The organism is Citrobacter sp. Cpo142 (genome assembly GCF_030332425.1).
GTDB lineage: Bacteria > Pseudomonadota > Gammaproteobacteria > Enterobacterales > Enterobacteriaceae > Citrobacter > Citrobacter portucalensis.
The window spans coordinates 1-56,550 of sequence record NZ_JAOWHW010000149.1 but is presented as its reverse complement, the minus strand read 5'-3'; the positions used below and the strand labels follow the sequence as shown (position 1 = coordinate 56,550).

Sequence of the window (56,550 nt, the reverse complement as noted above, 5' to 3'; positions counted from 1 at the left end):
GTTGATGACCACGTCAATGCGCTTGGAATCAAGAGAGGCCAGCATACCGTCCCACTTGGTCGGCTTCAGATTAGCTTTCACCCCAAGGTGCTTGGCCAGTTCCTCAGCGAACTCCACTTCGAAACCGGTCAACTTGCCATCATCGCCCTGAAAACTAAACGGGGGATAGGTCCCTTCCAGGCCCACCAGCAGCGTGCCACGCTCTTTAACTTTATTTAACAGACCTTCATCTGCATAAGTCTTTACGCTCATTCCAGCGACAAGTGCAACAGCCATTACACCCATCAGAGCCTGACGTCCCAGAAGTGCTAATTTCATAGTTACCCCGAATATTGTCATTAGTGACTGCTATTTATGAGCATAGTGTAAAGCGTTTGCTGTGATCCACAAACACAACTCTGTTACACCTTATTCGTTTTTAATATATATCAGAACTGGCTGTCCAGGAGGATTTCTGCATATGACCCATATGGGTATGGGCTTTGAACTGCTCATACTTACGTAAGGCGATGCGGTAATTGTTGGTGCTGGTTTCCGGCAGCCACGGGGCAAGGTTTTCGTCGAGGAACCCTTCCTGCAGCAGGTCATGAGAGATATTTTGTTCGGTCAGATGATTCCCGAGGCGACGCAGACGGACAACGTATTCACGTACCGTGCCGTGACTCATTTCGGTCTGCTCAAATAAAAACTGTTTAAAACCGATAATATCGAAAAAGTCGCTCTGCTCTTTGCAATGCAAATCACCACAAAAACGACACAGTGCCACCCACTCTTTTTTCTCCTGCTCCCACTCGGCCTCATCCAACAAAGTGTCCAGGCGGGCGATGGCGATTTTATTCACAATTTGCCCGCGACGAACCAGCGTGATCCGGTCGAGCAACTTAAAGCAATGGGCGCAATGCGTCTGGCTGTGTTTGAAATCTTTGAGGTAGCGGCTTAGAGGCCGTCTTTTTGATTGCTGCACCGTCATGAGAACTCCTGGTAGTCAATTCGTAATGCGGCATTGTTCAGGGGTAATAATGTACCCCTATAGCTTACCCAGCTTGGTGCGTAGACGTTTGATGGCCTGACTGTGCAACTGGCTGACCCGTGATTCCCCGACTTCCAGTACCGCGCCAATCTCTTTCAGATTCAGCTCTTCCTGGTAGTACAGCGTTAACACCAGCTTTTCGCGCTCCGGCAACGCCTCGATCGCGTCCATCACGCGCTGGCGGAGATTACCCTCAAGTAGCTGTTGTAACGGGTTTTCCTGCTGATGTTCTTCCGTCACCAGCTCAATACTATCGCCATGCTCTTCCCGCCACTCGTCATAAGAGAAGAGCTGGCTGTTATTGGTATCGAGCAACATCTGACGATACTCTTGCACAGGAATAGCCAGACGCGCCGCCACTTCTGTTTCCGTCGCGTTGCGCCCTAATTCCTGCTCCAGTTGTCCCATCGCCTGTGCCACTTCGCGAGCATTGCGCCGAACGCTACGCGGCACCCAATCCCGGCTACGTAGTTCGTCCAGCATTGCTCCACGAATACGCTGCACTGCGTAAGTGGTAAATGCCGTTCCTTGCAAAGCGTCATATCGGTCAACGGCATTCAATAACCCGATGCCGCCCGCTTGTAGCAGGTCATCCAGTTCTACGCTCGCCGGCAAACGCACCTGAAGGCGCAATGCTTCGTGACGCACCAACGGTACATAACGCTGCCACAGCGAGTGTTTATCCATTACACCTTCAGCGGTATACAGTGAATTCACGATAAACAGCCCTGCGTTAAATGAGTTATCGGCATGATTATCCGTTTCTGCAGGGGTTTTAATCGGGTGAATAGTGGGTGAAATGAGGGGTTATTTGGGGGTTACGGGTAAAGCTAAATATAAAAAACCCCGCCGGAGCGGGGTTTGCGCGATAAGCGTAAATTAACGCAGCAGAGACAGAACGTTCTGCGTAGTCTGGTTAGCCTGCGCCAGAACAGAAGTACCCGCCTGTTGCAGGATCTGAGCACGAGACATGTTAGACACTTCGGTCGCGTAGTCAGCATCTTCGATGCGGCTACGAGCAGAAGACAGGTTGTTAACAGTGTTGCCCAGGTTGGTGATGGTAGAATCGAAACGGTTCTGCACCGCACCCAGGTCAGAACGCAGCGCATCAACCTGTGCCAGCGCTTTATCCAGGGCTGCCAGAGGATCTTTAGTGGCTGAACCTTCACTGGTATTTTTGGATGTTAGTTTCCCATCAGCAGATACGTAAGCTTTTGCTCCAACATCTGCTGCATATTTACCATTACCAGTACCACCGGTCACGGTTACTTCACCATTATTCGCATCTACCACATAGGTAGTGGTATATGAACCGGTCGTAGTCATTTGATTGTCAGAATCAACGAAAGTAAGGTCAGATACCCCTTTGGTAAAACTAGCAGTAGCAGTTTTAAGACCATCATTGAATTTGATACTTACGTCATTAGCAACTGTGTTTGCTTTAACATTGGTCAAAAGAGAATCACTGCTTACTTTATCAGTATACGTGAAACCACTACCAGCTGTAGCCGCAAAGTCATAAGCTTTATCACCAAAACTGATTTTTGCAGCATTCGCCCCTAAATCAGCAGCTTTGAATAGCTCACCCATAGTGGCTGCAGTTGACCCTGTAACATCGTTAGTAGTTAATGCACCATTAACGATGAAAGCGGCCTTACCATCGATAGTAATCTTACCACTAGCATCAGTTTCGAAATTAACGTTACCATTTTTGGATGTGAAGGTACCACTCTGCGTTTTGCCCGCATCAGCCTTCAGTGTATCACCGAAATCTTTACTAGGTGCAGCCGTTGCCACAGTTTTCTTGACTGAAAAATCATTAGATGCCGCATTGTAAGTATAAACATCATCAGCAGCAGCGCCATTTGCTACAGTTACAGAGTCGCCATCTTTAAGATTTTTAAAAGCTTCTTCGGCTGTAAGTTTATTGTGGTCTGTGGTAACGGTATAAGTACCAGCAGCCAAAACACCACCTGCAGCATTAAGATCGCTAACGGTAGCTGCTTTGTTTGCTACAGTACCTTTACCATTCACATTAAAACCGTTCAATCCCAACGTGTCAGATGTTATTTTCTTAAGATCGATTGTAATCGTTTCACCATCATTTGCACCAACCTGAATTTTTAGGCTGTTGTCTTGAGAGAGCACTTTCACGCCGTTAAACTGAGTCTGACCGGAAACACGGTCAATTTCGCTCAGACGCTGGGTGATTTCGTTCTGGATGGAGTCCAGGTCAGACTGGGAGTTGGTGCCGTTGGTTGCCTGAACGGACAGTTCACGCACACGCTGCAGGTTGTTGTTGATTTCGGACAGTGCACCTTCAGTGGTCTGCGCGATGGAGATACCGTCGTTGGCGTTACGGGAAGCCTGGGTCAGGCCTTTAACGTTAGCAGTGAAACGGTTAGCGATCGCCTGACCAGCAGCATCGTCTTTCGCGCTGTTGATACGCAGACCGGAAGACAGACGCTCGATAGCGGAGCTCAGGGAAGACTGAGATTTGTTCAGGTTATTCTGGGTCAACAGCGACAGGCTGTTTGTATTGATGACTTGTGCCATGATCTTTTCCTTATCAATTACAACTTGATGTTATTGGGCTGTTGCCCACGGTTTCTCACCGTAACCCATGTATCGGCACCTTAATTTCGAACTTTAGAAAATTTTTACTTTCCGCCCTCTTTTTTCTTAGCCCCAGAAATACCCGCAATATGCCCCACTATTCTGCGCATTATTTTTACAAAACTATCATTAAACTTTGCGCGCAGATTGCCGATAACCCGCTTAACTACTGTTTGCAATCAAAAGGAATTAGGCATGGCTTCATTTACTTCTCTTGGCGTCGGTTCAAATCTGCCGCTGGATACGTTGCTGAACAACCTGACTATCGCGGAAAAAAAACGCTTAAACCCAATAACTCAACAACAAAGCGATAATACCGCGCGTCTGACCGCCTACGGCACATTAAAAAGTGCACTGGAAAAATTTCAGACTGCGAACACAGCATTAAATAAAGCCGATCTATTCAAAAGCACAACCGTTACCAGCAGCAGTGAAGATCTGAAAGTGACCACCGAAGCGGGGGCGGCACCGGGTATCTATACCATTAGCGTCACCCAACTGGCACAAGCGCAATCTTTAAGAACCAATTCAGCGACTAAGATTGCGTCAACAAAAGACGCGCTGGGTGACAGTTCAGCAGAAATACGCACCATAAAAATTGCGCAGGAAGGCCGTAAAGAGCCACTGGAAATTAAGCTGAATAAAGACCAGACCTCACTGGATGAGATCAGCAAAGCGATAAACGATGCCGATAGCGGAATTTCGGCCAGCATCGTTAAGGTTAAAGATGGCGACTACCAATTGGTACTGACTGCCAGTGAAGGCGAAGCCAATAAAATGACTATCTCCGTTGAGGGAGACAGCAAGCTAAATGACCTGCTGGCGTATGACAGCGAAACCGGTACCGGGAATATGAAGGAACAGGTTAACGCTCAAAATGCGAAGTTAACCGTAAATGGTATCGATATTGAACGTTCCAGTAATAAAATTACCGATGCTCCTCAGGGCGTAGTACTCGATCTGACCAAAAAAGTCACTGACGTTCGAGTCACGGTAACAAAGAATAACGACAAAGCAACCGAAGCCATTAAAGGCTGGGTCGATTCATATAATTCCCTTATCGACACCTTTAATACGCTGACCAAATATAAAGAAGTTGATCCGGGTGCTGAAGCGCAAGACAAAAATAACGGAGCGCTGCTTGGTGACAGTGTTGTTCGTACGATTCAAAGTGGAATTCGTGCACAATTTGCCAACGGTGCCAGTGATGGCGCTTTTAAAACATTAAATGAAATTGGTATTAAGCAGGACGGCGCAACCGGCAAGCTGAAAATTGACGATGATAAGCTGAAAAAAGTCCTGAACGAAAATACAGCCTCCGTGCGTGAACTGCTGGTCGGCGACGGCAAAGAAACCGGTATTACCACCAAAATTGCCACCGAAGTAAAAAGCTACCTGGCTGATGACGGTATTATCGACAGCGCACAAGACAGTATTAACTCAACGCTGAAAAAACTGACTAAACAGTATCTGTCTGTCAGCGCCAGCATTGATGACACGGTGGCGCGTTACACGGCACAGTTTACGCAGTTAGACACCATGATGAGCAAGCTCAACAACACCAGTAACTATCTGAGCCAACAATTTACGGCGATGAATAAATCCTGATAACACGAGGTAAGTATGTATACCGCGAGCGGTACCAAAGCCTATGCACAGGTCAGCATAGAGAGTGGCGTAATGAGCGCCAATCCGCATCAGCTGATTGAAATGTTGTTTGATGGCGCGAACAGCGCCCTCGTGCGCGCTCGCCTGTTTATGCAACAGGGTGATATCGTCGCCAAAGGCGAGGCCTTAAGCAAAGCCATTAACATTATCGACAATGGTCTGAAAGCAGGCCTGGATCAGGAGAATGGCAGTGAAATTGCCACCAACCTGTCCTCGCTGTATGACTATATGATTCGCCGTTTACTGCAAGCTAACTTGCGTAATGATTGTCAGGCCGTTGAAGAAGTCGAAGGGTTGCTCGGCAACATTGCAGAAGCCTGGAAACAGATCTCACCGAAAGCGTCGTCCCAGGAGTCTCGTTAATGACCTCAGCCGTGGAGTTTATCAACCGTTGGCAGCGCATCGCGCTACTCAGTCACTCGCTGCTGGAACTGGCGCAGCGCGGTGAATGGGACCTTTTACTGGAACAGGAAGTTACTTATCTGCAAAGTATTGAAGTGGTCATGGAAGAGCAAACTCCACCGGGCATAACGCGAAGTATTCAGGACTTAGTGGCCGGGTACATTAAACAGACGCTGGATAACGAACAACTGCTCAAAACGTTGTTGCAGCAGCGCCTGGATGAACTCAGTAACCTCATCGGTCAGTCGACACGACAAAAGACGTTGAATAACGCCTATGGTCGTCTTTCCGGTATGCTGCTGGTACCCGACGCCCCCACCTCGCCACAATAATTTCCCGTCTCGTCTGAATTATCTTCCATACTCCAGAGGTCGGCCAAACGACTTCTGGAGCACGGAAGATGAAAAATCCCACGTTATTGCAGTACTTCCACTGGTATTACCCTGATGGCGGTCAACTCTGGCCCGAACTTGCCGAACGCGCAGGCGGACTCAATGATATCGGCATCAATATGGTATGGCTGCCCCCCACCTATAAAGGCGCGTCCGGCGGCTATTCCGTTGGCTATGATTCCTACGATCTGTTTGATCTGGGCGAATTCGACCAAAAGGGAACCGTCGCCACCAAATACGGCGATAAAAACCAGTTGCTGGCGGCGATAGACGCGCTAAAACACAATGATATTGCCGTGCTGCTGGACGTGGTGGTTAACCACAAAATGGGCGCAGATGAGAAAGAAAAGATCCGCGTCCAGCGCGTTAACGCTGAGGATCGCACGCAAATAGATGATGAGATTGTCGAGTGCGAGGGCTGGACGCGCTATACCTTCCCTGCCCGCGCTGGCCAGTACTCGCAATTCATTTGGGATTTTAAATGCTTCAGCGGCATTGACCATATCGAGAATCCAACCGAAGACGGGATTTTTAAAATCGTTAACGACTACACTGGCGAAGGCTGGAACGATCAGGTTGATGATGAGTTGGGTAATTTTGATTATCTGATGGGCGAAAACATTGATTTTCGCAATCACGCGGTGACTGAGGAGCTCAAATACTGGGCGCGATGGGTGATGGATCAAACCCATTGCGATGGTTTTCGTTTAGATGCTGTGAAACATATTCCGGCATGGTTTTACAAAGAGTGGATCGAGCACGTGCAGGAAGTGGCACCCAAGCCGCTGTTTATTGTGGCGGAATACTGGTCCCATGAAGTCGATAAGCTGCAAACCTACATTAATCAGGTGGAGGGGAAAACCATGCTGTTCGACGCCCCTTTGCAGATGAAATTCCACGAGGCCTCCCGTCAGGGCCGCGATTACGACATGAGCCAAATTTTCACCGACACTCTGGTGGAGGCCGATCCTTTTCATGCCGTCACGCTGGTCGCCAATCACGACACCCAACCCTTGCAGGCACTCGAAGCCCCCGTCGAACCATGGTTTAAGCCGCTGGCCTATGCGCTGATCCTGTTGCGCGAAAACGGCGTGCCGTCGGTATTTTACCCTGACCTCTACGGAGCGCATTACGAAGACACCGGCGGCGATGGCGAAACCTATCCTATCGACATGCCGATCATTGAACAACTTGATGAACTGATCCTCGCACGCCAGCGCTTCGCGCATGGGGTACAGACGCTCTTTTTCGATCATCCTAACTTTATCGCTTTTAGCCGCAGCGGCACGGACGAGGATCCCGGCTGTGTGGTGGTGTTGTCTAACGGGGATGACGGAGAAAAGACCATCAATCTCGGCGCGAATTATGGCAATAAAACCTGGCGCGACTATCTGGGAAATCGTGAAGAAAGCGTGATCACCGATGAAAACGGCGAAGCGACGTTTTTCTGTAACGGCGGGAGCGTCAGCGTGTGGGTGATTGAAGACGTGTTGTAAAGCTCAACCCCGGTGACCGATGGTTACCGGGGCGTACGGCTTATGGCAGCGGTGTTGCCAGCGGCGTTTTCTTTAACGCGTCAGCACATTCCTGCGTCGGGCGATCCACCCGCTGCAGCGTCATACCGTCATATTCCAGCGTATTGCCTTCGCGCTCGATCTCGTACAGCTCGCGTTTAACCGTCACGTTGGTGAGATCGCCAGAGAGCATCGTCAGTTTCCCCGGCAGCGCGATCACCCGCTGCCACTGGCGACAATCCAGCGTATCGCCCTCTTTCGTTATCACCAGGCTGGCAATCGCTTCCGGGCTGACCAGACTGCGTTGCGGACCTTTTGACTGCCAGTATCCTTCCAGACCGGCTGGCGCTGGCGTTTTCACCACGTCGTTATAATTTTCTACTTCGGCGCATCCGGTAAGCGCCAGAAATACACCAACGATTGCTAATTTTTTCATCATTCATCCTGCATGCGAAGAAAATGGGATTGTGGCATTAAAGGCCTGATGTCGCCAGCCTTTCGGCAGCGTTGAGAAAGATTGATCCAGACGGTGTTACCTCTTATTACTCATAGTCAAAAATTCTGAACGGTGTAGTATCCACACTTCTTGTTACATACCTTCTGAGTTCAGAGGCACAACGCATGTCATGGCAACACTTCAAACAGGCCTGGTTAATTAAATTTTGGGCCCCCGCCCCTGCGGTCATCGCAGCGGGTATTCTCTCTACTTACTATTTCGGCATTACGGGAACCTTCTGGGCCGTTACCGGTGAATTCACCCGTTGGGGTGGTCAAATCCTGCAACTGTTTGGCGTGCACGCCGAAGAGTGGGGATACTACAAGCTGATCCATCTCGAAGGCTCACCCCTGACCCGCATCGACGGCATGATGATCCTCGGTATGTTCGGCGGCTGTTTTGCTGCCGCACTGTGGGCCAACAACGTCAAATTGCGCATGCCGCGCAGTCGGGTGCGCATTATGCAGGCGATAGTCGGCGGGGCGATCGCCGGATTCGGCGCACGGCTGGCAATGGGCTGTAACCTGGCCGCATTCTTCACCGGCATTCCGCAGTTCTCACTTCACGCCTGGTTTTTTGCGCTGGCCACGGCCATTGGCTCCTGGTTTGGTGCACGCTTTACCCTGCTGCCAATATTTCGTATTCCGGTCAAAATGCAGAAAGTCTCCGCCGCTTCGCCGTTGACGCAAAAGCCGGATCAGGCCCGTCGCCGTTTCCGCCTGGGCATGCTGGTGTTTATCGGCATGATCGGCTGGGCGCTACTCACCGCGATGGATAAACCCAAGCTCGGTCTGGCGATGCTGTTCGGCGTCGGGTTTGGTCTGCTGATTGAACGGGCGCAAATCTGCTTCACCTCCGCCTTCCGCGACCTGTGGATTTCCGGTCGCACCCATATGGCAAAAGCGATCATCTTCGGGATGGCGGTCAGCGCCATCGGTATCTTTAGCTACGTGCAACTGGGCGTCGAGCCTAAAATCATGTGGGCGGGTCCAAATGCGGTGATCGGCGGTTTGCTGTTCGGCTTTGGCATCGTTTTAGCGGGCGGATGTGAAACCGGCTGGATGTACCGCGCCGTTGAAGGCCAGGTGCATTACTGGTGGGTTGGTCTGGGCAACGTTATTGGCTCGACCATTCTGGCCTACTACTGGGATGATTTTGCTCCCACGCTCGCCACCAACTGGGACAAAGTGAATCTGCTCAACACCTTCGGTCCGCTCGGCGGTCTGCTGGTGACCTATCTGCTGTTGTTTGCCGCGCTGATGCTCATTATTGGCTGGGAAAAACGTTTCTTCCGTCGCGCAGGGCTGACGCCTGCCAAGGAGTCTGTATGAAAAATATCGTGCCTGATTATCGCCTCGATATGGTCGGCGAACCGTGTCCATATCCGGCTGTAGCCACGCTGGAAGCGATGCCGCAATTAAAGAAAGGTGAAATTCTGGAAGTGGTGAGCGATTGCCCGCAGTCAATCAACAATATTCCACTGGATGCGCGTAATCACGGCTATACGGTGCTGGATATTCAGCAGGATGGCCCAACGATCCGCTATTTGATTCAGAAGTAACTGTTTGCCGGATGGCACTGCGCTTATCCGGCAAACATTCTCTGCACGTTGTCCCTACACCTGCATCGACATCACTTCCTGATAGGCCGACACCAGTTTATTACGCACCTGAATACCCATCTGCATCGATACCGACGCTTTTTGCATATCGGTCATCACATCATTTAACGCAATACCCGGCTCACCCAGGGTAAATTTCTCAGCCTGCGTACGGGACGCGGTTTGCACATCGCTGATCCTGTCTAACGCCGCATGCAGTTGCCCGGCAAAACTCACGGTCGGTTGTGGCTGCATATCCTGCGTTTTTGCTGACATCGCCGTGGCCTGTAACTGGCTGATGACCCCTTCAATCCCCTGTATTGCCGACATTCTGATCCCCTGGATGATTTTTTACGTAGCTGAGATTACCAGTTAGTCAATAAGATAAAGGCGTTAAATAACGATAAAAAACCACGGTTTTTAACGCATAGAAAAATTCGAAACCGCAAATAATGAGACCGTCAATTTTTCGAGTTTGCTGACCCGGGAGTGAGTCTTGTTCCACTTTGCAAAAAACGCCGTCCACGATAAGCCACGAGGTGCGAGATGAGTGCGACAGCATCGACTGCAACCCAGCTTAAACCTCTCGAGTGGTTAAACCGCCTGCGCGCGAATCCCAGAATTCCTTTGATTGTGGCGGGAGCCGCTGCCGTCGCTATCATCGTGGCGATGGTCCTGTGGGCGAAAGCACCTGACTATCGCACGCTGTTCAGCAATCTTTCCGATCAGGATGGTGGCGCGATTGTCACCCAACTGACGCAGATGAACGTTCCCTATCGTTTTACTGAGGGAAGCGGTGCTATAGAAGTTCCTGCCGATAAAGTCCACGAACTGCGTTTACGTCTGGCGCAGCAAGGCCTGCCGAAAGGCGGCGCCGTTGGTTTTGAACTGCTGGATCAAGAAAAGTTTGGTATCAGCCAGTTTAGCGAGCAGGTCAACTACCAGCGTGCGCTGGAAGGTGAATTAGCCCGTACCATTGAAACGCTGGGACCGGTAAAACGCGCCCGCGTGCATCTGGCAATGCCGAAACCGTCGCTGTTTGTGCGTGAGCAAAAAGCGCCTTCAGCCTCCGTGACCGTTAACCTTGAACCGGGTCGCGCACTGGATGAAGGTCAGATCAGTGCAGTTACGCATCTGGTTTCCAGCGCTGTTGCAGGCTTGCCACCGGGCAACGTTACGCTGGTCGACCAGGCGGGTCATCTGTTAACTCAGTCAAACACCAGCAGCCGCGATCTTAACGATGCGCAGTTGAAATACGCCAGCGATGTCGAAGGCCGCGTTCAACGTCGTATCGAATCGATCCTGTCGCCGATTGTCGGCAACGGTAACGTACATGCGCAGGTCACCGCGCAGCTGGATTTTGCTAATAAAGAGCAAACCGAAGAACAGTACCGTCCAAACGGTGATGATTCCCAGGCCGTGCTGCGTTCACGCCAGTTAAACATCAGCGAGCAGATAGGGAGCGGAGCACCGGGCGGCGTACCGGGCGCATTGTCTAATCAACCAGCACCGGCGAATACCGCGCCAATCGCCAACCCTCCGGCTAATCAGCAAAATGCGCAAACCACGCAGACGGCAAATAACAACAATAATGCCGGTCCACGCAGTACGCAGCGCAATGAAACCAGCAACTATGAAGTCGACCGTACCATTCGCCACACCAAAATGAACGTCGGCGATGTGCAGCGTCTCTCGGTGGCTGTGGTGGTCAACTATAAAACGTTGCCGGACGGCAAACCGCTGCCGTTAACCGCCGATCAGATGAAACAGATTGAGGACCTGACCCGCGAAGCGATGGGCTTCTCCGACAAACGTGGCGATACCCTGAACGTGGTGAACTCTCCGTTCACGGCGACCGACGATTCCATTGGCGAGCTGCCGTTCTGGAAACAGCCGTTCTTTATTGATCAGTTGATGACCGCAGGCCGTTGGTTGCTGGTTCTGCTAGTTGCCTGGATCCTGTGGCGCAAAGCTGTTCGCCCGCAGTTGGTTCGCCGCAGCGAAGAAGCAAAAGCGGTACAAGAACAAACGCGTATCCGTCAGGAAACCGAAGAGGCGGTAGAAGTTCGCCTCAGCAAAGACGAACAGACCCAGCAGCGTCGTACGAATCAGCGTCTGGGTGCAGAAGTGATGAGCCAGCGTATTCGTGAAATGTCAGATAACGATCCGCGCGTCGTGGCGCTGGTCATTCGCCAGTGGATGAGTAACGATCATGAGTAATGCCCTTACCGGTACCGATAAAAGCGTCATCCTGCTGATGACCATTGGCGAAGATCGCGCGGCAGAGGTGTTTAAACACCTTTCCACGCGCGAGGTTCAGGCGCTGAGTACAGCGATGGCGAACGTACGCCAGATCTCCAACAAACAGTTGACGGAAGTGCTGGCCGAGTTTGAGCAAGAAGCAGAACAGTTTGCCGCGCTGAATATCAACGCCAACGAATATCTGCGCTCCGTGCTGGTGAAAGCGCTGGGCGAGGAACGCGCCTCCAGCCTGCTGGAAGATATTCTGGAAACCCGCGATACCACCAGCGGCATTGAAACGCTCAACTTTATGGAGCCGCAAAGCGCCGCCGACCTTATCCGCGACGAGCATCCGCAGATTATCGCCACCATTCTGGTACACCTCAAACGGGGCCAGGCCGCCGATATTCTGGCGCTGTTCGACGAGCGTTTACGTCACGACGTGATGCTGCGTATCGCCACCTTCGGCGGCGTGCAGCCTGCCGCGCTGGCAGAACTGACCGAGGTACTGAACGGTCTGCTCGATGGACAGAACCTCAAGCGCAGCAAAATGGGCGGCGTGAGAACGGCGGCAGAAATTATCAACCTGATGAAAACCCAGCAGGAAGAAGCGGTTATTACCGCCGTACGCGAATTCGACGGCGAACTGGCGCAGAAAATTATCGACGAGATGTTCCTGTTCGAAAACCTGGTGGAAGTCGACGATCGCAGTATCCAGCGTCTGCTGCAGGAAGTGGATTCCGAATCGCTGCTGATTGCGCTGAAAGGTGCCGAACAGCCACTACGCGAGAAGTTCCTGCGCAACATGTCGCAACGTGCTGCCGATATTCTGCGCGACGACCTTGCCAACCGCGGTCCGGTGCGCTTGTCGCAGGTGGAAAACGAACAGAAAGCGATTCTGCTTATTGTGCGTCGTCTGGCGGAAACCGGCGAGATGGTGATCGGCAGCGGCGAGGATACCTATGTCTAACGAACTGCCGTGGAAAGTCTGGACTCCGGACGATCTCGCCCCACCAATGGCAGAGTTCGTGCTGGCTGACCACAGCGAAACGCCGCTGTCCGAAGAGACGGAAGAACCCGAGCTTTCAGCAGAGCAACAGCTTGAACAACAGCTCGCACAGCTGCAAATGCAGGCCCATGAGCAAGGGTATAACGCGGGGCTGGCGGAAGGTCGACAAAAGGGTCATGAACAAGGCTATCAGGAAGGTCTGAGCCAGGGGCTGGAGCAAGGCCAGAACCAGGCGCGCGCGCAGCATGCGCCGATCCATGCCCGCATGCAGCAGTTGGTGAGCGAGTTTCAGAATACGCTGGACGCACTGGACAGCGTCATTGCCTCGCGCCTGATGCAAATGGCGCTGGAAGCTGCGCGTCAGGTGATTGGTCAGACGCCTATCGTGGATAACGCTGCGCTGATTAAGCAGATTCAACAGTTATTGCAACAGGAACCGCTGTTTAGCGGTAAACCGCAGCTACGTGTACATCCGGACGATCTCCAGCGTGTTGAGGAGATGCTCGGTGCCACGCTCAGCCTGCACGGCTGGCGGCTGCGCGGCGATCCCACGCTGCATCACGGCGGTTGTAAAGTCTCAGCAGACGAAGGCGATCTGGATGCCAGCGTCGCCACTCGCTGGCAAGAACTCTGCCGTCTGGCAGCGCCGGGAGTCGTGTAATGACCACTCGCCTGACTCGCTGGCTCAATACGCTGGACAACTTCGAAGAGAAAATGTCGCTGCTGCCTGCGGTGCGTCGTTACGGTCGCCTGACCCGCGCCACCGGGCTGGTGCTGGAAGCCACGGGGTTACAGCTGCCGTTGGGTGCCACCTGCGTCATTGAACGCCAGGATGGCAACGAAACCCAGGAAGTTGAAAGCGAAGTCGTAGGCTTTAACGGTCAACGTCTGTTTCTGATGCCGCTCGAAGAGGTCGAAGGCGTTCTGCCCGGCGCGCGCGTCTACGCGAAGAACATTGCCGGAGAAGGTCTGCAAAGCGGGAAGCAATTACCGCTTGGCCCTGCTCTGCTGGGGCGTGTGCTGGACGGCAGCGGCAAACCGCTCGACGGACTGCCCGCCCCGGACACCACCGAAACCGGCGCGCTGATTACACCGCCGTTTAACCCGCTGCAACGTACCGCAATAGAACACGTCCTGGATACCGGCGTACGCCCCATCAACGCGTTGTTAACCGTAGGTCGCGGCCAGCGTATGGGACTTTTCGCAGGCTCCGGCGTCGGTAAAAGCGTCCTGCTCGGCATGATGGCGCGCTATACCCAGGCCGACGTCATCGTCGTGGGCCTGATTGGCGAGCGTGGTCGCGAAGTTAAAGATTTTATTGAAAATATTCTCGGCGCTGACGGTCGCGCACGCTCGGTAGTGATTGCCGCTCCGGCGGATGTCTCGCCGCTGTTACGTATGCAAGGCGCGGCCTACGCCACGCGCATCGCCGAAGATTTCCGCGATCGTGGACAGCACGTATTGCTGATTATGGATTCCCTCACCCGCTATGCGATGGCGCAACGTGAGATAGCCCTGGCGATCGGCGAGCCGCCGGCGACTAAAGGTTATCCGCCGTCAGTATTCGCCAAATTACCGGCGCTGGTTGAACGGGCCGGGAACGGTATCCACGGCGGCGGTTCAGTTACCGCGTTTTATACAGTACTGACCGAGGGTGACGACCAGCAGGACCCGATTGCCGATTCCGCGCGCGCGATACTGGACGGGCACATCGTGCTGTCTCGTCATTTAGCCGAAGCGGGTCACTATCCGGCCATCGATATTGAAGCCTCGATCAGCCGCGCCATGACCGCGCTCATTAGTGAAAAACACTATGCACGGGTACGTAACTTTAAACAGCTGCTGTCCAGCTTCCAGCGTAACCGCGATCTGGTCAGCGTGGGGGCGTATGCCAAAGGCAGCGATCCGATGCTGGATAAAGCCATCGCCTTATGGCCACAGCTGGAAGCGTTCTTACAGCAAGGCATCTTTGAACGGGCTGACTGGGAAGATTCTCTACAAGCTTTGGAACTGATTTTCCCTGGTGTGTGATTAAGCAGGAGAGCATAGGTCATGGCACAACATGGTGCGTTAGCAACACTGAAAGACCTGGCTGAAAAAGAGGTAGATGACGCCGCTGTCTTATTAGGAGAGATGCGTCGTGGCTGTCAGCAGGCGGAAGAACAGTTAAAAATGCTGATCGATTATCAGCATGAGTATCGCAACAATCTGAATACCGATATGGGCCAGGGTATTACCAGCAATCGCTGGATTAACTACCAGCAATTTATTCAGACGCTGGAAAAAGCGATTGAGCAACACCGCCAACAGCTCAATCAGTGGACGCAAAAAGTGGACATGGCTTTGAACAGTTGGCGCGACAAAAAACAACGATTACAGGCGTGGCAGACGTTGCAGGACAGACAAACCTCGGCGGCGTTACTAGCCGAAAACCGTCTGGATCAGAAAAAAATGGATGAATTTGCTCAGCGCGCAGCTATGAGGAAACCCGAATGATTACTTTACCCCAACTGGTTACCACCGACACCGACGTAGCCGCAGGTCTTCAGTCAGGCAAAGCGGTAGATTCACCCGAGGATTTTTTAGCGCTGCTGGCTGGCGCATTAGGCGCGGGCGACGCGCAAGGTAAAGACGCACCTCTGTCGCTTGCCGACTTACAGGTGGCCAGCAGTAAGCTGCAAAAAGGGTTACTGCAAAAAAATGGCGATGCCGCGCAGTCGGTCAAATTAACCGATCTGTTGGCGCAACAGGAGCTACAAACCGAGGCTTCTCTTGCCGACATGACGGACGCTCAGCAACTGTTGTCTGCTCTCACACCTTCACTAAAAGCTAATGCCTTGACGACACTGGGCAAAGTTGCTCAGCAGGACGAAAAAAACACCACGCTGAGTGATGACGATCTCGCCAATCTGAGCGCGTTGTTCGCCATGCTGCCAGGACAACCGCTGGCTACGCCTGCCGTCGACAGCGCACCAGCCCCAGTTGATGCCACGCTTTCGGCGTTGTCACGTGGCGCTGCACACGGTGCTATCGCCGATAACGCTGGCGAATTGCTGGCGGGTGATGCCAAAAAAGGCAAAGCGGATGTCACGGTTGCTGGCGGTGGTGCAAATCAAGTAAACAATCCAACATTAACCCCGCTGACGGCGGCGGCGAACGCCAGAGCTGAAATCGACAGCACCCCGTCACCAACCAGCATTGGCATGACTGCGGCCCCGCTAAGTGGTCCGCAAACACACGCACAACCGTTACCGACGGCCGCGCCGGTGTTAAGCGCTCCGTTAGGTAGCCATGAATGGCAGCAATCGCTGAGCCAGCACGTCACATTGTTCACGCGCCAGGGCCAGCAAAGCGCAGAGCTGCGTCTGCATCCGCAGGACCTGGGTCAGGTACATATTTCCCTCAAGATGGACGACAACCTCGCACAGTTGCAAATGGTTTCACCGCACAGTCACGTGCGCGCCGCACTGGAAGCCGCATTACCGATGCTGCGTACGCAGTTGGCTGAAAGCGGGATCCAACTGGGGCAAAGCAACATCAGCAGTGAAAGCTTCGCCGGACAACAGCAGTCTTCCGGGCAGCAACAGCAGGCGGGTCGCGCTCAAGGACAAGACATTTTTGCTGCTGAAGATGACGCAATACTGGCAACCCCAGCCTCACTGCAAGCCGCTGCCCGCGGCGATGGCGCAGTAGACATCTTCGCCTAACGCCAGAGGTAGCATGATTATCCGCGTCTTTTCCACGCTTTGTCGTGGACAGGACACGGGATAATCAGCCCATAAGCTGTACCGAAACAGGAAGCCCGTATCTGATGACTGACTCCGCGATTAACAAAAAAAGTAAACGCGCTATTTGGATCCCTCTGCTGGTATTAATTACCCTCGCCGCCTGCGCAACTGCGGGTTATAGCTACTGGCGCATGCAGCAGCAGCCGTCCGCCAGCGTCAAAGCGGAACCGCCTCCACCGCCAGCCCCGGTGTTCTTTGCGCTGGATACCTTTACCGTCAATCTGGGTGATGCAGACCGTGTGCTGTATATCGGTATCACGTTGCGCATGAAAGATGAGGCGACACGTTCACGTCTTAATGAATATCTGCCGGAAGTGCGCAGCCGCTTGCTGCTGCTGTTCTCTCGTCAGAATGCAGCCACACTCGCCACCGAGGAAGGTAAGCAACAGCTGATTACCGCCATCAAAGAGACGCTGGCGACTCCGCTCGTTGTTGGGCAGCCGAAACAGGTTGTCACCGACGTTCTTTATACAGCTTTTATTCTGCGGTAAAGACATGGGCGACAGTATTCTTTCTCAGGCTGAAATCGACGCATTGCTCAACGGCGATAGCGAAACCAAAGACGAACCCATTTCAGGTATCGCAAAAGAAAGCGATATTCGTCCTTATGATCCCAACACTCAGCGTCGCGTGGTACGTGAGCGTTTACAGGCGTTGGAGATCATTAACGAACGCTTTGCGCGCCAGTTCCGTATGGGGTTATTTAACCTGTTGCGCCGTAGCCCGGATATTACCGTGGGTGCGATCCGTATCCAGCCATACCATGAATTTGCGCGCAACTTACCGGTTCCGACCAACCTGAACTTAATCCACCTGAAGCCGCTGCGCGGTACGGGTCTGGTGGTGTTCTCACCGAGTCTGGTATTTATCGCCGTAGACAACCTGTTTGGCGGTGACGGTCGTTTCCCGACGAAAGTCGAAGGTCGCGAATTTACACACACGGAACAGCGCGTTATCAACCGCATGCTGAAGCTGGCGCTGGAAAGCTATAGCGACGCGTGGAAGGCCATCAACCCACTGGAAGTGGAATACGTTCGTTCCGAGATGCAGGTGAAATTTACCAATATCACCACCTCTCCGAACGACATCGTGGTGAATACCCCGTTCCACGTTGAAATTGGCAACCTGACCGGTGAATTTAACATCTGTCTGCCATTCAGCATGATTGAACCACTGCGTGAGCTGCTGGTGAATCCGCCGCTGGAAAACTCACGTAATGAAGATCAGAACTGGCGCAATAATCTGGTGCGTCAGGTTCAGCATTCTGAGCTGGAGCTGGTGGCAAACTTTGCCGACATTCCGCTGCGGCTATCCCAGATTTTAAAACTGAAACCCGGCGATGTACTGCCGATTGAAAAACCCGACCGCATTATTGCTCATGTGGACGGCGTGCCTGTGCTGACCAGCCAGTATGGCACCGTAAACGGTCAGTATGCGTTACGCGTAGAACATCTGATAAACCCGATTTTGAATTCGCTGAATGAGGAACAGCCCAAATGAGTGATATGAATAATCCGTCCGATGAGAACACTGGCGCATTGGACGATCTGTGGGCTGACGCGTTAAACGAGCAAAAAACCACGCCCACCAAAAGTGCGGCCGATGCGGTATTCCAGCAGTTAGGTGGCGGCGACGTCAGCGGTGCTTTGCAGGACATCGACCTGATCATGGACATTCCGGTCAAGCTGACCGTCGAACTGGGCCGTACCCGCATGACCATCAAAGAGCTGCTGCGTCTGACGCAGGGTTCGGTTGTCGCACTGGATGGTCTGGCAGGCGAACCGCTGGATATTCTGATCAACGGTTATCTGATTGCGCAGGGCGAAGTCGTCGTAGTTGCGGATAAATACGGTGTGCGTATCACTGACATTATCACCCCGTCTGAACGTATGCGCCGTCTGAGCCGTTAATCATGAATACCCAGGCTACTGTTTCTCAACCCGCCGCCGTTCCCGGCTCACCGCTGGTGCAGGTAAGCGGCGCGCTGCTCGGGATCATCGTCTTGATCCTGGCGGCGGCCTGGGTCATTAAACGTCTAGGGTTTGCCCCCAAAAGTGCCGGTACGCGCGGGTTGAAAGTTACGGCCAGCACCTCACTGGGTCCACGTGAGCGCGTGGTGATTGTCGAGGTCGAAGATGCCCGTCTGGTACTTGGCGTCACAGCCTCGCAGATTAACGTCCTGCACACCCTGCCCCCGGCACCTGCCTATGCAGAAGAAAAAACGGCCTCCCCTGCGGATTTCCAGGCCATGATGAAGAGTTTGCTGAAGCGTCCTGGGAGATCCTGATGCGCTGTTTGTTATCCCTTACGCTGGCAGGCTTGTGGCTTTTCAGCCCCGTTGCCCTCGCCCAACTCCCGGGTCTGGTCAGTCAGCCGTTGCCGGGCGGCGGACAAAACTGGACGTTGCCCGTGCAGACGCTGGTGTTCATCACCTCGCTGACGTTCCTGCCTGCAATTTTACTGATGATGACCAGCTTCACCCGCATCATCATCGTTTTCGGTCTACTGCGAAATGCGCTGGGTACCCCCTCTGCACCGCCTAACCAGGTGCTCCTGGGCCTGGCGCTCTTTTTGACCTTTTTCATCATGTCGCCGGTGATCGATAAAATCTACGTTGACGCATACCAACCGTTCAGCGAAGAGAAGATCTCCATGCAGGAAGCAATGGAGAAAGGCGCCCAGCCGCTGCGTGAGTTTATGTTGCGCCAGACCCGTGAAGCCGATCTGGCACTCTTCGCGCGCTTAGCAAACAGCGGTCCGTTACAGGGACCAGAAGCCGTGCCGATGCGAATTTTGCTGCCTGCTTATGTCACCAGTGAGTTGAAAACAGCATTCCAGATAGGCTTTACCATTTTTATCCCGTTTCTGATTATCGACCTGGTGATTGCCAGCGTGCTGATGGCGCTCGGGATGATGATGGTACCGCCCGCCACAATCGCGTTGCCGTTCAAGCTGATGCTGTTTGTGTTGGTAGACGGTTGGCAGCTGCTTGTCGGCTCGCTGGCACAAAGCTTTTACAGTTAGAGGCGCGAAATGACTCCTGAATCGGTCATGATGATGGGCACAGAGGCGATGAAAGTCGCCCTGGCCCTTGCTGCGCCTTTGCTGTTGGTCGCTCTGGTCACAGGTCTTATCATCAGTATTCTGCAGGCGGCGACCCAGATTAACGAAATGACGCTGTCCTTCATCCCCAAAATTGTCGCGGTGTTTATTGCCATCATTGTTGCTGGCCCGTGGATGCTTAACCTGCTGCTCGACTACGTGCGTACGCTGTTCAGCAATATCCCCTATATCATCGGGTAGACAACGTTATGTTGCAGGTGTCCAGCGTTGAGTGGCTCCACTGGCTGAATTTATACTTCTGGCCTTTGCTGCGCATACTGGCGCTCATCTCAACGGCCCCCATCCTCAGTGAACGAGCCATCCCTAAACGGGTAAAGCTGGGGCTGGGATTGATGATTACCGTCGTTATTGCCCCGTCGATTCCCGCCGTTGACGTCCCCATCTTTTCTGTTGGCGCGCTTTGGCAGGCAATGCAACAAATCCTGATCGGTATCGCTTTAGGCTTCACCATGCAGTTTGCGTTTGCCGCAGTACGTACCGCCGGGGAATTAATTGGCCTGCAAATGGGCCTTTCCTTCGCGACGTTCTTCGATCCCGGTAGCCGTCTGAATATGCCGGTACTGGCTCGACTGATCGACATGCTCGCCATGCTGCTGTTCCTGACCTTTAACGGCCATTTATGGCTGATATCGCTGCTGGTAGATACTTTTCATACTCTGCCCATCGGCGGCAATCCGGTGAACAGCAATGCGTTTCTTGCACTGGCACGGGCGGGCAGCCTGATTTTCCTCAACGGGCTAATGCTGGCCCTACCGGTAATGACGCTGCTGCTCACGCTGAACCTCGCACTTGGTTTGTTAAATCGCATGGCGCCACAGCTGTCGGTTTTCGTCATCGGCTTTCCTCTCACTCTGACCGTAGGTATTTCACTAATGGCGGCGCTAATGCCATTAATTGCGCCATTCTGCGAACGATTATTCAGTGAAATTTTTAATTTACTGGCCGATATCGTCAGCGAAATGCCTGGAAAATAATAACCCTTATTTTTTATCCTGTTTTACTAAGGATTGTCCTAAATTTAAAAAGTGACAACATCCACCAGGATATCTCTGTCGCGGCTTATTTGTTTTTGCCTCACTCACATAACGCAACATTCACTTTACTTTAAGATGTTTCCTGGCAAATTATACGCAACTTTACGGGATAGTAAATTCGCCTGAAAAACAGCGAAAGCGTCATCTTGGGTCGTTATTATTCCGTTTAGTTGTGATGAAATAATCAGGTAAGGGGAATTATCGTTACGCATTGAGTGAGGGCATGCCATGTCAACGATTATTATGGATTTATGCAGTTACACCCGACTAGGGTTAACCGGATATCTGGTAAGTCGGGGAGTGAAAAAAAGGGAAATCAACAACATTTCCAACGTTGATGAACTCAGTCTCGCCTGTGTCTCTCAACAACCTGCTGTGGTGTTTATTAATGAGGACTGCTTTATCCACGATCCTGCTAATAGCCAGCAAATAAAGCAAATCATTAATCAGCATCCCAGCACATTATTTATTGTGTTTATGGCAATTGCCAACGTGCATTTTGATGAATATCTACTCGTCAGAAAAAATTTATTGATTAGTTCTAAATCGATTAAACCTGACTCACTGGATAAACTACTTGGCGATATTCTGAAAAAGGAAGTAGATATTGCTATTGATGTGAATCTGCCGACATTATCATTAAGTCGAACCGAATCCAGCATGCTGCGTATGTGGATGGAGGGTCAGGGAACAATACAGATATCAGATCAAATGAATATCAAAGCCAAGACGGTGTCATCCCATAAGGGGAATATAAAACGAAAGATTAAAACGCATAATAAGCAAGTTATCTATCACGTTGTGAGGCTTACGGATAACGTCACCAATGGTATCTTTGTGAATATGCGCTAAGACGTTCTGACTGGTGGCGACTCCACCAGTCAGAATCAAACAGCAGAACTCATGTCACTCCACTTTTTCCACAAAGATACCATCCTGATGACCTGATTCATTAAAGAACCAGATACCGAGCGGGTAGTCTTCCAGCGAAACCAGGTACATGGTGCCTTCACTAAACTCTTCGATTGCCAGTACCACGCCCGGTCGACGAGGACCGCCGTCCGTTTTGACTGTGACCCGATCATTCACCTTCATAGTTTTCCTCCTGTGGCTTTGTGCCAGTGTAGAACAAATTCCTTTTTCTGGCAGCGCTGTGCACGCGCGATTGCGGGTTTTATCGACGGTCTATACTTAAGTTGTGCGTATCTGATGTTTGGGTACGCTCCCCCGGTATCCTTAACGGTTGAGAGGTATGAGGATGAAAACCGCGAAAGAGTACAGCGATACGGCCAAACGTGAAGTCAGCGTCGATGTCGACGCGCTGCTAAAGGCAATCAACGAAATCTGCGAGAGTGAAATTCATCGTAGCCAGGATGACCCGGAGCGCGTCAGCGTTGACGGGCGTGATTACCATACATGGCATGAACTGGCCGATGCGTTCGAGCTTGATATCCATGACTTTAGCGTGTCGGAGATCAATCGCTGACTGAGGGCGAAAAAAATCCCGGCCCTTATCGGGTCGGGATCAAGCTTGCTTATGCAAGAAGCACTTGTAAATTCGTTACACCAGAAAATCTGATGTGAACCAAACCTTATCTGCAATTTTTTTGCCTGACAAGTAAATAATTCTCACCGGAATGATAAATATAACTAATGGGTGAGAGATCACCAGGTTACGGTCGAGCCAAATGTTCAGGCATCCTGGGAGAGCTGTCTTCGCTCGCCAGGCACCACCAGTTCATCTTCACGGAATGCTTCCCGTTTAACGCCAAAGCCGTCGTACCAGCGACACTCCACCATTCCGCTGGCATACCCGGTAACGATCATACGTGGGCCACCCTCTTTGGAGGTGACTTCCTCACTGACAGAAAAGACCATACCTGCCTCCTGTATCAAGAGAAACCTTTACACCTTAGATGACAAAGAGGCGTTTTGCGTAATCAGTCCTGTAACAATTAGTGCGAAACTCCGCGCACTCTGGCGACAGCTTTTACCAGCAGAACGACAATCCCACCGATGATAAAGCCGAGCACCAGGTTAAGCAGGGTCGGAAGCATTAGCGAAATCAATGTACTTTGCTGCTGAGCAAAATGTTCAATCGCATGATGCAGCGGCGATATTCCGTGTACCACAATGCCGCCTCCCACTAAAAACATCGCCAGCGTGCCGACCACAGAAAGTGTTTTCATAAGCCAGGGGGCAACCACCAGCAACCCTTTGCCCAGCGACTGGGCAAGCAGGCTACGCTTTTCTGCCAACCAGTACCCAATGTCGTCAAGCTTAACGATAATCCCAACCAGGCCATACACGCCCACGGTCACCACTAACGCGATACCAGATAGTACCAACACCTGATTCAGCAAGGGCGCGTCCGCGACAATACCCAGCGTAATTGCGACAATCTCGGCAGACAAAATGAAGTCGGTACGTATTGCCCCTTTGATTTTATCTTTCTCAAAGGTGAGTGGATCCTGTGCGGCCAGAGCAGTCAGACGCTGCTGACGCTCTTCCGGGCTTTCTTTGTGCTTACGCGCCTCCAGGGTATGCAGAACCTTTTCCACCCCTTCAAAACAGAGAAACGCACCGCCTACCATTAATAAGGGGGTGATCGCCCAAGGAATAAATGCGCTTATCAATAATGCCAACGGCACCAGAATAACTTTGTTAACAAACGATCCTTTCGCCACGCTCCAGACTACCGGGAGTTCACGGTTAGCCCGCACGCCCGACACCTGCTGCGCATTAAGCGACAGATCATCCCCCAGCACGCCCGCGGTTTTTTTCGCGGCCAGTTTTCCCATCACTGAAATATCATCCAGCAGCGTGGCGATATCATCGAGTAAGGTCAGTAAGCTACTTCCTGCCAAAATTTTCACCCTCAATATTATTTTTTTGCAGTCATAAGTATGAAGTAAAACACGCCATGCTGAAACTGACCTTTCTGGTCAACAAGTTTTTAACATCAACACGTAATTATAAATCTCGCCAGTAAGATAGTTTTGACGTTTACTATGTTGCACCTTTTTATTTCCACCGTGAGGGATTATGCGTTTCAGGCAATTGTTACCGCTTTTCAGTGCGCTATTCGCGCTGTACATCATTTGGGGTTCCACGTACTTCGTTATTCGCATTGGCGTTGAAAGCTGGCCGCCGTTAATGATGGCAGCCGTACGTTTTCTCTCCGCGGGAATTTTATTAACAAGTTTCTTACTTATTCGTGGGCATAAGCTGCCCCCCTTACGCCTAATCTTGAACGCCGCGCTAATTGGTATCCTGCTGCTGGCTGTGGGTAATGGGCTGGTCACCGTCGCAGAACATCAAAATGTCCCTTCTGGTATTGCCGCCGTGGTGGTCGCCACCGTCCCGCTATTTACGCTGTGTTTTAGCCACTTTTTTGGCATCAAAACGCGCAAGCTGGAATGGTTGGGGATAGCGATTGGGCTAGCAGGGATCATCATGCTAAACAGCGGAGGCAATTTAAGTGGCAATCCGTGGGGCGCTATTTTAATCCTGATCGGTTCGATAAGCTGGGCGTTTGGCTCAGTGTACGGTTCACGCATTACGCTACCCGTTGGCATGATGGCCGGAGCCATTGAAATGTTAGCCGCCGGTATTGTACTGATGTGCGCATCGTTACTCTCCGGGGAAAAACTGACCACCATGCCAACATTTTCAGGCTTTATGGCGGTGGCTTACCTGGCCCTGTTTGGTTCCATTATTGCCATTAATGCGTATATGTTCCTGATCCGCAATGTCAGCCCGGCGCTAGCCACCAGCTATGCCTACGTCAATCCGGTTGTTGCCGTGCTGTTAGGTACCGGTCTGGGGGGAGAAAGACTGGCTCCTATCGAATGGCTGGCACTCGGCGTGATCGTGTTTGCTGTGGTGCTGGTGACGTTGGGGAAATACCTGTTCCCTGTTAAAGCGGATGCCGTTGCTACCCCGTCGGAAAAAACGTTACAGTAAATGAATACCGAGAGTGTCGATCTGCGCGGTGTCACCACCGCCGCAGATCCACTCGATGACACGTTCAGATAACGCTTCATCGTCCAGCTTTTCGCGACCACGCAGGGCACACTCCCAGACAATCAGTACGCGCCAGCCCAGAACCTGCAACTTTTCACAATCCCGCGCATCGCGCTGGACATTTTTGCCTATTTTTTCCAGCCAGAATTCCGTTCGTGTCGCGGGGACTTTAAACAAATAGCAATCGTGGTGGTGCCAGAAACAGCCGTGAGTAAAAATCACACAATGATAATCATCCACCACAAAATCGGGGCGACCGGGTAACGTCCCATCCTGCACGCGAAACGTTACCCCCTGCTCTGTCAGCACGCTGGCAAGGCGTTTTTCAATTGCGGTATCGCGGGTAGCTATCGCCCGCATATTTTTACTGCGTATTGCTTTATCGTGAACGTCCGCCACGCTGATTCTCTTTCTCGCGAATAGCAACTGCCTGCCTGATTTTCGGCTCCAGCAGCCTGGCCACCGCCGCAAATGCCGGAACGACCACCGAATTACCAAACTGGCGATAAGCCTGGGTATCCGACACGGGGATCCTGAACTGATAGCCCTGCGGAGATTCAAACCCCATCAGACGCGCGCACTCTCTGGGCGTAAGTCTGCGTGGGCGGTGTCGCTGATTCTGCGGATCGTCAAAATCTTTTTCACCCAGCGCCATATCCCAGCCACGGTCAATCAGGATCTCCGCCCCATCCTTATAATAACGCGCAGATAATGTGCGCGTTACGCTATCAGGGTTACCGGGATACACCATGCCATAGCCAAATCCATTGCCCCGCGCCTGATGCTTTTTCGCATAGCGATAGAGGTATTTCCACAGCACCGGCGTCAGCACATATTTCGCATCGACGGTCGGCTCAAGCAGTTCCGCCAGCGTGGTACGCCGCGGCGGATAACGCGTGACGATATCCCGCAGCGTGAAGTCTGATTTCAGATTTAGATCGCGTCGGAAGCCGACAAGCACGATACGTTCGCGATGCTGAGGCAAAAAATGTTGCCCATCGATAATTTTCGGATCGTCCGGACCGTTATCCGCCGCATCCGCCACGTCATAACCCAGCTCGTCCAGCGTTTGCATAATGATGCGAAACGTTTTGCCCTGATCGTGACTCTTCAGGTTTTTGACGTTTTCGAGCACAAATATGGCTGGCCGACGCGCATCGATAATGCGCACCACGTCAAAAAATAGCGTGCCTTGCGTATCACAGGCGAAACCATGGGCCCGCCCTAACGCGTTTTTCTTTGATACACCAGCCAGAGAAAATGGCTGGCAAGGGAATCCGGCCAACAGCACGTCGTGTTCAGGAACATGCTGGCGAATATGTTCTGCCGCCTGCTGGTCACTCACCCCGTCATGATGGCTGAGTGTGATATCACGAATATCTTCATTAAAGCGGTGTTGGAGCGGATCGCAGTAGTTGTTCGCTTTATAGGTGCGCACCGCATGCTTGTTCCACTCACTGGTAAACACGCACTGCCCGCCAATCGCTTCAAAGCCGCGACGAATACCGCCAATGCCAGCAAAAAGATCGATAAAGCGAAAGGCATAGTGCGGATGATGCGCAGGTGGTTTCGGCAACAAAGTATTCAGATGAATGAGCTCCCGGTCGCTGAGGCGATGCCATGTTTCATTAGCAACCACTCGCTTAAAGATGGCCGGGCTCCAGCGGTTCTCGCCAACGCCATTCAGATGAGCAACCAGCGTTTTCACGTCATATATTTCAAGCAACTTGGCCAACATCACCTGCACGTCGGTCTCGTTTTCATCTGTCATCGGGTTCATGGAGCCTGCTACTGAAAAATTATCCTGCATACATTTAACCGGCAGAAATGGATAACCGACAGATTAACATAAATTAGCACGGTTGACGTTTCAGCCGTATTGACGACTAGCGCGCTTTAAAGGGTTGAATCGCGTCAAGATCCAGCATTTCGTATTCTCCTTTTAACTCCGCACTCAGCTTCGCCATATACGTCAGTAAAAAATCCGCATTATGTTGTGCCAAATGCCGCCCTCGTTCGGTTTGCATCGTCAACGGCAACGTCAATAACTTGGTCTGGAAGTGATCGAGCGCGTACTGTTTATCGTCAAGGCTACGCTTGCGGGCAAACGGATCTTCCGCATCAAACAGCGCAACCCCTAACGCCCCTGAAACGGCAAATACGCGCGCTAAACCAATTGCACCCAGCGCCTCAAGCCGGTCTGCATCCTGCACGATTTTCGCTTCAAGGGTTTCTGGCGCGATTTTGGCGCTAAAACTGTGCGCCTCAATGGCATGACACACTGCCGATAACCGCTGTCGTGGAAAATCCGGAAAATCGCGCATCAAAACGCGACGTGTTTCCAGAGCTGCCAGTACCGACGAACGATAACGCTCAGGATGGTTCTTCGGCAGGCTGACGAGATCGTGGAAGTAGCATGCGGTCAGCACCACCAGCCAGTCCACGGGGGCATCTGTACCCAGCTTTTGCGCCGTCATCCACACACGTCGAAAGTGAAAGATGTCATGTGCAGCATCTTGTCCGGAATGGTTATCAGCTAACCAGGCTTCAAATTGCGACTGCCAGTCGTGCAGTTCCATGCTATCTCCCTTTGTAGAAAGAAAATCACCTTAGCAACAATTATCATTGCAAACCACTGCCTGCCCCATCACATAATTATTTTTTATTATCACACCGAAAACAAAACCCTCATGAATTTATAAAACCCAAAATCTCAATATCGACAAATATATTATATGAATAACAAAAACAAATTCTCATGACAAATAAAATGCACTCCAAAAATAAATAATGCACCATACATAATATATTGATTAAAATGATTTATTTTACAAATGACAATGTAATACACATACATTCAAAGTTATAAAAAGGCACTTAAGAAACATTTGGAAATATTTTAAATACATTTGTTACATGTTATATTTTAAATTAAATGAACTTCATAGATAGTATCCAAATGTAGTCACTCGGATAGTACTACATATTCATTTTAATTATCATGCAAAGGGAATACATAATGAAAAGAAAAGTATTGGCACTGCTTCTCCCTGCTTTATTAGCTGCAGGCGCAGCAAATGCGGCTGAAATCTATAATAAGAACGGCAATAAACTGGATCTGTACGGTAAAGTCGATGGTCTGCGTTATTTCTCTGATAACCCTGGCGACGATGGCGATCAGACCTATGCCCGTCTGGGTTTTAAGGGCGAAACACAGATTAATGAGATGCTGACTGGCTATGGCCAGTGGGAATATAACATTAAGGCCAACACAGCTGAAGGTGAAGGCGCAAATTCTGCGACCCGTCTGGCCTTTGCCGGTTTAGGTTTTGGCCAAAACGGTACTTTCGACTACGGTCGTAACTATGGCGTGGTCTACGACATTGAAGCCTGGACCGATATGCTGCCGGAATTCGGTGGCGATAGCTACACCCAGACCGACGTCTATATGACTGGTCGTACCAACGGCGTGGCCACCTACCGCAATAATGGTTTCTTTGGCCAGGCTGATGGCCTGAACTTCGCCCTGCAATATCAAGGTAATAATGAAAAGGCTGGTTCAGGCGAAGGTACCGGTAATGCTGACGGTCGGAAACTGACACGTGAAAATGGTGACGGTTTCGGTATGTCAACGTCCTATGACTTCGACTTCGGTTTAAGTCTTGGTGCGGCGTACTCCAGTTCTGACCGTTCTAACAATCAGGTAGCTGCTGGCCGTGGCGATCGTAGCTATGCTAATAAATATGCTGGTGGTGAAACAGCGGATGCTTGGACCGTGGGTGCCAAATACGACGCCTATAACGTATACCTGGCAGCAATGTATGCAGAAACCCGCAATATGACCGCTTACGGTGATGGCGGTATTGCCAACAAAACCCAGAACTTTGAAGTTGTTGCACAATACCAGTTTGACTTTGGTCTGCGTCCTTCCGTTGCATTCCTGCAATCTAAAGGCGTCGATTTAGGCGGCTGGGATCATCATAGCAATGGCACCCCGCGCTACACCGACAAAGACCTGGTAAAATATGTTGATGTGGGCATGACGTACTATTTCAACAAAAACATGTCCACCTATGTCGATTATAAAATCAACCTGCTGGACGAAGACGACAGCTTCTATGAAAGCAATGGTATCGCAACTGACGACATCGTTGCCGTTGGTTTAGTCTACCAGTTCTAATTGACGCAAAAACAAGCAAGCCCGCTTCATATGAAGCGGGCTTTTTATTTATACGAAACGTATTTTTTTATCACACGGGCATTACAACGATAAACTTGTGAGGATACTCAAAGAAAAAAACATCCATGAGAACTGTCGTTGAAAGCGAGGCGTGCAAGTGCTTGAATAGTGGCGGAGAGAGGGGGATTTGAACCCCCGGTAGAGTTGCCCCTACTCCGGTTTTCGAGACCGATTTCATTGGTAATATTTTCAATAACTTAACTTTTCTTGCTGGTATATCCACAATATTTCCACTTCATAAAATTCAACTAGTTACGCGTTTATCCATACTTAATATACCAACACTTTCTGAGCTAAAACCTATACTTCAAAGTACAACCTAGAGGTGAGACTGTGTGGAAGATATTCCCAGTCAATGACGCGTGAAGCCTAACTCGGCCAGCTCTCTGATGAAGCCGAACATGACATTACATACAATTTTGAACCAACTCGCAGATTGAATGCGGCAAGATATCAAAATCCTTCTGCAGTTAAATTTATATAGCTCGCGGTTACACGTGTTATATAGAATGCGAAAACAATGAAAATAAAGTGTTAAATGTTAAGGCAAATTGGCATCCTCGACTAATTTTGTCAATTTATCTATAGATAGTGGCTTTGAGTAATACCACCCTTGGACACCGCACTCAGGGAACATTTCAGTTAAATATTTCACCTGAGTTGATGTTTCTACACCTTCGAAAACAACTTTGTGAGTTATATCTTTAAAAATCTCCACCAACCCTGACAATACATTATTATTTATAGAGCATTCATCGATAGAATCTGTAATTGATTTATCAATTTTAATTTCATCTATTTGTAAATTTGATAGCCAGTTTAAATTTGAATGACCAGTCCCGAAATCATCAATAGCTATTGATATACCTTTATTATTAAATAAAGAAATAACCTTTTGGAGGGAATTTATTTCCGCGCTCTGCCTTTCTGTTAACTCCATCATTATCATACCAGGTTTTATATTTGATTCATCAATCATCTGAAACACTTTTTCTTGAAATGATTCCGACAGAAGGTCTTGAGAACTAACATTAATGCTTATAAAAATATCAAATTCCTCAGAAAGAGACATGGTTTGCTTTACTGCCATTCGAAATACAAAATCACTTATTTCCTGGATTAAACCATGCTTCTCTGCAATAGGGATAAAAATATCAGGAGGAATGCTACCAATATCATGATCATCCCATCTAATTAGTGCTTCCACACCAATAATTTTTCCGGTTTTTATTTTATAAATAGGTTGATACACAAGATATAATGATTCGCTTCTTATCGCATTTTTTAATCTTGAAACTAATGATTGCTTACGTGCAACTCTTTGATTATAAAAACCACCCAGAAGAACACCGGTTACAATAGATGTAAAGGAAATCAACAACATCGTTAGCCAACTATCGAAACTCATCCACGGAAATTTAACTCCCCCCATGACACAGACATTATTATTTTTATTACAGCTTTGCGTGGTAATAAGTCCTAGTTGGTAGGATTTATCATGCTGAGCCTCTTCAAGAAGATCGACCTGCTCACCAAGTTTGAACAAATGAAGCGAATGATCTCTGTCACCTACAATTGCAGAAAACCCCTTCTCTTCATGGTCTGTAACAAATCTATTAAATGCAAATGGTGAAATCGTTATGGCTAATTTTTGATTGCTTAGCAAATCAGCTTTTACATTATTTTCCAGTAACACACCAAAAAACCAAGTTACATTGTCCTTTTCAACTTTTCTATCATAGATATTGAGAAGCAATGGTGCTGGCAACACTCCCCATAAAGCACTACATATGACTGCACCATTTGAAATAAATGATATATCTTTTATAAGAGCATAGGGCCATAAGGCCACTCTTAGAGCATGAAGTTGTAGTTCACTACAAGGACTATAAGCATTAAATATTTCATAACTATCATTTATTTTATCAATCTGCTGAATGAGACTAACGCTTCTATTCAAAACTCGTTCTGTATATGATGCAATCCTCTCCTTGTATATATAATACATTGAAATCTCAGACAATGAGAAAAAAATAAAAAATGAAAACGTGATTGATATCACATAAGGCTTAATTCGTTTTAAATTGTGGTTATTCTTCACACCGACCTCTTTATATGCCTGACCCTATGTAACAACATACATTCTACTATCTGTCGTGAATCTAATACATACAGTTAAAACAGATTATCGGCTAAAACAAATATTTCTTTATGTTTTTTATTAGAAAAGAACGTTATAAAATAACGCAAAACCACATCCAAGTTAGATTTGTGTTTGCATTTTAGCCAAATAAGTGGCACTTCATCTTGTATTCATAGGTCTAATGTAAAGGATGTAATTCTAAGGGAAATAAGTGTGAAACCGCGCCTTTTCCCGATACTGGTACTTGGGTAAAACCGATGATGACACTGCCGGCGATCAACACCGACGCCAGCAAGCATGAGAAGGAACAGATAAGCCGTACTGTTCAGGAAATGTTTGAAGAGTCTGATATGTGGCTGGTTTCAGATTAAACGCCTTGAACCGTCATATTGCTTAAGTACAATCCGCCGTGACTGGCAATCATTCAATACTCGCACTATCGGACGTGAGCCAGTCAGCCGCAGTCATGCTCTTGCATACGGCATGGTTGCGGCAGCTTCACCGCCCCACTCCTGTTAGGGATTTCATCTCAGTTTTTAGCTCTTCAATTTCCACCATCAATGCCAGTATCGCCTCATGATGGAGTGCAGCTGATACTCCACTGGTATCGACCGACAGGACGTTTTCAACTTCTTTTCCATCTTCCATAGTCATGGACTGTCCAAAATCATGAACAGCCTCCGGGAATACCTCCTGAACCTCCTGCGCTATAAAACCAAAGCCGGTTACACCTGAGTCAAGACGTGTCCACGAACAGCCTCTGATTTTCTTCATGGCAACAAGTGGATCCAGGATTGGTTTGATGTCTTTCTTAATCCTGCTGTCACTGTTATTTACCCAGGTTCCGGTTGCCTGTCCGTTGCGGTTGAATATCCAGTTAACGTTTGCGCCTGGTGCATCGATGCCGATCGTCACTGACTGAACTTCATAATCAGTCGTAGTGTATTGCGACAAAATCCATCCCTGTGAATTGGGTCGCTTCATAGACATGCCGCCAAAATGCGTACCCACTGTTCCAGGGTTGTATGTCAATAACTGGGTTGTATGGCCGTAACTATTATCCAGGGCAAAGAAATCACCCTTTACGACACCAGACGTCTTGCCGTTCACTGTGTTAAGTCGGAGGTCATCACCGGCTGCTACAGTTCCTGTGACTGTTCCGATGTTTCTTGTCGAGCTATTACCTAAACCGAGATTAGTACGAGCCTCTTCTTTGGTTTTTCCCCCCGTGCCGCCCTGCTTAACGGGAACCGCACCATCCGATTTTGTCGCCATGTTATCTGCCAGATATTTCCATGACGGCCCGGTAAACTCCGAATTATCAGGAAGCCTGACAGTAATATTGCCGTTCGCAGAGAATAAAAGTTGCCAGTTCTGTTTGTCGTAATTAAGTCCGCGCAGGGCTTCTGCACTTTGTGCCACCAGCGCAGCGGTAACCATATTCAGCGCCATACGAGGAACCGCTGACCAGGCAGCGCCAGACTGTGTTGGCCCGGTGAAATTGCTGACCAGCGTCAATGCTGTACCGCTTTCCACTGATTTAACCGGGAGCGTATAGGGAATACCACCGACAGTGACAACAATAAAATCTCCGGCCGCCACCTCGGTAGTAAACGCGGTCCCGCTGCCATCGACCGCAGCAGAATTATTCGTCAGGGTTAAGGTTCCTGCTGACATGGATATCTCCTGAATTCAGATAATAAAAAACCCGCCGGAGCGGGTTATTTTTGGTATTTCATTGAGGACAATTCGAACTGGTGAAGTTATTTTTATTCACCCATCGCCAGTTAAAGGGATAACCGGCCCTGTACTCAGTCTGATTAACAACTTTTCGCACACCGTAAATTTGCACTGACTGGGGCTGTCCACCAAGCACTAACTCAGCCTGACAAACCGGTTTCTGTTTCTCCAGAACAGGTCCTGAACAGGCTGAAAGCACCAGGCAGACAATAACTGGAATAATTATATTTTTCATTTCGACACCAGAGTTAATTATTTAAACAAAAAATAACCAATGGCATTGAATAATAAAAATAGTTTTAATAGATCAATATTCTAAAATTGATCGTTTAAATCGATCAGTTTAATCATATGCGGCTGTGTTTATCGCCGTTATCACAATTCCGCTATTCGTTGATCCGACAGAGGAACCACTTGCAGTGGTTGAACTTTGCCCCCTAATTCTTGTACCACCAGTGTCGTCATGGCAACCCGTCCCCACATCAACAGACTGAAATATTGGCTGTCCACCTGGTGCAGAACCCGCATGGAGGATGACAGAGCCCAGCCCCATCGGATTTACGGCCCATTTGCCTGCCATGTATGTATCAATGTTAAGCCCACCACTTACAGCACCTGGTGAACCAATAGTTGTAAGGTCGCTTAATACCCGGGACTCATTCGTAAGTACCAGTGTCCCTTCGGCATCCCATATAGCCACACCCCAGGCCGGAAGCGTAAGCGGATATATGGCAAAAAAATAGGCCTCAAGGACAAAAGCCGATCTCCTGTAATTAGACGCATCAACACTGAACGTATTGCCACTTTTTGAAGCTGATATCTTCGCCGGGGCGCTGGTTCTTGCAAATGCAATCCCTCCCTTCTGACCGTCGATAGTAACGGACGCCGAAGCACTGTTAAAATCCCCCCCAAAAGTTGAGTTGACAGTTACTTTTCGGTAAAGCGTCATTGGTGTGGAATCAGGTGTGATAAAAGGGTTCCCGTTAGGTAATGAAATCAATGCGCCATATTTAGCCATCTACGCAGTCTCCGCAAAAACGATTAACTGCACTTTGACTGCCGGGTAATCATTAATCCCATCACTACCTGAAGGCTGTATTGTTATGGTGTTTCCAGATGCAATAATATTTCTTTTATCTGTGTAACTTATTGTCCCTTTATCCTCCAGAGTACCAACTGCAAACCCAACCTTTAAGCCAGGCTCAAGGTTGAACTGGTAGCTTCCCGTTTTCTGACCTAAAGCAAGATCGATGATGCCCACCACGGTTACAGGTTTAATGCCATAGTTATTCGGGACGCCGTTAGCGTCCCATGAGGCAAATCCAAAATCAGACATTGGGAGCCACTCCTGTTAGTTTACCAATCTGCACAAACAAACGACCTTCCGGCCCCGTAAAGGAAAGATTGTTGTCGGCTTTAGAAAGACACCACCCCCCCTGATTTGCAACTTTGTAACCTTCTGACCAGATAGAACCTGAGATTTTCGCATTGTTGATTGCGGCGTTAGCAATTTTGGCGCTTGTTATACTTCCATTCTGAATAAACGCATCGCTGATAAACACCTGACCATTGACCACCGCAAAGGGTGAATATTGCGTATCACCGCTGCCACTCATCAGGACGAACTGATTGGCGTTAAATCCGACACGAGTGACTACCGGCTTACCCGCTTCCGCCAGCACCGCAATCGACATCCCGGCACCGTAAAAAATATCGTTGATGCGCACTCCGACTTTCAGGGTATGAATGGCCGTAGCACTTGTAGCGTCAACGGTGGCAGTGAGCTTATCCTCAAGCGAGGCGGTTACATCTTTAATCTGCGCCTGCACCTGCGTCGACATTTCAGCCATCGCTTTATCAACATCAGCAATGGTTGTTTTGACCACCAGAATATCCGCGCGTACTTCGCCGTACTGCGCCCACTGGTGTTCCACGGTTGCATGGTTGGCCAGCGCGTTCTGCAATGCGGCTTCGAGATTGGTATTAATGTCGCTTGTCAGGCGGTCGCCGTCGGCAGACGTCAGGAAATCATCGGCAATATCGCCCAGGTAGTCGTCAGCATTCGCATTAGATTCACCACGAACCCAGTCGGTCCAGTCACTCTGATTACCAATACGGTCGACCAGACGAGCCCGGTACCAAAATTCAACACCAGCCTTTAAGCCCAGTTGTGTGTAGGTGTGTTGCGGATAAGGAACTCCGGCAAGCAGCAGAGGGTTATCCCCATTACCGTTTACTGAATACTGCAACTCAGTCTGGAGGGTGTCACCTGTATCAACCGGGAAGGACCAGTCAACCTGAATACCCCAGTTGATTGCTGTGGTGCGCAGACCAACCGGTTTGGGAACTTCCCCTGTACGCCCAGTGAGATGAGTCAGAACAGAAGAGGTCCACAAACTGGACGCTCCACCAGAGTTAATGGCGCGGACTCTCACGAGGTAATCGCCTGAGAAAATCCCGGCGATCTCTATATTGCGCAGGCCTGTTTCGGGAATGTTGATCCACTCATTATCACCACGTTTCCACTGTGCCTGATACGCGACAATATCCGCCTGAGGTTTCCCGTTTTTATCTACTGGCGCATCCCAACTCGCAACCATGGTCGCAATACGCTGCCCCTGCCGGACCGAGTCGTAACTGCTAATCGCGATATTCGTGGGCTGGCTAACCAGGCCTGTCGGTAACAGACTAATCGGCGGCGTATCCAGCCGGGCGTTGTTATCAACGGCATCATACTTCGTCGCGTTGTACTCTGCACCGGTGATACTGTAGGTGTTCTCTTCATCGTTAAATGTCAGATTGGTTACGCGGAAGTACTGGAGGCGCAACTGGCCAGCATCGATAACAAAAATGGCATTAGGTTGTGGCTCAGCGGTAAAGGCAGTTACCAGTATCAGTTGCTGGCCGTTAACCGCCTGAATGGTTCTGCTCTCAACGGTACCGCCCAGGGTACGAATCATCAGCGTATCGCCGGCTAATGCGCTTGTACCCCGATCGGTAGTTACAGATTTCAGAACGCCGTTGTATTCAGTAATACGTCCACCATAGATACGGCCAGATAGCCGTTCATCTGCAAACGCAAATACGGTCCCCGGCACATAAGCGAAGCCATCAAGTCCCGTCTGAACAGTGATAATACGGTCCAGAGAGTTGGAGTAAACGGCCCACCCTCCGCGGCGCTGCGCCTCGCTTTCACGCGTGCATCCGATCGCAGTGAGTTGTGTCTGCTTAAACTTGAACTGTTTCACCAGATCAGGAAACATCACTGCCGTTGTGCGATCCTGATAGTGGTTATCCGGATCACTAAAGTTAATCAGCGCAGAGCTATAGCGGTTCTTTTCACTGCCGCTGGAGTACGTTGGCTTACCGACAACAGAAGCGCGGGTGAGTATCTGAAGTTTTGACGTATCAGCTGGCATATCCGAGACAACATTGAACATGTTGTTGCCCCAGAACGTCATACCATTGAAACCAGCCGCAATATCCTTAATCACCTGCCAGGCATCAGCCTGAGCCTGGATATAAACGTCAAACATAAAGCGAGGCTCGGTACCGCTGCCACCCTTACCATCCGGCACCTTCTGGTCGCAGCGCTGGGCAATACGGTACAACTCCCATTTATCGAGCATCGCTGGTGTAACCCTGCGCCCCAGCCCGAAGCGCGGCTCAGTAAGAATGTCGAACCAAATCCAAGCCGGGTTGTTACTCCAGGACCATTTGAATGTACCATCCCATATACCGCCATAAGTGCGTGTAATCGGATCGTAGTTCTGAGGGATGCGGATTACCCGACCTTTCGGCTTGCAAGATATCTTCGGGATATTGCTGAATGACTTAGCATTGAATGACACATACAGTAGTGCGGTATGCGGATAACGGAGACGCGCGTCAATCACCTCGGTGATCGCCTGTACCTGCGTTTTGTTCTGGAGCATTTGGCTGGTACTGTCAGCAGTATCCCGGACAACCCGAATCTGCCAGCCGGTTCTGGCTTTAGGAAGATTAATACGGTGGGTTAGCTCGTAGAGCGAACTGAGCTTTTCTGTGACGGTTTTAGTCATGACTGTCGAGTAAGCCCCACCGTCCACAGCAAGGTCGATATGATACTGAACCGTTGTGCCGACAATATCCCCATCGTTTTCCTGCTGCTGTAATCCAGGGATACCAATACGTACCAGCACCGCGTCAATCTGGGTGTTACTGATCGCACGAGTCCATGGGGTAACTTTCGTCAGCGACACGCCAATACTTGTTTCATTTTCAACTGCCGGGAAGCCGGGGATTGGTGTCTGAACCTGAGTGCCGGGACGGAAGTCCCATGATACGTTCTCAAAGGTCATGGTGCCGTCGGCGTTGCCAAGCGGCGTACCATCGAGAAAAATACGGGTGGCATCCAGCCCACCAGCAAATTCACCCTCGCCCAGCGCCAGCAGCATGCGGCAGCGAGCCATTGATTGCGCGGAGTCCGGCTGTTCTACAGGTGTATGCTGTTTTTGACTCCCGCCCTTCGCACCAGTAATCGTTGCCATATTGCATCCATAAAAAAACCCGCCTAAGCGGGTTGGTTTTTGCTGTGGCTAATCACTGAAAATACGTGACTAACCTTATCTCGTAATCGAAAGTATTTTCAATTCCAGGTTTTTCCACATGAGTGATGATGTCTCCGGGGCTCAGTCGTCTGCCAAGGACATTAATTGTAGAATTGAATTTCTGGTAGTCCCGTCCCCAGTCCATTTTTAAGCATCTCTGCTCACTCTTTTCGCCTGTGAAAGGATAATCCCCGGGAGGTAAAGAACCGTAGCCATATCCCGTAATTAGGCCATATACCTTTTGTTCAGGTTTGATATGTCCGTTGAAATCAATAGCTGCAACAAACTCTAAAGTAGATTCCATGCGAGGATCTTTTTCCTCTTTCAACCATTCAGCGACTATTTTTACAGCTGGCATTGTTGTGTCCCCATAGTGGAATGCTGTTAAAGGTAGCATAACACTACGCATGTTAACCGCGAGCTATGTTGCTGAAACTTAAATATCTTCTGCAACGATTCCTGCACTAATAATTGCACCGCCGATCTCCCGCTCCCCATAGAGCGCGGCAACCGGGTTACCCATTGCCAAGGTGTTTACTGAGCTGCCGAAAGCATAGCTGGGTTTGTTATCGGGATCATCGCGCCCCTGAAGCCCTTTTGGTTGGGGTGACAGCATCTGGTAGATACCTCCGGCCATCATCCCAATACCAGCGGATATCATGGCACCACCTACAGGGGAAGCCCAACCATACGAAAGACCAGTAACCACGATACCAGCTACCACCATCACGGCTCCGAGAATGGTTTGAAATATGCCGGCCTTCTTTGCACCTTCCATAACCGGTGCAATGCGAATATCGCTATTCCCAGCAAGGTTCTGGTAGTCCTCAACCCCGATGTTTCTTTTTCCACGAAACACAGCGAACGTCATTCCGTTTTTCTTCGCGTTCATTAGATAACTTTCCAAACCGTCCAGGTTGATACATAACGCCTTCACTGCTTCAGCTGACGTCTGCACCGCCAGCTTATGCACGCGCCCAAATCTCGCACCCAGCGCACCGTACAGGCGAATTGTCGTTAGCCGCGCCATGGTTTTATTTCCTGAGATAAGTTTTTATGTCGGACGCATATCATCGTCCGGTCTTTGAAATAGCCGCGCAAGTACGGCGTGATGCAGGATGGTTGCCCATAGAGATGATGAAGCAGCCCACCTTCTTCGGTAATGATCCCCGCATGGTTCCACTTAGCAGATTCAACCTGCATGATGACCATGCAGCCTGGCGACGGGCCGCATTCTATGAAACCCTCTTTCTCCCAGTTATCGAAATAGAGGTTGTCCGGGTAGTGGCTTTCCCACCACGGGTAGTCAACGCGGAAATCGGTCAGCGTAACGCCCTGTGTAGCATGCCAGTCCATTACCAACCCCCAGCAGTCGTGCGAGCCCAGAATGAACGGGCGGCCAATCAGAGGAATGGTATCAGGCGTGATTTCGGCGTATTCGTCGCAATCCGGCGCATAGATGCCCCAGACGACACCTGACTGATTGCACTGCTGCCTATCAAGATCTGAAGCTATTGCACGCGCGCCATCACCCGGGTGCGAGTGAATGACACGGATTATGGTTCCGCTATCTTCAGCATTCGCCCAATACTCACCGTCAATACGGAAATGCTCTGTCGGGTTTTCGTGCCTATTCGGTACCGGGATATACCGCTGGCGCCGTCCTGACTGGATGACGAAGCCGCAGCACTCGCGTGGCGATTCCTCCAGAGCATGCACCCGGATAGCGTTCATTATCGTTTTGTTCATATTGAAGTCCGGTTATCGGGAGAAGAGAACAGTTGCCGGGAATCCACCAAAATCGAGAGTGGCAGTATTAGGTTCAGCCAGGCCCGCACCAAATCGCTTGCGGCAATCGCTCAGGCAACCACCGCACACGTCCAGCGCAGGGTCAGCAACCGCATTCCCTTTCGCATCAAAATACGCTGTTCCGTTGTAGGTGCAGCCGTCACCGCTTCGGTACTGGCCGCGCAGAGCCCACTCGCACAGCGATGTAATTTGACGGGTGGGAATAACTAGGTTCTGCAAATCCGCTGGGCTACTCAACGCCCACGTCACCACTTCATCATCTTCAGAGGTTTTCGTGTCCAGCCAGAAAGTCTGGAGAGTAAACATCGACGGATCAGCTGTCGCGTTCACGCCACCAGGGAAGTTCACCGCATCGAGGTAAACAGTGTAGGTGTCGATGATACTCACCTTAGCGTTAACCATGTCCTTGAACTGCAGGCAGAGCGCAGTGATATGCCCGTCAAGGTTCGATACGCTAAGTTTCGGCTCAGCGGCCTGGTCGGTCGAGAGAGCGAGGTCAGAAATCTGGAATGGCCAGAAGTCGAAGGTTTTACCATCCCAAAATATGGGCTTTGGTCCAAGTTTAGTCTCATCGCCTTTCGCCGCTTCGATCTCGGCGGGTGTATGGGGAAATGGACTGTAGTGGAAGCGATGAATACCGCCACTGAACTCTGAAGCATCTACTTCAACCAGCCGGACTCTACCGCCCGGCGCCAGCATTGCAGCTGTATCAATCAGTGCTGTCATGCTCCACCTCAGGCATAGACGCCGTAGGCGCGCTTAATGGTGAAGGTCAGCTCGGCGAACTTACTGCTGATCTGGTTCTTTCGCACTGAATCGGCCACGACGCGATAAAGCCCCTTCACTTCGCCAGGAGGCTCGATGATAAAAGCCTTAACGGTATGCGCCAGCAGAAAGTCACGGACGGTATTCACTTCAGAGTCAGTGCCCACATGCTTCATCGGTACCTGAATAGCAGTCGAGTTAATGCCGTTCTCGGCTACCTGCTCATAACCATCACCGAACTGCGCAGACCTTATTGTTTGGCTGTATTCGACGGCACCAGCGCCGAGCTGCGAGTGCCAGTTGTATGTTTCAACGGCCATATTTACTCCATAAAAAAACCCAGCCAGGGCTGGGTTCATAGATTGCCAATTATGACTTTCACTTACCGCGATTCTCTTTCATTTCTTTGTACATATTTAAAGCGAATTCAAGATCATTAGCGCTACTGTCAACTTTTTCTTGGCAACGATTGAATCCGCGCAGGGGTTCTTTCCCATCACTAGCAGGTCCTTGAGATAACCCCTGGGCTTCACGCTGAACTCTGTCAGCCTCTTGTATGGCTAAATTTGGCGCGTCAATGATGCAAATCGTTTTTGGAACAGCCATTTTTGTAGATAATTTAAGATATCCCCAATAGCTTCCAGCAACTCCAAAAATAAACGACACGAGCACACCAAATAAAAAACAAAACACTCTATCTTTTGTCACCTAATACTCCTTATGGTTTTCCCATTTATATTCTTTGTCTCGGTATCGTTTGGACCATTCCCTGAGTTCGTAACAATTGGCATTTCTAATCCCGCAACCGTGAAGACTTTATTCACCATCATTCCCTGATTAATATTGTTTGCGCATAATAGCCAGGTGATGCTTTGATGTAACCTGGTGCGCATGATATTGCTCTCTCAGGATCACATTCAGGCTATTATTTTGTCTGGAATTGCCTTCCAAGCAACCCATCACTTCTGGTAGCCCTCATTAAGACCTCGGTCACTTTGGCCTCAATTTCCTTTCCTAACGCCCTTGCTGCGGCATTCCCATCTCCAGACGAGTTTGATGATGTGTTGCCCTTATTATCGACATAAATATCTATGTTGACCTGCGGTTGCCCACCGCTCCCCCCTTGGGCTCTTACCCCGAGACGACCTGATGAGTCGCGCGTGAGTGGCATGATTGCCTCCGCCCCGGCTTCAGCGAAAACGCCACCTTTGGCGAACTTAGATGCACCCTGGAATGTGAAATACTGGGGAGTGTCGTAGACACCGTTCACGTATTTACTGAGGCCCGAAGATTCATAGACTCCACCTTTAGCGTTGAACGTTACCCCTGCTGCAGCATTTGCATACGATCCACCAGGTGTGGCTCCACCTCCCGAACCACCACTTATCCATCCCATAGCTGCCTGCACCGTATAGGCCACCATGAGACGGTTCGTCACATCAAGGATCATCTTGAGCATGGATTTGCCGAATTCTTTAACTGATGCTTTGCCAGTGGTCATCAGCTCAGTCAACATGTCGCTCAGACCTGTTAGCGTGGAACTGGCAACGTTCTTAACGGCGTCGTAAGTGTTCGTGGCTGCATCAAGATATTCATTCCAGCCACTCACCGCACCTGCTTTCCAGTCTCCCCGTAATTTGTCTTCTTCAGCGTAATACTTTCTGAGAGCTGCCAGTTCTTTTTCATAACCGGCATCCTCAAGTTTACCACCACCGTTGAGCCAGCCCTGGCGAAGCTGCGCTTCTTCCATCATGCGTTGAGTTTGGCGACTGCTGAAGCCTGCACTAGCACGCAAAGCATCGGTCTTTTCCGACATCTGGGTGACGTACTTATTAGCCTGCTGTGCCAGGCCGTTAATCTTCTGCTGGGCCTCTACTTCTTTGTTCTTCTGATCCACAACCTTCGCGGCATTCAGAATGGCTTCCCGGCTAGACAGAAGAGATTTCTCCTGTGCGGTGAGGGCTCGGGTTTTGGCGGCCTCGTCCAGTTCCGCAAAACGTGACTGCTGCTTGCCCAGTTCGGTGTTTTTGGCGTGAATATCGCCGGTCTGACGCAGGGTTTCGAGGGTTTCCGTTAAGGTCCTTGCCTGCGCCCGGTAGTTCTCCAGAGTGCGATCGCCAGCATCCAGCGTGGCTTTGGCTTCTTTGGTCTTTTTGGCTGAGTCTTGTGCAAGCTTCGAGACTGCGTCTCTTGATTCTCGACTTGTTCCGCCATCACCTTTTACGTTAGACCCTCGCGCTTCAGCCTCATAGTTTGCCTGTGCGTTAGGCGCAGTGACGCGCTTCCAAAGCTCGTTATAGCGTTTTTTGTTCGCCTCAATCTCTTTGTCCGCTTCCGCACCAGCCTTTTTCATTGCCTCAACGTCCATGCCGAGGAAATTAACCAGCGCACCGCCACCCGGGATTTTGTCTGCCCAGCCAGCGATGGTGCTGGTGAACTTGGCGTCCAGAGAGGTGATATTGAGGAACAAGTCTTTGATCGAGGACTTAACCAGTTCGAAAATATCGATGATCTGGTTTCCCCATGCGCGCACGGTAATACCTATATCGCCAAAGGTGTCAGAAGCGCTCTTTTTAAGGTTTTCCCACGTTTTACCGATATTATCGGTCGCTTTGTTGGTCTCCTCTGCGCGCTTTGCCATGACGCCTGCAAACAGCTCAATAGCTTCGGTAACAGCCGCCTGCTCCCCCTTCTGCTTACGTAGCTGGATAATGTGCTTGATCATGGCTTCATCAACGAAACCATATTGTTCATTGAGGCTGGCAAGCCTTTTAACCGGATCGCTGACAATCTTTTCGAAGTCGCTCATTGCCGCTTTGGTATCATTTCCGGCCTTACCCATGAGGGTGATGGTCGTTGCGACCTGCTTCATCTGGCTTGCGGTATATTTGCCAGTATCGTTCAACGTAACCAGCGTATCGACAGTGGAGCTAATCGATGTATTCGTCTTGCCAGCCACTTCCTCAGCGGCCTGGTTGAGCTGCTGCATTGAGGAGAAGCCAGCCCCACCCATCATGATGACAGAGCGTGCCACCTGCTCAAATTGCTCCGAGGAGTTATACGCTGCGGCAGCCAGCAGGCCGATCGTGCCAATCAGCCCACCAAGTGCGATTGTGGTAGGGTTAATCATCCCAGCCATGCTGCGGATGTATTCGCCGACGCCGGACAACGCCCCCTGAACCGAGCCGAACTGGTCTTTAATCTGCCCGCCCTGTTGCAGCAGAATCAGGAACGGCGACTGACCGCCAGCCAGCTGCGTGGCGATATCGGTGAATTGCGCCGGAAGCGTGCGCATTGCTGCGCTGTACTGGCCAACGGAGATTCCAGCGCGCCGGGCAGCAGCTTCCTGCCGGGATAGCGCCTCAGGAAGGACGTCAGCCACGCCCGAGAGCCGTTCGCGCGTCTGGTTTAGGATGGTGTTGAAATGCTCGAACTGGGTGCCGTTAATACGCCCCGCTTCGAAGTGTGCCACCAACTGCGCATGCTGCTCATCCAGCGAATTAAAGGCGCGGATGGTAGGGTCGATGGAACCCAGCAGGTTTTTCAGCGCGGCAGATTGCTTCTCGGCGGCCTGGGTGGCTGCCAGTTCGGCTTGTGCCCTGGCAGCAGCTTCGCCGGTATCCGTCAGCTTTAGCCGCGTATCGTCGAGGATTTTGTTGTAGTGCTGAAAATCATCGGTATCCAGGAAGCCTTTGGTCTGGAAGTTACGCAGGGCGGCCTGCTGTTCATCCAGCCGGTTAAGCGCCTTGTTTACCGGGTCGATATTCTCCAGCAGGCCTTTCAGCGCCACCTGCTGCTCTTTGATACCTTCGCTGCCCTGCTTCGCAGACTCAGCACCAGCGCGGAATACGCTGTTGAGGTCATCAGCTTTGCCTACGGCTCCCGCCGCGGCTTCACCGAGTTTATCCAGTTCATTGCTGGCTGTTTTCAGATCGGATACGTCAGCACGCAATGTGATCGAGGCGATTTGGTCACTCATCAGGCCGTCTCCTTATGCATCACTTTGAGAGCCTCGCTTTCCATGATTCGAATATCAGCCATGCAGGCCGCCGCATCCTCAACCCCGTGCAACTTAAACACCCAGGGGAGAACGTTGTAATCAAGACCGGTCGCACCGCCCGCGCCGACGCGCCATTGGGTCGCCAGTGCGGAGAAGACGGTAAAGGCCTCCCATACGGATGGCAGGATCCATACCTCTTCCTCCACGTCCTCAGGCGTTAAACCAAAAGCGGCTAACTCCGCGAGCGTCGGTCCCGGTGTATACAACGCTGCGGCGACCTGCCTCAGTTTTTTTCGCGCAGTCCCATCAGCTCTTTGGTGTATGCCAGACCGATGCTGTCGAACGCGCGAGGATAGTTCTTTAGCAGGACGATCACGTTATCGCGGTTGAACTCATCCGGCAGCGCCCAGCCTTCGACAATTTCCATGAGGTAATCGGCCTGCGGCTCAATAGCAGCCTTCTTGCTTTCTGCATCCTTTTGCAGCTTCTCGTCCATAGCACGCAGTTCCTCCAGCGTTTTATGGCGAAAGGTGAAGGTCAGTTTTCCGTCTTCGGTGCCAGCTCGCGGGATGCTGGCAGTAACGGAAAATGTCGGATTGGGGATCAGGGAGAATTTGGTCATTTGTTCATCTCGGTAAGGCCCGGCTTACCGGGCCAGATTAATCAAGTAATGCTAACGGTGCATCCGGCAGAAGTGAGCGTCTTGCCTGCGGCGTCGGTAACTTCGCAGGTATACACCCCGGCATCGGAAGACTGAGCGGACGGAATGTTGAGCGTGGATGCGGTTTTGCCCGGAATGGCGGTGCCACCTTTCTTCCACACATAGGCGTACGGCGCGGAACCACCCTGCATGACCACCGACAGATCCAGAGCTGCGTTAGCAGCAACAGACTTGGTTGGTGGCAGGTCAGTCAGGAATGTCAGTGGAGTAGCGGAGGAATCGGCAATCGGGTAAATCTGCATATCCGATTCGAAGTTCATGCGCGCTTCATTACTTTCAACAGCATTGATTTCAGTACGTGGTACACGCTGGAAGGATACTTTGGCAGAGTAGTATCGATCGGCTTTGCCGCGCGGGTTGTGGAACCAGACCGCTGTAGTATCGCTGGAGTCGTCCAGGTCAATGAGGCGTTTGTAGATCGCCAGTTGCGGGTCATGCGCGAAGGTATAGACCTGAACCACGGCGTTTTTGAATGTCGGGATGGTACGGGCTTTATCATCCTCCAGGAACTGCACACTGATGGTCTGTTGGTCACCGCCTTCGGTGGACAGCGTCATCACCTGAGGCATGGTGATCCACGAATCAATTTTACGCAGCGTACCTGCCCCGGTACCCGCCGGAAACTTCTTGGTGTCGGTGGTATCGAACGCTTCCAGCACGATTTTCGTTCCAGTAACTGACTTGACACGCACCACCATGTTGTCGAGCTTCAGCCAGCCAGAGCTAACCTGGACGACATCGCCCGCGAGGATGCCAGCAGCCGAGGCAACGGTCAGTTCGCATTCCGTCGCATTGGATGCCGCAGTGAAGACAATCGGCGCAAGATAGGCCTTGGCCACGTTTACACGCGACCCGTTAGGGATTGCGAATGCCATTGCATTCTCCTGAATTTAAGTAATAAAAAACCCACCAGATAGTGGGTCAGTAATCAGCGCGGTACTGCATGCTGACGGGGATGGTGTAGGTGATGGAGCCGCTGCTGCCGTTTGGTGCAGAGGTCGGACGGTCCTGTATTGGCTGGCGAATCTGAGGCGGCCCGTTGATATAGACGGTCAAATCACCAGCCACCAGAGCGAGGCCTTCGGGAAATCCGCCCGCAATCACACTGGCAAATGTTCGCGCCTTGCCGACGCCTATTCCTGCGGGGGTGACTATGTTCACCTGGAAAATGCCCTGATACGTACGAAGCTGCCCTGCAAAGTCTTGCCCGATAGTTTGTGCCGGGAGTATATAGACCCTCCCGTACGGGACATCATCTGGCGGTTCAAAAATGATGTTTGGCCAGGCTATCGGCATATCAATCGCAAGGGCGATATCAGCAAGGCGCGACTCGAGCAATTCCGCAATTAGCATTGATTGGTCACCGGCCATTACGTACCTCGCTCATCGCCTCACGAAACAGCTGCGCTGCGTCCAGTGCAGTGATACCTACCATGCCGCCGGGGGCCTGACCAGAGTGCCCGTTCTCCAGTGCCTGTGCGTATGGCAGGTTATTTGTGAAGTAAATCGAGCTGACCTGCCCCACCCTGAACACTTCAAGCACCGCCAGACCGCGGGAGTTGGAACCCTGGCCGGAGGCATCCGGAGTATCGTTGGATTGGGTCGGTTGGCTATCAAACCCCACATACCAGTTGTTCTTGAAGCGCCCGCCGACATAACCATCTGGCTTTTTGATGTCCATCGAGTCGTTTACCCGTAAGCCACGTTTAAGGCGCCCGGACTTCGTCACGTTTGCTGGGTCATCACGCAGCGCAGCATTGTGGTCTCGTACTGCATCGTTATAGGCTGATGCCGTCTGGTTTACCTTCCAGACATCAGGGTTGCCAATTGGAGACTTTTCGACTAGGCGCCCGAGGATTTTGATACCCGTCCGACGCACCGCCTCGTCAATCTCCTGCTTTGAGCCATCAACGAACAGCTGAATAGCAGCCAGGAACGGCTGATTAGCAGAACTTGCCATAGTTACGCCCTTAGCTGAATGTTATAGGAGATCAGAACATCGGCAGGCTTAACAGGATTCGGCTGCACCACGCGCCACTTTTTACCGTCAATTTCGATACGGTCATCGATACGCACTTCTGTTTCAAACGTGGCCGCCAGTTTCTTATCGCCGGTAGCGATTAGGGAGCCGTCGATTTCTCGGGATGAGTATTCGGTGATAACGCCGGTGACGGTCGTAGTCATTGCCGGGGTGGTGACCTCTTTCCCGAACTGATCGCGGGTAGTGCCGCCGCCGCGGGTTAGTTGGTATGCCTTCCCGTTCTCGGTCAGCAGCCGGGTTGCGGTCGCGCGCATGCGCAGGTAGCTAATTGCCATATCAGCCCCTTTCGATACGGATCTGATTGCCGCCGACCACCAGCCCGCGCAGCGAGGAATAGAACCAGGGGAATGATGGCGTAGCCTTGTTGGTACCCGCCTCGTACTGAACAGTTACCGCACCTTCGACGCGCTCCATTGTCACCTCCCCACCACCAGCAACTGAAGGCGTTAAGTCAATCTCCTGCGATTCGATAGCCAGGCGGCACTGTGCATCAACCAGGCGCTGTGGAATAGCATCATCCGGCAGGTCAACACCATCGAAACGAACGCCAGAGCGAGGCCAGGATAGCGGCTGTGAAGCAACGCTGCGCTGCCCGCGCCATGACTTGCCCTCCAGATAATCCATCGCCTGCATCAGCATCTGCCCGCACTCGCCATCATCGGCAGGTACGGTATATCCGCGCCCGGCTGCGAACGCACGCAGGTCAACAACGCTAGCGTAGGTATTAAAGTCAGGAGAATGGGGATCGGCAACCAGCATGGTTATTCCTCCAGACGCCAGTCCAGCGCCAGCCAGTTATCCACTTCGGCAGGGTGAACCTCCGCGCTTAACGGGCCGCCGGGGAACTCCGGCTGGTCACGAACCATGAGAACCAGTTCGATGCCTTGCTGTTCCTGCTGGGCAGGAGCATGTTTAGTGTCGTTCTGCGCCGCAAGCTTTTCAGCCTCACGCAACACGCGCTGCTCTTTGGTCAATCCGGCCATTGGGCCTCCTGAAAAACAAAGGAGCCGAAGCCCCAGTGGTTAGCCCATGATGATGGCGGAATGGCGGTTCGCGATGGACGCGGTGCCCCATGCCAGGCCAACTTCGTAACGCACCTGGCGGTACTGGCGGTACAGTGCGATCTGGAAGGTAATGCCGGAAACCGGATCGGTTACGTTCATCACGTCATCGGCACTATCGCCACCCTCAGGCATCGCAGGGGTACGGCTCGCCAGCAGGAACGCATTGCGGTCAAACGCCACGTTTGGTGCGAACTCGCTAAGGACAGTTACCGCAGCCTGGTCAGTCAAATCTTTGCGCAGGCCAGGCGCGCCGATAGTGACGCTGGAAGATGTGGCAGCAACGACCATGTACTGGTTGTCGTCACCGTCAAACTTCACTGCAGTACCTACAGCGATACCACCGGTACCCGCAGAGATAGCAACGATGATGTCGCCTTCTTTCTTCGCGCCGTTGACTTTGTAGCCAGTTGCGGTGCTTTTCGCCGTACGCTTGATGTTGGCGGATTCATGCAAGTTGAAGCCCATCACGCGACCGATTACGCCTTCACGCAGCAGTTGGTCGGTACCGGCTTCGTTCGCTTTGAACAGAACCGATTGCTTACCACGAATGGAAGCCATCGCTTCGCCACCCAACACCATGCGAAGGTCGGTAGTTGGCGCACCGTTATCGGTCAGGATTTGGCGAGCGTTCGCTGCGTCAGACAGGTCGTCTTTGATACTAAACGGCGTATCTTTTGGCGTACCTACGGCACGGGAAGAGTTGAAGAACTGGGCTGCCAGATCTGCATCCACTTCGTTACTCAGCGCGCGAAATGCTTGTTTAAACTGGTCAGCCAGGATGATGTTGTAGGTACCAGATGGGCCGACTGCGAGCTGCTCTTCACCATTCCATTTGACCGGGGCCATTTTGGATTTGGTGATCTGCACGTTCACGGTGCCGATGTTCTGGTCTCCATCGTTCGGAGCAGTCGCCCCTGGAACAATATCATTCGTAGTAGCCTGCGGTGCCACTGGTGCAGTAACGGTCTGACCTTTAGCAGCAGCATCGGCTTTAGCGTTGCGAGCCACTGCTGGGATGAAGCCAACCTGCTCTCGTGAAACCACGTCCAGTGCGGTGTAGATGGTCGGGATGAGACCAGTAAGGGTATTTGACATTCAGGTTTCCTTTCGATTAATCGACGATGGTGACGCCGTCTTTCAACGCGGTTTGCTTACCCACGTCATCCAGAGCATCGAACGCACCACGCTTCATGGTTTTTTGCCCGGCCTGATGCTGCGACTGGTGGGAGCCACCGCCGCTATTGCCGGACGCTTTGAGGATGTAGTCTTTCTGCGGATGCAACTCGACCAGAGATTCCAGCGCTTCGTCGAAGCCTGCCAACTCGCCGGGCTTGGTGCGGGAGAATACTTTGTTGCCCTGCCCGTCGTACGCCACGACCTTGCCGTCTTCGATTTTGAAGTTCTGGCCGAAGTGGGAGCGCACGAACTCAGCCGGGATCGCCATCTTCTCGGTAATGAACTTAGAGCCACCGAAGCGGCCGCCGATCATCTCGTCGTAGAGCTGGGTTTCCAGTTTCTGGCTGCGCCCATTGGCTTCGTCCAGTTGCTGCTGGAAGACCTTGGTGATTTCGGCTTTAACCTGGTCAACGGCGCCAGCATCAATCAGTTTCTTCTGGTCGATTTTGGTCATCATTTCCAGGGCTTCGAGCGCCTTGGTCGGATCGGTGATGCCTGCGAATTTCGCGAGACCGGCTTCCGCCGCTTCCTTCGCCTCGCGGTGAGTTTTAGCTTCACCATTTAGCGAGGTGATTTTGGTCATCGCTGCGACCGCATCGAACGGGATCTCTTTTCCGTCATCATGGACGTACACAGGCATACCGTTTTCAACGACCACATTTCCGTTAGCATCAAGTTTGAGTTTCATTGTTTTGCTCCAGCCTTCCGGCCATTGGTAGTGGGTCATCCGACCCGGGCACCGCGTCGCATCCGCTTAGCGGCAGACATAAAAAAGGCCACCCGAAGGCAGCCTTGAGTTGAATTTTGTAATGCTCAGAGCTTATTGATTATTTGCTCTGCGATTTTTGCGTCTTCTTCTGACGCCTCACCAGATAAGGCATAGGCAATCATCGCAATCATGATGAATTTGCGCTCAGCCTCTGTCAGGGTGATAGTTTTGTCTTTCTCATTTTGCATGGCTAACCCTCAAACGCCGACGCATCCACACGGCGCAGTTCATCCAGGGTGAGAAATTCCCCGGCATCGTTAAACATCTCCGGCACCGTGATTTTGCCGTCGCGTAGCATCCGCGCGCGAGTAACGCCCAGCACCTGTTCCTGCCGTGCGTACGGCTGCCTGACGAGCCATTCGGCATAACTCGTATTTGCTGGCACCTGGCCGTCCATGGACGCCCTAGTTGCGTTGCTCAGTTCGCCAGGAGGTATCTGCAGTTCCTCCCACGACTTGGTAATAAGGATTTCACTGGACCGGCAGCAAAAGTGAATTTTGCCAGGCCCGCGCAGGTATGGAACTACATGCCCCAGCGGCTTGCCGTCGAGGGTGTAAAGCTTGCGGTCTCGGATGATGCACCACTGGCTCGTATGGGTGTCGAGCGTTGATGACCACTTCTTGGCCTTCACAATGTCGCTATTAGCCTGAGCGAACTCCTGGCGCGCCGTGGCGGCCATATGGTTCACCGCGGTACGGGTCACGACGGCAAGGTCGCGGCGGGATGCGTTAATCACCCCATCTTCACGGTTGAGTTTCGGCGTACCGGCAACGTGCTTAACGATCTGCTCTACCGTTTCGCCTTGGAGAAACCCAGAACGCACAGCGTTAGTGATTTTGTCCAGTCGATCCGATTCTAGCTTCTGACCCCATTCCTTAAGTAAGCGCCCCTGAAAAGGCTGCGCCACGGCAGCAGCGTAAACCTGCTCTGGTGCAATGCTCTGGAGCGGGACATGCTTGAGGATTTGCTTCGGAATAATGCTGCTGAAAAGGTCCAGATGATATACGGCCTCATACTCAACGTAGCGCGTCAGTTCGCGGGCAAGCGCGGTATTAACCGGTTCGTAGGCCTGCTGGTTGAGGTCCCGCACACCAGCCAACAGCGATGACAGGCGACGGGCGCTGTACGTATCAGCTCGCTTGCCGTCCAGCAACACCAGCAATTTGGCAGCCAGGTCAGCATCCATCCTGTTCAGCAACGCAACCATGCGCCGGGCGACGCCGGTGCCGTAGCGCGTCACATAAAGGCCATGCGCTATTGTCTCATCCTGGAGGCGGTCATTGACAGAGCGGGCCATGCTATACCTCCTCTAACGTTCTGGTATCCAGAGACGATGATTCAGCCAGCAATTCGTCCAGGACCTTCTCCGGGTCTGCATCGGCATCAATCAGGTTGAGTTTTTGCAGTGATTTAATAGCATCGATGCGGCGAAGGTCACCGCCCTGACGTAGCGACTGAATGGCCAGCGCCGCTGGCGGGTTGAACTCTTTCGACTCAACATCCAGCTCGGTGCGGACATCGACGTTCCCCCCCTCAGATTCCCCGATGTACTCAGCCATGATTTGCAGGATGTTGTCGATCGCATCTTCCAGGCTGGTTGCCATAGTGTAGAGCGGAGACTGCTCCTGCATTTTCTCTTCGGAGGTCTGGTCTACAGACTTCGTGGATGTGTTGTCGGTACGCAGTAACTTAGCGCCCGCCTGGCGCATCTGCTCTACCAGGTCGGTCAGCGACTCTTTACCCGATGCTATTGAAGTGCCTGTGTGTTCAACGTACTCAAGCCCCTGCTTCTGACGGTCGGAGAACTGAGTTGCAGACGAAGAGCCAATTACCAGTTCCTGCCCATCCTCCAGGCCGAATACCGTAAGCAACGGGACGCGCGCTACATGCAGGATGTTGTCCTGTTCGCTCTGACTCTGCCAGTGCTTCACGTTCAGCAGCGCCATGTTCAGCAGCGGCGGAGAACCGCACATAAACCCGGTACGCTTGGTGTAGAGGGTAACCAGGGTGATGTCCCTGCGGGAGGTCTGCCATTCTTCATGCAGCGTCCAGTTGGACTGGGCATTGTCACCGTTCGCCTTGCGATAAATCTGCACCTGTCCAGATGTCAGCAAACGAATCTGCTCAACCTTTGTTTGCCCAAAGTCGTCGCCATCTTCGACGACCACCTCTTTGATGCGCAGCTCCGTGAGCACGACCTTGCCAGCAGTCATCTTTGACTTCCAGCCAATTACCTGTCGGGGATTGAGCATCGTTACATATGGCCGCGCTCCGGTGGCTTTCTCATCAGCCTTGGTCTTCACCTGTTCGGCGTCCACCCGGGGATAATCCACCAGCGCATGCGATAGACCGTACTGCATCGCTAGGCTGAAGAATGCCTGCGCCCACACATCTAGGCGGCTGCCTTCCAGATCGACATTCTTCGCGAACTCGCGCAGTTGATCCGGGACGTTCTCGCCCAGTTGGATAGGTTCAGCGAAAACGCGCCCGACGTTCTGGTTGATGGTCTCTTCGTATGCAGGCAGCAACGTGGCTACCGCCAGGCGCTTTTTGTAATCCTCTTTGTCTTCTTTCGGCCAGCGAGGAAGATATTCCTCACCCAACTGACGCATGTACAGCGTGCCGCCCATCAGGGCGTCGTTAATGTCCCACGCCTGCACCATGTTCCCATAGTCCAGATTGGGTGTTGAAATATCAGGCATGGAGTTAAATCCGTAGTTGAGTGACTTTTCCGGTCGGCTTGATGATCGGGAATTGCTTCACGATGAAATAGCCACCAGCGTCGTTTGGGTGATCGTTGTCGGCTGATTTATCCGGCTCGCCGTTTGCCGCCCATACCTGCTGTTCAAGGCTGTCTGTATAGACCGGGCAGCGAGCAACGTTAACTTTGTAGCGGCGCTCACCGTTGCCGTTGCAGAACATGGCATTCATGGAGTTAATGCGATCCTTTACCGGCGGGTTGGCGGCGTTCACCACCACGCTGAATCCGGCCTGCTTGAGCTGCGCAATATCGGTGGCGCTGGCGTTATTGGACTTGCGTGAATCGCCGGAAGCATCCGGATAGATGTAAATCTGCCTGGAGGCAACATAGCGCCCGCCCTCGTAGCGCCAGAACTCTTCCTGGATACGCTTTATCATGGCTGGCGTGTCATAAACTTTTATCAATTCACGTACCGCGCGCGGCTCGCCATTGCGAAGGACGTGGACGATGGCCGCCATTTTGCCAACGTTAAAGTCCATGCCGATATAGAGCGGTTCGCCTGCCTGTTCTTCATCAGTACAGTTATTCAGTCGTCGATCGAACTGGTGATAGATGGTGCCGCTGGTCAGGTTGGTGAAGCGCCCCCTCAGATACGCCTTAATCAACTCCGGCGGGTAGGAATTCATCAGCGAAGGGATGTAATCCGCGGGCAGGTTCTTCGCGTTGTCGAACGTGCTGGCCTGTATCAGACCGTACAGGGCTGAGAGCTCTGGCTTTTCACGTACTGCCTTCACAAATTGCTGGTAAACGAATTTGAACCCTTCCGGCGTGGTTGTGACGTCAATACCGTTACGCAGCCCATCAACCTTGTAACGCATACGGGCGATGATTTTTCGCCAAGCCTGTTGCGCTTTGGCAGCCGCCATGACATCCAACTCATCCACCATCGCGTTACCGATTTTGAAACCAACTATCGAGCCTGGCTTCTCCATCGAGCGGCAGATTGTTGTCCCGCGGAACCGTCGCCCCTCGTAGAAGTGAACCTCTTTGTTCCCCTCATTGATTTTGACGCTCAGCCCCCAGTCAAAGGCCACCTCTTCGATCGTCTGGTAGAAGATGTCACGAATCTGCGGGTACGTCGGCGCGAAATAACCCTGGTTGATTTTCGGGTGTTCCCACATCCCTTTGCAGATGCCGCCACAACCCACCCACGTTTTACCGGAACCGAACCCGGCAACGTAGGCTTTAAACTTGTGCTCCATCGCGAGGAAGCGAGCCTGTGGGATGTTAAGTGTCGGGCTGATCCTCATCTTCCGCCCTCGCGTCCACTACGTTGATATTGATTTGCACTGGGGTCGGTTCGTCATCATCACCATCACCGGCCAGCTCTTTGCGGAGTTTTTCCACCTCCAACTGCCGGCGGCCGATTTCGATCTGCTGGAGACGCTGAGCGAACTCGCTATCCGCCAGGCCGAGCCGCTTCATTACCGCTTCAAACATTCGCTCACGGCTGATAGCGGTTATCTCGACGCCATTCTTCCCCAGCTTCACGCCGGAATAAGCCAGAGCAGCAACAGGGGAGAGTTTCCGGGTGTCGGCGAAGTAAGGCTGGCCTATTCCGTCACCATTGCAGCGCGGGCAGGCATGGTTAGGCTCACGGGTGTGGTCATATCCATAGCCGCCCACGTCGACTGGCTCACGCTTGTCGCGTTCTTTAGCTTCCAGCTGTTTCTCTTCAAACTCCACGGCATCGCGCCACTGATATTGATGGCCAAAGCCCCAGCAGTAACGACACGCACCGCGACGATACTGTGAAAGCTGGTTTGCATCGAAGGTGGCGAGTTGCCACATCTGATCCAGGACCTCATCAGCACTGCCAAGCGTGCGCGCAATGGAAGCTTTCTGCTGTCGCGCGATGGCCTGTGCAACTGAAGTTTTCTTAAGGAGTTGATAGCCGATTTGTTCAGCTGATTTTTTACTGTAGCCAGCCCGGATAGCTGCCTGTGTGGCATTACCATCCTTCAGGTACTCCGCGACAAATAAGCGCTGCTGAGCAGTAAGCCCATCATCGTCCACCAGCTCATTTGCGCTTTTATCTTTCTGCGCAGTGCGCATTTTTTTCTGCGCAGGTTTTTGCGCAGAAAGTTTTTTGATATATCGACGGGCGGTAGCGTAGTTCAGTCCCTGCGCTTCACACCAATCCTTTGGTGATACGCCGGTTGCGGCATGTTCGGACAGGAACCGTTGCTGAAGCTCGCCCCAGTCCGGTTTTGCCATTGCTTACTCCAATAAAAAAGCCACCAGCGGATGCCAGTGGCTTGGGTGTGGTAATCAGGAATGGATTCGGACCATTGAGCCAGAAGATATTGGTCGTCTGCACCATCCTCCAACTTATAGCAGCGTCACGCTTCGTCCGGACCGGTATTACCCGACACTCGCGCACCTGATTAATGAGTTTCGACATTATCACAGGAACTCGGTGAATGCCTGTTGTAAAATCTAAACTAATAGCAACTAACCGGAGGTGGTGATGAAATCATCACGCGAAAATAATCAATCTTGCAACTTGTTAACTACGCTTCGCAAATCATTTTTAAGCTGCTTAGTTATGATTTCAATATTAGTATCGAACCAACCCGCATCCTGATCAGAAAACTCATAACCAGGTGAAATGAGCCCAAGCATACCTTTCTTAGACTCTAACGGGGAACGACCTTCCACCCCTTTCGTTATGGCAATCACCTGATACGGAAGATAACTTAAATCCTCTTCGGTCATGCCTGCTCTAGCCGCCACATCAGCAACACATGTCATGATTATGCCACTACAAACTTTTGCCTCAGTGATTGCAGTGCTAATAATAACAAGGCTAATTCTGTCTAAATCCTTCTGGTCAATATAATTTCCTGCCATAGAATTTCTGAATGTAAGCGACATAACTTCCATCCAGTGAGCTATATACTTTCTTACCTTTGCAGAGGCAATATTGCGCCTGAATTGCTTAAACATTAAATTCTCCATTTTATAAGAACTAATATTTTAACCTAAAGACAACAAAGTCAAAAGCCCAGTGATCACCGCTGTTAAAACCCCTTCTATTGCGAGGCTATAGGGTTATTGTTTGACTCTCTCACCGAATCGTAAATACGTTCACACGTCATCCCGGCGGTGTAGCGTTCGTCAGCGATTCCAGCATATCGCTTAGCTTCTGCTGCAATATCTCCGAGCATGTCGGCGAGCACTGCGGCGTCGGCTCCGGCTGTTTTGCTTCTGACGGCAGTGGCAAGATCTGAGGTGTGCTTTGCGGCGTCCAGGCGGGCGGCAAGCTTTGTTGCTTCGGTACGCAACTGGCTAACAGTGGCAGACAGGCCAGCAGCAGTGGCAGCAGATTTAGCGGCTTGTGCTTGTGCATCTTTTACAGCCTCATCACGGGCAATTATGCGCCCTTGTTCAATCCAGCGTGCGGCAGTCTGCGCGTTCGCTTCCTGTGAAGATTCCATGCTATTACGGTCAGCCCACTTCTTTTCCCAACCGCGGCTGCTCCATACACTACCCGCGATGAATGCAACGGCCACCAGCAGCGAAATGGCAATAAACTGATAGCGCAGGTTCACTGGTCTATCCCCCAGCATGCCAGCGCACTTTCCTGGTCCCGTCGCTCTACCTGCCCATAGCAGCCATTTTTCTGGCCTTTGGTCAGGCGACAATCGCGCCCGCCGTCTTTAATCCACCAGCGAATAGCATCACAGGCCCCTTTACGGTCGCCAGCATTGATGCGCTTATAGAACGTAGACGGGAAACATTTTCCGGGACCAATGTTGTAGGGGCAGAAAGACGCGATCCCGGCTTTCTG

Annotated in this window: 65 protein-coding genes, 1 tRNA gene and 2 pseudogenes (1 of these 68 only partly in view); 24 read left to right on the top strand and 44 right to left on the bottom strand. The window is 51.4% G+C overall.

What is annotated here, in order from left to right; translation table 11 throughout:
• The 4 genes from tcyJ to OGY18_RS25775 form a co-directional block, all read right to left on the bottom strand.
• A protein-coding gene (tcyJ, locus tag OGY18_RS25790; RefSeq protein ID WP_003030469.1) for a cystine ABC transporter substrate-binding protein crosses the window boundary here: on the bottom strand, positions 1–318 show its 5' portion. Its footprint begins 483 nt before the window's first position; 318 of the gene's 801 nt are visible here — the first part of the coding sequence; it begins with the start codon at positions 316–318; the stop codon falls past the left edge of the window.
• 100 nt (positions 319–418) lie between these two features.
• Positions 419–970, bottom strand: a complete 552-nt coding sequence (gene fliZ / locus OGY18_RS25785) for a flagella biosynthesis regulatory protein FliZ (protein WP_003030467.1) — start codon at positions 968–970, stop codon at positions 419–421.
• A gap of 57 nt (positions 971–1,027) precedes the next feature.
• Positions 1,028–1,747 (bottom strand): RNA polymerase sigma factor FliA, encoded by a 720-nt coding sequence (locus OGY18_RS25780; protein ID WP_003030465.1) that lies wholly within the window; start codon positions 1,745–1,747, stop codon positions 1,028–1,030.
• 162 nt (positions 1,748–1,909) lie between these two features.
• A complete protein-coding gene (locus tag OGY18_RS25775) occupies positions 1,910–3,586 on the bottom strand; it encodes a FliC/FljB family flagellin (protein ID WP_286554834.1) in 1,677 nt (558 codons plus the stop codon).
• 255 nt (positions 3,587–3,841) lie between these two features.
• On the opposite strand from OGY18_RS25775, the gene fliD reads away from it, so the two are divergent.
• The 4 genes from fliD (at position 3,842) to amyA (ending at position 7,604) form a co-directional block, all read left to right on the top strand.
• On the top strand, positions 3,842–5,254 hold the full coding sequence (fliD, locus tag OGY18_RS25770) for a flagellar filament capping protein FliD (RefSeq protein WP_286554832.1): 1,413 nt from the start codon (positions 3,842–3,844) through the stop codon (positions 5,252–5,254).
• A 15-nt stretch (positions 5,255–5,269) separates the two neighbouring features.
• A complete protein-coding gene (gene fliS, locus OGY18_RS25765; RefSeq protein WP_126317799.1) occupies positions 5,270–5,677 on the top strand; it encodes a flagellar export chaperone FliS in 408 nt (135 codons plus the stop codon).
• On the top strand, positions 5,677–6,048 hold the full coding sequence (gene fliT, locus OGY18_RS25760) for a flagella biosynthesis regulatory protein FliT (RefSeq protein ID WP_008785101.1): 372 nt from the start codon (positions 5,677–5,679) through the stop codon (positions 6,046–6,048). Before fliS ends, fliT begins: the two co-directional genes overlap by 1 nt.
• Before the next feature lie 68 nt (positions 6,049–6,116).
• Entirely contained in the window at positions 6,117–7,604 is a 1,488-nt protein-coding gene (gene amyA / locus OGY18_RS25755) for an alpha-amylase (RefSeq protein WP_286554830.1), read from the top strand.
• A 40-nt stretch (positions 7,605–7,644) separates the two neighbouring features.
• On the opposite strand, the gene yedD is transcribed toward amyA, so the two are convergent.
• Complete coding sequence (gene yedD, locus OGY18_RS25750; protein WP_003030454.1) at positions 7,645–8,058, bottom strand: lipoprotein YedD; 414 nt, start codon at positions 8,056–8,058, stop codon at positions 7,645–7,647.
• Between the two features lie 185 nt (positions 8,059–8,243).
• On the opposite strand from yedD, the gene yedE reads away from it, so the two are divergent.
• Positions 8,244–9,449 (top strand): selenium metabolism membrane protein YedE/FdhT, encoded by a 1,206-nt coding sequence (gene yedE / locus OGY18_RS25745; RefSeq protein ID WP_193134134.1) that lies wholly within the window; start codon positions 8,244–8,246, stop codon positions 9,447–9,449.
• Positions 9,446–9,679 (top strand): sulfurtransferase-like selenium metabolism protein YedF, encoded by a 234-nt coding sequence (gene yedF / locus OGY18_RS25740; protein WP_000790504.1) that lies wholly within the window; start codon positions 9,446–9,448, stop codon positions 9,677–9,679. Before yedE ends, yedF begins: the two co-directional genes overlap by 4 nt.
• Before the next feature lie 54 nt (positions 9,680–9,733).
• Here the strand turns inward: yedF and fliE are convergent, their stop codons facing one another.
• Positions 9,734–10,048 carry a flagellar hook-basal body complex protein FliE gene (fliE, locus tag OGY18_RS25735; protein WP_079935374.1) on the bottom strand — a complete coding sequence of 105 codons (315 nt, stop codon included), beginning with the start codon at positions 10,046–10,048 and terminating at the stop codon, positions 9,734–9,736.
• 216 nt (positions 10,049–10,264) lie between these two features.
• Here fliE and fliF point away from each other — a divergent pair, with 216 nt between their 5' ends.
• From fliF to rcsA, 14 genes and pseudogenes are all read left to right on the top strand, one after another.
• The gene (gene fliF, locus OGY18_RS25730; protein ID WP_286554827.1) at positions 10,265–11,938 is read left to right on the top strand and encodes a flagellar basal-body MS-ring/collar protein FliF; all 1,674 of its coding nucleotides are present in this window, start codon (positions 10,265–10,267) and stop codon (positions 11,936–11,938) included.
• Positions 11,931–12,929: a flagellar motor switch protein FliG gene (gene fliG / locus OGY18_RS25725; RefSeq protein ID WP_003834047.1), complete on the top strand. Its 999-nt coding sequence runs from the start codon at positions 11,931–11,933 to the stop codon at positions 12,927–12,929. Before fliF ends, fliG begins: the two co-directional genes overlap by 8 nt.
• Positions 12,922–13,629, top strand: a complete 708-nt coding sequence (fliH, locus tag OGY18_RS25720; protein WP_003834049.1) for a flagellar assembly protein FliH — start codon at positions 12,922–12,924, stop codon at positions 13,627–13,629. The genes fliG and fliH overlap by 8 nt, the downstream gene beginning before the upstream one ends.
• Positions 13,629–14,999, top strand: a complete 1,371-nt coding sequence (fliI, locus tag OGY18_RS25715) for a flagellar protein export ATPase FliI (protein ID WP_003030440.1) — start codon at positions 13,629–13,631, stop codon at positions 14,997–14,999. The genes fliH and fliI overlap by 1 nt, the downstream gene beginning before the upstream one ends.
• A gap of 21 nt (positions 15,000–15,020) precedes the next feature.
• Positions 15,021–15,464, top strand: coding sequence for a flagellar export protein FliJ (gene fliJ, locus OGY18_RS25710; protein WP_003834052.1), 444 nt, complete (start codon positions 15,021–15,023; stop codon positions 15,462–15,464).
• The gene (fliK, locus tag OGY18_RS25705; protein WP_286554824.1) at positions 15,461–16,675 is read left to right on the top strand and encodes a flagellar hook length control protein FliK; all 1,215 of its coding nucleotides are present in this window, start codon (positions 15,461–15,463) and stop codon (positions 16,673–16,675) included. Before fliJ ends, fliK begins: the two co-directional genes overlap by 4 nt.
• 104 nt (positions 16,676–16,779) lie before the next feature.
• Positions 16,780–17,247: a flagellar basal body-associated protein FliL gene (fliL, locus tag OGY18_RS25700; protein ID WP_003834054.1), complete on the top strand. Its 468-nt coding sequence runs from the start codon at positions 16,780–16,782 to the stop codon at positions 17,245–17,247.
• A 4-nt stretch (positions 17,248–17,251) separates the two neighbouring features.
• The gene (fliM, locus tag OGY18_RS25695; protein ID WP_003030434.1) at positions 17,252–18,256 is read left to right on the top strand and encodes a flagellar motor switch protein FliM; all 1,005 of its coding nucleotides are present in this window, start codon (positions 17,252–17,254) and stop codon (positions 18,254–18,256) included.
• On the top strand, positions 18,253–18,666 hold the full coding sequence (fliN, locus tag OGY18_RS25690) for a flagellar motor switch protein FliN (protein ID WP_003030433.1): 414 nt from the start codon (positions 18,253–18,255) through the stop codon (positions 18,664–18,666). The genes fliM and fliN overlap by 4 nt, the downstream gene beginning before the upstream one ends.
• Positions 18,666–19,043 carry a flagellar biosynthetic protein FliO gene (gene fliO / locus OGY18_RS25685; protein ID WP_286554921.1) on the top strand — a complete coding sequence of 126 codons (378 nt, stop codon included), beginning with the start codon at positions 18,666–18,668 and terminating at the stop codon, positions 19,041–19,043. Before fliN ends, fliO begins: the two co-directional genes overlap by 1 nt.
• Positions 19,043–19,780: a flagellar type III secretion system pore protein FliP gene (fliP, locus tag OGY18_RS25680; protein ID WP_164562644.1), complete on the top strand. Its 738-nt coding sequence runs from the start codon at positions 19,043–19,045 to the stop codon at positions 19,778–19,780. Before fliO ends, fliP begins: the two co-directional genes overlap by 1 nt.
• 9 nt (positions 19,781–19,789) lie before the next feature.
• Positions 19,790–20,059, top strand: a complete 270-nt coding sequence (fliQ, locus tag OGY18_RS25675; protein ID WP_003030425.1) for a flagellar biosynthesis protein FliQ — start codon at positions 19,790–19,792, stop codon at positions 20,057–20,059.
• A gap of 8 nt (positions 20,060–20,067) precedes the next feature.
• Positions 20,068–20,908 (top strand): annotated as a pseudogene (gene fliR, locus OGY18_RS25670) (flagellar biosynthetic protein FliR).
• Between the two features lie 233 nt (positions 20,909–21,141).
• The gene (gene rcsA / locus OGY18_RS25665; RefSeq protein ID WP_003030421.1) at positions 21,142–21,765 is read left to right on the top strand and encodes a transcriptional regulator RcsA; all 624 of its coding nucleotides are present in this window, start codon (positions 21,142–21,144) and stop codon (positions 21,763–21,765) included.
• A gap of 54 nt (positions 21,766–21,819) precedes the next feature.
• Here rcsA and dsrB read toward each other — a convergent pair whose 3' ends face one another.
• Complete coding sequence (gene dsrB / locus OGY18_RS25660) at positions 21,820–22,008, bottom strand: protein DsrB (RefSeq protein WP_003030419.1); 189 nt, start codon at positions 22,006–22,008, stop codon at positions 21,820–21,822.
• Between the two features lie 163 nt (positions 22,009–22,171).
• Between dsrB and yodD the strand changes: the two genes are divergently transcribed.
• Positions 22,172–22,399, top strand: a complete 228-nt coding sequence (gene yodD / locus OGY18_RS25655; RefSeq protein WP_003030417.1) for a YodD family peroxide/acid resistance protein — start codon at positions 22,172–22,174, stop codon at positions 22,397–22,399.
• 206 nt (positions 22,400–22,605) lie between these two features.
• Here the strand turns inward: yodD and OGY18_RS25650 are convergent, their stop codons facing one another.
• Both OGY18_RS25650 and OGY18_RS25645 read right to left on the bottom strand, forming a co-directional pair.
• Entirely contained in the window at positions 22,606–22,791 is a 186-nt protein-coding gene (locus OGY18_RS25650) for a YodC family protein (protein WP_003834060.1), read from the bottom strand.
• Between the two features lie 77 nt (positions 22,792–22,868).
• Complete coding sequence (locus OGY18_RS25645; protein ID WP_003834061.1) at positions 22,869–23,780, bottom strand: DUF808 domain-containing protein; 912 nt, start codon at positions 23,778–23,780, stop codon at positions 22,869–22,871.
• 178 nt (positions 23,781–23,958) lie between these two features.
• Here OGY18_RS25645 and yedA point away from each other — a divergent pair, with 178 nt between their 5' ends.
• Positions 23,959–24,879 (top strand): drug/metabolite exporter YedA, encoded by a 921-nt coding sequence (gene yedA / locus OGY18_RS25640; protein ID WP_003834062.1) that lies wholly within the window; start codon positions 23,959–23,961, stop codon positions 24,877–24,879.
• Here the strand turns inward: yedA and OGY18_RS25635 are convergent.
• The 3 genes from OGY18_RS25635 to OGY18_RS25625 form a co-directional block, all read right to left on the bottom strand.
• Complete coding sequence (locus tag OGY18_RS25635; RefSeq protein ID WP_149282124.1) at positions 24,871–25,338, bottom strand: very short patch repair endonuclease; 468 nt, start codon at positions 25,336–25,338, stop codon at positions 24,871–24,873. The genes yedA and OGY18_RS25635 overlap by 9 nt on opposite strands.
• Complete coding sequence (locus OGY18_RS25630; RefSeq protein WP_032934488.1) at positions 25,319–26,749, bottom strand: DNA cytosine methyltransferase; 1,431 nt, start codon at positions 26,747–26,749, stop codon at positions 25,319–25,321. Before OGY18_RS25630 ends, OGY18_RS25635 begins: the two co-directional genes overlap by 20 nt.
• Before the next feature lie 76 nt (positions 26,750–26,825).
• Positions 26,826–27,518 carry a phosphohydrolase gene (locus OGY18_RS25625; RefSeq protein ID WP_286554820.1) on the bottom strand — a complete coding sequence of 231 codons (693 nt, stop codon included), beginning with the start codon at positions 27,516–27,518 and terminating at the stop codon, positions 26,826–26,828.
• Between the two features lie 440 nt (positions 27,519–27,958).
• On the opposite strand from OGY18_RS25625, the gene ompC reads away from it, so the two are divergent.
• On the top strand, positions 27,959–29,119 hold the full coding sequence (gene ompC, locus OGY18_RS25620) for a porin OmpC (protein WP_063940436.1): 1,161 nt from the start codon (positions 27,959–27,961) through the stop codon (positions 29,117–29,119).
• Positions 29,120–29,288: 169 nt separating this feature from the next.
• Here ompC and OGY18_RS25615 read toward each other — a convergent pair.
• Positions 29,289–29,411, bottom strand: a tRNA-OTHER gene (locus OGY18_RS25615).
• Positions 29,412–29,720: 309 nt separating this feature from the next.
• Positions 29,721–31,280, bottom strand: coding sequence for an EAL domain-containing protein (locus tag OGY18_RS25610; RefSeq protein ID WP_149281922.1), 1,560 nt, complete (start codon positions 31,278–31,280; stop codon positions 29,721–29,723).
• 269 nt (positions 31,281–31,549) lie between these two features.
• Between OGY18_RS25610 and OGY18_RS25605 the strand changes: the two are divergent.
• Positions 31,550–31,693, top strand: a pseudogene (locus OGY18_RS25605) (DinI-like family protein); the annotation flags it as partial.
• A 127-nt stretch (positions 31,694–31,820) separates the two neighbouring features.
• On the opposite strand, the gene OGY18_RS25600 reads toward OGY18_RS25605, so the two are convergent.
• From OGY18_RS25600 to OGY18_RS25455, 30 genes are all read right to left on the bottom strand, one after another.
• Complete coding sequence (locus tag OGY18_RS25600; protein WP_286554816.1) at positions 31,821–32,999, bottom strand: tail fiber domain-containing protein; 1,179 nt, start codon at positions 32,997–32,999, stop codon at positions 31,821–31,823.
• Between the two features lie 58 nt (positions 33,000–33,057).
• Entirely contained in the window at positions 33,058–33,297 is a 240-nt protein-coding gene (cor, locus tag OGY18_RS25595; RefSeq protein ID WP_088732108.1) for a phage exclusion lipoprotein Cor, read from the bottom strand.
• Positions 33,298–33,405: 108 nt separating this feature from the next.
• On the bottom strand, positions 33,406–34,080 hold the full coding sequence (locus OGY18_RS25590; protein ID WP_286554815.1) for a hypothetical protein: 675 nt from the start codon (positions 34,078–34,080) through the stop codon (positions 33,406–33,408).
• On the bottom strand, positions 34,081–34,398 hold the full coding sequence (locus OGY18_RS25585; RefSeq protein ID WP_048220767.1) for a hypothetical protein: 318 nt from the start codon (positions 34,396–34,398) through the stop codon (positions 34,081–34,083).
• Positions 34,391–37,591, bottom strand: coding sequence for a TipJ family phage tail tip protein (locus OGY18_RS25580; protein WP_286554814.1), 3,201 nt, complete (start codon positions 37,589–37,591; stop codon positions 34,391–34,393). The genes OGY18_RS25585 and OGY18_RS25580 overlap by 8 nt, the downstream gene beginning before the upstream one ends.
• 52 nt (positions 37,592–37,643) lie before the next feature.
• Positions 37,644–38,009, bottom strand: a complete 366-nt coding sequence (locus OGY18_RS25575) for a hypothetical protein (protein ID WP_275396751.1) — start codon at positions 38,007–38,009, stop codon at positions 37,644–37,646.
• Between the two features lie 78 nt (positions 38,010–38,087).
• Positions 38,088–38,681, bottom strand: coding sequence for a tail assembly protein (locus tag OGY18_RS25570; RefSeq protein WP_210958907.1), 594 nt, complete (start codon positions 38,679–38,681; stop codon positions 38,088–38,090).
• Positions 38,669–39,400: a C40 family peptidase gene (locus OGY18_RS25565; protein WP_286554807.1), complete on the bottom strand. Its 732-nt coding sequence runs from the start codon at positions 39,398–39,400 to the stop codon at positions 38,669–38,671. The genes OGY18_RS25570 and OGY18_RS25565 overlap by 13 nt, the downstream gene beginning before the upstream one ends.
• A gap of 12 nt (positions 39,401–39,412) precedes the next feature.
• Positions 39,413–40,186, bottom strand: a complete 774-nt coding sequence (locus tag OGY18_RS25560) for a phage minor tail protein L (protein WP_038641014.1) — start codon at positions 40,184–40,186, stop codon at positions 39,413–39,415.
• An 8-nt stretch (positions 40,187–40,194) separates the two neighbouring features.
• Complete coding sequence (locus tag OGY18_RS25555; protein WP_071692428.1) at positions 40,195–40,545, bottom strand: phage tail protein; 351 nt, start codon at positions 40,543–40,545, stop codon at positions 40,195–40,197.
• A gap of 58 nt (positions 40,546–40,603) precedes the next feature.
• On the bottom strand, positions 40,604–40,933 hold the full coding sequence (locus OGY18_RS25550; RefSeq protein WP_286554805.1) for a hypothetical protein: 330 nt from the start codon (positions 40,931–40,933) through the stop codon (positions 40,604–40,606).
• 217 nt (positions 40,934–41,150) lie between these two features.
• Positions 41,151–44,204, bottom strand: a complete 3,054-nt coding sequence (locus OGY18_RS25545) for a phage tail tape measure protein (RefSeq protein ID WP_286554804.1) — start codon at positions 44,202–44,204, stop codon at positions 41,151–41,153.
• Entirely contained in the window at positions 44,204–44,491 is a 288-nt protein-coding gene (locus OGY18_RS25540) for a DUF1799 domain-containing protein (protein ID WP_264363818.1), read from the bottom strand. The genes OGY18_RS25545 and OGY18_RS25540 overlap by 1 nt, the downstream gene beginning before the upstream one ends.
• A 17-nt stretch (positions 44,492–44,508) precedes the next feature.
• Positions 44,509–44,847, bottom strand: coding sequence for a phage tail assembly chaperone (locus OGY18_RS25535; protein ID WP_065554628.1), 339 nt, complete (start codon positions 44,845–44,847; stop codon positions 44,509–44,511).
• 41 nt (positions 44,848–44,888) lie between these two features.
• Complete coding sequence (locus tag OGY18_RS25530) at positions 44,889–45,821, bottom strand: phage tail tube protein (protein WP_264363819.1); 933 nt, start codon at positions 45,819–45,821, stop codon at positions 44,889–44,891.
• Positions 45,822–45,867: 46 nt separating this feature from the next.
• Complete coding sequence (locus tag OGY18_RS25525; RefSeq protein ID WP_230131589.1) at positions 45,868–46,299, bottom strand: DUF4128 domain-containing protein; 432 nt, start codon at positions 46,297–46,299, stop codon at positions 45,868–45,870.
• A 7-nt stretch (positions 46,300–46,306) separates the two neighbouring features.
• Positions 46,307–46,906: a hypothetical protein gene (locus tag OGY18_RS25520; protein ID WP_286554793.1), complete on the bottom strand. Its 600-nt coding sequence runs from the start codon at positions 46,904–46,906 to the stop codon at positions 46,307–46,309.
• 2 nt (positions 46,907–46,908) lie between these two features.
• A complete protein-coding gene (locus OGY18_RS25515; protein WP_286554791.1) occupies positions 46,909–47,262 on the bottom strand; it encodes a hypothetical protein in 354 nt (117 codons plus the stop codon).
• A 1-nt stretch (position 47,263) separates the two neighbouring features.
• On the bottom strand, positions 47,264–47,746 hold the full coding sequence (locus OGY18_RS25510; protein WP_286554790.1) for a DnaT-like ssDNA-binding protein: 483 nt from the start codon (positions 47,744–47,746) through the stop codon (positions 47,264–47,266).
• Positions 47,747–47,748: 2 nt separating this feature from the next.
• A complete protein-coding gene (locus tag OGY18_RS25505; protein WP_286554788.1) occupies positions 47,749–47,970 on the bottom strand; it encodes a hypothetical protein in 222 nt (73 codons plus the stop codon).
• A 39-nt stretch (positions 47,971–48,009) separates the two neighbouring features.
• Complete coding sequence (locus tag OGY18_RS25500; RefSeq protein WP_286554786.1) at positions 48,010–49,146, bottom strand: major capsid protein; 1,137 nt, start codon at positions 49,144–49,146, stop codon at positions 48,010–48,012.
• Positions 49,147–49,162: 16 nt separating this feature from the next.
• Positions 49,163–49,915, bottom strand: a complete 753-nt coding sequence (locus OGY18_RS25495; RefSeq protein WP_286554784.1) for a DUF6651 domain-containing protein — start codon at positions 49,913–49,915, stop codon at positions 49,163–49,165.
• Between the two features lie 125 nt (positions 49,916–50,040).
• A complete protein-coding gene (locus OGY18_RS25490) occupies positions 50,041–50,184 on the bottom strand; it encodes a hypothetical protein (protein WP_165612491.1) in 144 nt (47 codons plus the stop codon).
• Between the two features lie 2 nt (positions 50,185–50,186).
• Positions 50,187–51,293, bottom strand: coding sequence for a phage minor head protein (locus OGY18_RS25485; RefSeq protein ID WP_286554781.1), 1,107 nt, complete (start codon positions 51,291–51,293; stop codon positions 50,187–50,189).
• A 1-nt stretch (position 51,294) separates the two neighbouring features.
• Complete coding sequence (locus OGY18_RS25480; protein ID WP_286554779.1) at positions 51,295–52,698, bottom strand: DUF4055 domain-containing protein; 1,404 nt, start codon at positions 52,696–52,698, stop codon at positions 51,295–51,297.
• Between the two features lie 4 nt (positions 52,699–52,702).
• On the bottom strand, positions 52,703–54,007 hold the full coding sequence (locus OGY18_RS25475) for a terminase large subunit domain-containing protein (protein WP_286554776.1): 1,305 nt from the start codon (positions 54,005–54,007) through the stop codon (positions 52,703–52,705).
• The gene (locus tag OGY18_RS25470; RefSeq protein ID WP_286554774.1) at positions 53,985–54,974 is read right to left on the bottom strand and encodes a terminase small subunit; all 990 of its coding nucleotides are present in this window, start codon (positions 54,972–54,974) and stop codon (positions 53,985–53,987) included. Before OGY18_RS25470 ends, OGY18_RS25475 begins: the two co-directional genes overlap by 23 nt.
• A 276-nt stretch (positions 54,975–55,250) precedes the next feature.
• Entirely contained in the window at positions 55,251–55,706 is a 456-nt protein-coding gene (locus tag OGY18_RS25465; RefSeq protein ID WP_286554773.1) for a hypothetical protein, read from the bottom strand.
• A gap of 86 nt (positions 55,707–55,792) precedes the next feature.
• Positions 55,793–56,329 carry a DUF2514 domain-containing protein gene (locus OGY18_RS25460; RefSeq protein WP_185228745.1) on the bottom strand — a complete coding sequence of 179 codons (537 nt, stop codon included), beginning with the start codon at positions 56,327–56,329 and terminating at the stop codon, positions 55,793–55,795.
• A partial coding sequence (locus OGY18_RS25455; RefSeq protein ID WP_286553282.1) for a glycoside hydrolase family protein occupies positions 56,308–56,550 on the bottom strand: 243 nt, incomplete at its 5' end. The genes OGY18_RS25455 and OGY18_RS25460, both read right to left, overlap by 22 nt.

Coding starts and splice junctions, on each gene's coding strand:
- fliZ (WP_003030467.1), bottom strand. CDS start 970: ATGACGGTGCAGCAATCAAAAAGACGGCCTCTAAGCCGCTACCTCAAA.
- OGY18_RS25775 (WP_286554834.1), bottom strand. CDS start 3,586: ATGGCACAAGTCATCAATACAAACAGCCTGTCGCTGTTGACCCAGAAT.
- fliD (WP_286554832.1), top strand. CDS start 3,842: ATGGCTTCATTTACTTCTCTTGGCGTCGGTTCAAATCTGCCGCTGGAT.
- fliS (WP_126317799.1), top strand. CDS start 5,270: ATGTATACCGCGAGCGGTACCAAAGCCTATGCACAGGTCAGCATAGAG.
- fliT (WP_008785101.1), top strand. CDS start 5,677: ATGACCTCAGCCGTGGAGTTTATCAACCGTTGGCAGCGCATCGCGCTA.
- amyA (WP_286554830.1), top strand. CDS start 6,117: ATGAAAAATCCCACGTTATTGCAGTACTTCCACTGGTATTACCCTGAT.
- yedD (WP_003030454.1), bottom strand. CDS start 8,058: ATGAAAAAATTAGCAATCGTTGGTGTATTTCTGGCGCTTACCGGATGC.
- yedE (WP_193134134.1), top strand. CDS start 8,244: ATGTCATGGCAACACTTCAAACAGGCCTGGTTAATTAAATTTTGGGCC.
- yedF (WP_000790504.1), top strand. CDS start 9,446: ATGAAAAATATCGTGCCTGATTATCGCCTCGATATGGTCGGCGAACCG.
- fliE (WP_079935374.1), bottom strand. CDS start 10,048: ATGTCGGCAATACAGGGGATTGAAGGGGTCATCAGCCAGTTACAGGCC.
- fliF (WP_286554827.1), top strand. CDS start 10,265: ATGAGTGCGACAGCATCGACTGCAACCCAGCTTAAACCTCTCGAGTGG.
- fliG (WP_003834047.1), top strand. CDS start 11,931: ATGAGTAATGCCCTTACCGGTACCGATAAAAGCGTCATCCTGCTGATG.
- fliH (WP_003834049.1), top strand. CDS start 12,922: ATGTCTAACGAACTGCCGTGGAAAGTCTGGACTCCGGACGATCTCGCC.
- fliI (WP_003030440.1), top strand. CDS start 13,629: ATGACCACTCGCCTGACTCGCTGGCTCAATACGCTGGACAACTTCGAA.
- fliJ (WP_003834052.1), top strand. CDS start 15,021: ATGGCACAACATGGTGCGTTAGCAACACTGAAAGACCTGGCTGAAAAA.
- fliK (WP_286554824.1), top strand. CDS start 15,461: ATGATTACTTTACCCCAACTGGTTACCACCGACACCGACGTAGCCGCA.
- fliL (WP_003834054.1), top strand. CDS start 16,780: ATGACTGACTCCGCGATTAACAAAAAAAGTAAACGCGCTATTTGGATC.
- fliM (WP_003030434.1), top strand. CDS start 17,252: ATGGGCGACAGTATTCTTTCTCAGGCTGAAATCGACGCATTGCTCAAC.
- fliN (WP_003030433.1), top strand. CDS start 18,253: ATGAGTGATATGAATAATCCGTCCGATGAGAACACTGGCGCATTGGAC.
- fliP (WP_164562644.1), top strand. CDS start 19,043: ATGCGCTGTTTGTTATCCCTTACGCTGGCAGGCTTGTGGCTTTTCAGC.
- fliQ (WP_003030425.1), top strand. CDS start 19,790: ATGACTCCTGAATCGGTCATGATGATGGGCACAGAGGCGATGAAAGTC.
- rcsA (WP_003030421.1), top strand. CDS start 21,142: ATGTCAACGATTATTATGGATTTATGCAGTTACACCCGACTAGGGTTA.
- dsrB (WP_003030419.1), bottom strand. CDS start 22,008: ATGAAGGTGAATGATCGGGTCACAGTCAAAACGGACGGCGGTCCTCGT.
- yodD (WP_003030417.1), top strand. CDS start 22,172: ATGAAAACCGCGAAAGAGTACAGCGATACGGCCAAACGTGAAGTCAGC.
- OGY18_RS25650 (WP_003834060.1), bottom strand. CDS start 22,791: ATGGTCTTTTCTGTCAGTGAGGAAGTCACCTCCAAAGAGGGTGGCCCA.
- yedA (WP_003834062.1), top strand. CDS start 23,959: ATGCGTTTCAGGCAATTGTTACCGCTTTTCAGTGCGCTATTCGCGCTG.
- OGY18_RS25630 (WP_032934488.1), bottom strand. CDS start 26,749: ATGCAGGATAATTTTTCAGTAGCAGGCTCCATGAACCCGATGACAGAT.
- OGY18_RS25625 (WP_286554820.1), bottom strand. CDS start 27,518: ATGGAACTGCACGACTGGCAGTCGCAATTTGAAGCCTGGTTAGCTGAT.
- ompC (WP_063940436.1), top strand. CDS start 27,959: ATGAAAAGAAAAGTATTGGCACTGCTTCTCCCTGCTTTATTAGCTGCA.
- OGY18_RS25600 (WP_286554816.1), bottom strand. CDS start 32,999: ATGTCAGCAGGAACCTTAACCCTGACGAATAATTCTGCTGCGGTCGAT.
- cor (WP_088732108.1), bottom strand. CDS start 33,297: ATGAAAAATATAATTATTCCAGTTATTGTCTGCCTGGTGCTTTCAGCC.
- OGY18_RS25590 (WP_286554815.1), bottom strand. CDS start 34,080: ATGGCTAAATATGGCGCATTGATTTCATTACCTAACGGGAACCCTTTT.
- OGY18_RS25585 (WP_048220767.1), bottom strand. CDS start 34,398: ATGTCTGATTTTGGATTTGCCTCATGGGACGCTAACGGCGTCCCGAAT.
- OGY18_RS25580 (WP_286554814.1), bottom strand. CDS start 37,591: ATGGCAACGATTACTGGTGCGAAGGGCGGGAGTCAAAAACAGCATACA.
- OGY18_RS25575 (WP_275396751.1), bottom strand. CDS start 38,009: ATGCCAGCTGTAAAAATAGTCGCTGAATGGTTGAAAGAGGAAAAAGAT.
- OGY18_RS25570 (WP_210958907.1), bottom strand. CDS start 38,681: ATGGCGCGGCTAACGACAATTCGCCTGTACGGTGCGCTGGGTGCGAGA.
- OGY18_RS25565 (WP_286554807.1), bottom strand. CDS start 39,400: ATGAACAAAACGATAATGAACGCTATCCGGGTGCATGCTCTGGAGGAA.
- OGY18_RS25560 (WP_038641014.1), bottom strand. CDS start 40,186: ATGACAGCACTGATTGATACAGCTGCAATGCTGGCGCCGGGCGGTAGA.
- OGY18_RS25555 (WP_071692428.1), bottom strand. CDS start 40,545: ATGGCCGTTGAAACATACAACTGGCACTCGCAGCTCGGCGCTGGTGCC.
- OGY18_RS25545 (WP_286554804.1), bottom strand. CDS start 44,204: ATGAGTGACCAAATCGCCTCGATCACATTGCGTGCTGACGTATCCGAT.
- OGY18_RS25535 (WP_065554628.1), bottom strand. CDS start 44,847: ATGACCAAATTCTCCCTGATCCCCAATCCGACATTTTCCGTTACTGCC.
- OGY18_RS25530 (WP_264363819.1), bottom strand. CDS start 45,821: ATGGCATTCGCAATCCCTAACGGGTCGCGTGTAAACGTGGCCAAGGCC.
- OGY18_RS25525 (WP_230131589.1), bottom strand. CDS start 46,299: ATGCTAATTGCGGAATTGCTCGAGTCGCGCCTTGCTGATATCGCCCTT.
- OGY18_RS25520 (WP_286554793.1), bottom strand. CDS start 46,906: ATGGCAAGTTCTGCTAATCAGCCGTTCCTGGCTGCTATTCAGCTGTTC.
- OGY18_RS25515 (WP_286554791.1), bottom strand. CDS start 47,262: ATGGCAATTAGCTACCTGCGCATGCGCGCGACCGCAACCCGGCTGCTG.
- OGY18_RS25510 (WP_286554790.1), bottom strand. CDS start 47,746: ATGCTGGTTGCCGATCCCCATTCTCCTGACTTTAATACCTACGCTAGC.
- OGY18_RS25505 (WP_286554788.1), bottom strand. CDS start 47,970: ATGGCCGGATTGACCAAAGAGCAGCGCGTGTTGCGTGAGGCTGAAAAG.
- OGY18_RS25500 (WP_286554786.1), bottom strand. CDS start 49,146: ATGTCAAATACCCTTACTGGTCTCATCCCGACCATCTACACCGCACTG.
- OGY18_RS25495 (WP_286554784.1), bottom strand. CDS start 49,915: ATGAAACTCAAACTTGATGCTAACGGAAATGTGGTCGTTGAAAACGGT.
- OGY18_RS25490 (WP_165612491.1), bottom strand. CDS start 50,184: ATGCAAAATGAGAAAGACAAAACTATCACCCTGACAGAGGCTGAGCGC.
- OGY18_RS25485 (WP_286554781.1), bottom strand. CDS start 51,293: ATGGCCCGCTCTGTCAATGACCGCCTCCAGGATGAGACAATAGCGCAT.
- OGY18_RS25480 (WP_286554779.1), bottom strand. CDS start 52,698: ATGCCTGATATTTCAACACCCAATCTGGACTATGGGAACATGGTGCAG.
- OGY18_RS25475 (WP_286554776.1), bottom strand. CDS start 54,007: ATGAGGATCAGCCCGACACTTAACATCCCACAGGCTCGCTTCCTCGCG.
- OGY18_RS25470 (WP_286554774.1), bottom strand. CDS start 54,974: ATGGCAAAACCGGACTGGGGCGAGCTTCAGCAACGGTTCCTGTCCGAA.
- OGY18_RS25465 (WP_286554773.1), bottom strand. CDS start 55,706: ATGTTTAAGCAATTCAGGCGCAATATTGCCTCTGCAAAGGTAAGAAAG.
- OGY18_RS25460 (WP_185228745.1), bottom strand. CDS start 56,329: ATGCTGGGGGATAGACCAGTGAACCTGCGCTATCAGTTTATTGCCATT.